The following is a 57,671-nucleotide window of genomic DNA, read 5'->3' as shown; positions in this document are numbered from 1 at the left end:
ACGCTGCGCTGTATGTCACGGCGATCACCGCACTATTGAAGCGTTCGCCATACGACTGGTTTAATTTTTTCCCTTTCTGGGATCAGGCAAATGCCACAACTAAATAAAGAGACCCTACCTGCCAGGCCTGACCTCAGCCATGAGATCACCCTGTCGCCAGCATTCCACGACCTGGACCCGATGGATATTGTCTGGCATGGCAACTACGTCAAATACCTGGAAATCGCACGCTGCGCCTTGCTCGGCAAGTTCAACTACGACTATCCGCAGATGCTGGCGTCCGGATATGCGTGGCCGATCGTCGATATGCGGCTCAAATATGTGAAACCGGCCACGCTGGGCCAACAGCTGAACGTGCGCGCAGAGATCACGGAATGGGAGAATCGCCTGAGAATAGACTACCTGATCAGCGATGCCGCTACCGGCCACAAACTGAACAAAGCACATACGATCCAGGTCGCGGTGGACATGGCCAGCGGCGACATGCAATACGTCTGCCCTCCTATTTTATGGCAATGCCTGGGAGTACAGCACGCATGAGTATTGCAAACCGCTTGTTGCGGCCTATTTTACCAATCCTGGCCATGCTGGCGCTCTCTTTCCTGCCGATGTCGCACGCGGCGGACCTGGCGGCAAGCGTGCGCGGCGCCCTCGTCCAATCGCCCGTCCTGCGTGGCGAATTCGAGCAAAGCAAGCAGGTCGCCGGATTCAAAAAAAACCTGCTGTCGCGTGGAGATTTCCTGGTTGCACGCGAGCACGGCGTCATCTGGCGCACGCGTGAACCTTTTGCCAGCCTGCTCAAACTGACGCGCGACGAAATCGTTGCTACCCAGGGAGGCGAAATCGCTTTTCGGCTGAGCGCCAGCAAAGAACCTTCTGTGCGCATTATCAACGGACTGATGTTTTCACTACTGAACGGTGATATACAAAGCCTGGCGGAGCATTTCAGGGTAGACGGCTCGGCAAGCGGTAAAACATGGAAATTGTTACTGACGCCCCGGAATCCGGCACTATCCAAAATGATCAGCCAGGTTGAACTGGCAGGCGACCAGTATGTCCGCAATATCAATATCGCCGAAGCCAATGGCGATAAGACCAGCATTCATTTTTTTGCACAAAGTACAGAACCGGCGAAGCTGAGTCCGGAAGAGGCGGCGCGGTTTGACTGAAACCCGGCACTCTTCAGCAAGATCACGCTGGCAGGCGATTGCCTGGCTGGTGCTGGTGCTCGCCATGGCGGGCCACAATCTGTGGCTGTGGACTGGAGGCCGCCTGCAGATCGACACCGACATCCTGGCCATGCTGCCGCAAAATGAGCACGATACGGCAGTACAGAACGCCACTCGCCGGCTTGCCGATGCAGCATCTCGCCGCATCGTCGTGCTGGTAGGCGGACAAGACTGGGCTTCAGCACAGCGGGCAGGCGATGCGTATGCCGGCAAATTGGAAAGAGCCCCTATGCCGCTGGCCTTGCGCTATCAGGTAAGCGATGCAGCGGCCGCCCAATGGCTTAACTTTTATACCCCCTACCGGGCCCAGTTGCTTACTTCAGAACAGCGCCGCCTGTTAAGCACGCAATCTCCGCAATGGCAAGCCACGCAGGCAATAGAAATCCTTTACCGGCCAATGGGCATGCCGCGCATAGGCGAATGGCGCGATGATCCGTTGAATCTGTTTGCCGGCTGGCTCGGCGCCCGTGCGGCAGATAGCAAGGTCAGGATCAGCGACGGCAGGCTATCCGTTGCAACATCAACAGACAAGGGTACGCAATATTATGCGCTGCTGATGCTGGAGCAGCAGGGATCCGCTTTTTCCATATCGGCCCAGCAAGCCCTTATTCCGCTGCTGGAGCAAGCCAGAGCCGCTGCGCAGGCAGCAGCGCCCGGCACTCAGATTTTTGTCGCTGGCGTCCCCTTGCATGCGGCGGCGGCGGCCAGTCAAGCGGAGCATGAGATACACACTATAGGCATCGGCTCCCTGCTGGGCATTGTCGTTCTGACGCTTTTCGCATTCAGCGCCATACGGCCGCGCATTCTGGTCACGTTGTCGATAGCAATCGGCCTGCTCGCTGCGGTCTCGGTCTGTGCGATAGTATTTGGGCGCCTGCACCTGATTACATTGGTCTTTGGCGCCAGTCTGGTTGGTGTAGCAGAGAACTACGGCACCAATTACTACAGCAACCGGCTGGGCCGCCCTCATGCGGAACGCTGGTCCATGGTAAAAGAGCAGTCCCCGGTCATGTGGCTGGCAATGCTGACGACCACGATAGGCTACGCGCTGCTGGCGCTGGCGCCTTTTCCCGGACTCAGGCAAATGGCGGTCTTTTCGGCCACCGGACTGGTCGCCGCATTCATCACAGTGCTGTGGTGGTTTCCATTCCTGGACAAGGGGCAGATGCATGCCACGCGGCTGTCACGCTGGATAGGCAGCCGCCGCGCTTGGTGGCCAGCGCTGGGGCGCAACAGGTTCACCATACTGTTTGCAACCGCCACCGCTATAGTACTGATTTGCGGCATCTCACAGCTGCGCGTGAATGATGATATACGCCTGATGCAAAATTCGCCTGCCGTGCTCATCAAGGACCAGTTGCAGGTAAATAAGCTGCTGGACCTTCCCGGCCCCGCCCAGTTTTACCTCGTGCAAGGCAGCAGCGCCGATCAGGTGCTGGAGCGGGAGCAAGCATTGAAAATGCAATTGACTCCCCTGTTACAGGATGGCTGGATTTCCGGGTACCAGGCAGTGTCGGACTGGGTGCCGTCCCTCCAGGAACAACGTGCAAATGCAGGACTGGTGCGCGACAAGATCTTTGGCGAACATGGCGTGCTTGAACTGGCGAGCGCGCAGCTGGACGAAAAACTGGTACCGCCTGCCGCATCTGTTTTTACGCCCTTGCTGCCGGATGAATGGCTGAAATCTCCTGTGTCGGAAGCAGCGCGTTACCAGTGGTTAGGAAAATTCGAGGACGGCTACGCCAGCATCATTTTGCTGCGCGGCGTGGACAAGCCTGCCAAGCTTGCGCGGCTGGCGGACATTGCCGGCAACGTTCCTGGCGTGCGCTGGGTGGACAAGGTCGCTGAAGTATCCAGCGTCATGGGCCACTACCGAACCATCATGGCCGGAGTGATCATGGCCGCTTATGTCCTAGTGTTGGCTGCCCTCAGCCGCAGATTTGGGCGCAAGGCATGGCGCGCGCTGGCGCCTTCCGCACTGGCCAGCTGCCTGGCGCTGTCTGTCCTGGCAATCTGCGGCCAGCCGTTGCAACTTTTCAATGTGCTGGCATTGCTGCTGATACTCGGCATGGGAGTGGACTACGGCATATTTTTGCTGGAACAACCCGGCAAGAATGAAACCCGTCCCTTCCTTTCCATCACGCTGGCAGCGGCCAGCACTCTTCTGTCATTCGGCCTGCTGGCGCTGTCAGGCACTCCCGCCTTGCGCGCTTTTGGCCTCACCATGCTGCTGGGCATCGCGCTGGCCTGGATTCTTACCCCGCTTTTTATGCCGGACAACCATAACAAAACCGCAAAGCCCACATGAACCTGACGCAAGATAAAAGTTTTTCGCCGGACAAGCAAACCGCCTTTGCTGCACGCTATGAAGCGCAGAAGATTGCCTTTGGCCCCGTTGTGTTCCAATGCGTCCGCTATGCGTGGAAAAGGGGAATACTGGAAGCGCTGGCCAAATCTGCCGAATCCGGCCGCAGCATAGAAGAGCTGGCGGAAACCGGGCAATGGACCAGCTATGCACTGAAGACAGTGCTGGAAACCTGTCTCTCCGCAGGGGTCGTACGGCTCAGCGAAGGCAACTACCTGCTGGACAAAGCCGGCTACTGCGTGCTGAGCGACAGCATTACGCAGATCAACCTGAATTTTGTCCACGATGTCTGTTATCAGGGCCTATTCGACCTAGACATCTCACTGGATCAGGAAAAACCCATCGGCCTGAAAACGCTGGGCGACTGGCCCACGCTATACCAGGGCATGGCGGAGCTTCCCGAACCGGCAAAAACCAGCTGGTTTGCCTTCGACCACCACTACTCGGACACCTCCTTTCCAGAAATACTGCCGGATGTATTTGCAACGGCGCCGCGGCGCATCATGGACGTCGGCGCCAACACGGGCAAATTCAGCCTCGCGGCCCTGGAATACAACGCCGGGGTAGAACTGTTTCTGGTGGACCTGCCACAGCAATTGGAGGTTGCCAAAAGCAAGCTCGCTGCTGCCGGCCTGTCTGCACGCAGCAGCCTGCACCCGGTAGACATGCTGCTGCCCGATGCCCCCTTCCCGGCAGGGATGGACGTGGTCTGGATGAGCCAGTTCCTCAGCTGTTTCAGCGAACCGGTCATCGCGGGCATCCTGCAACGCGCCAGCGACGCACTGGCTCCGCACGGACAGTTGCTGATCATGGACACTTTCTGGGACAGACAGCGTTACGATATCGCCGCCTATTGCCTGATTAACACTTCACCGTATTTCACTGCAATGGCGAGCGGCAACAGCAAAATCTATCAAAGCGGCGACTATATACGCCTGGGCGAACAAGCCGGCCTGAAACTGCTCACCGTCAGGGACAGCATAGGCTATTGCCACTCATTGCTGCGTTTCGTCAAGGAATGAGCCGTATGCCGACCCTCAGCATGAAAGCTTGCCTTCGTGTTCTATGCTTGGCTTTTTTGGTATGCATACTGGCAGCTTGTGCTCACGGTACGAGACCGGATGGCTCTTCGCAACAGCCGACGCATGCTTCAAGCGTGCCCCTGCTGCAACTCAGCCCCGCCAGCCTCGGCGATTCGTTTAGCCTGGTGCAAAGGCTGAGCTTTTCCCGGCTGGATGGCGCACCTGCGGGCGCGCAGTCACTGGATGCCTTGCTGGAAGCGGATTCGGATGCCGTCAGCCTGGCCGGCTTCGCACTGGGACAGCGCATATTAAGCATGCGCTGGGACGGTAATGCGATGCAGGCGCAGCGCCACCCACGCTTGCCGCCAGAGGCCGATCCGGCACGCATACTCAGCGACGTGCAACTGGTGTACTGGCCGGCAGCGGCGATTCGCCCTGCCCTGAGCGAAGGCTGGTCACTAGACGAAACACCGGATTCCCGCAGCCTGTCGCATTCCGGCAAACTCGTCGTCATGGTCAGCTACCGCACCACGCCAGACCGGACCGGTATTGTCATCCTGGAAAATCGGGTGGACGGCTACAGGCTGCAGATAGAGTCAAAGCTGCAATCTGCTGGAACTGTTCCATGACAAGCACCGTGAACAATATTTACCTCAACCAGATGGGCGTCATTTGCGCATTGGGTAATGGTGCACAGGAAGTCCGATCCGGCTTGTTTGCGGACTCGCCCGGCGGCGTGCGAAAAAATAATGCCCTGATCGCCGGCCGCAGCCTGTACCTGGGAGCCGTGAATACGCCACTGGAGGATATCAGCGAACTGCCAATCGAGCATCGCAGCCGCAACAACGCGCTCCTGCTGACCGCGCTGGCGCAGATACGTCCGCAAGTTGACGCGGCAATAGCGAAATACGGCAGGCACCGCACGGCCATTGTGCTGGGCACCAGTACCTCCGGTATCGGCGAAGCGGAACAGGCAGTTGCCCATCTCGTGCTTCACGGTGAACTGGCGCCGTCTTTCCATGTGGGACAGCAGGAGCTGGGATCGGCCGCAATTGCGCTAGCCGCGTTGCTCGGCATTTGCGGCCCGGCGATGGTGATATCCACCGCCTGCTCCTCCAGCGCCAAAGCAATGGCAAGCGCTGCCCGCCTGCTACGCACAGGACAGGCGGACGCCGTCATTAGCGGAGGCATGGATGCCCTATGCGCGTTTACCGTCGCCGGCTTTTCTGCGCTGGAGTCCGTCAGCACAGAACGTTGCAATCCGCTAAGCGCCAACCGTAATGGCATCAACATAGGCGAAGGCGGCGCATTGTTTCTAATGACGCGCGAACCGGGGCCGGTCAGGCTGGCAGGATGGGGGGAATCCTCGGATGCCCATCATATTTCCGCCCCGGCTCCCGACGGGCGCGGAGCATTGTCTGCAATGCAGCAGGCATTGCAGCGCGCGGATATCTCGCCGGAGCAAGTGGATTATGTCAACCTGCACGGCACTGCAACCCAGCAAAACGATGCGATGGAGAGCCTTGCAGTGCATGAGCTGTTCGGCATGCGTACCGCAACCAGCTCCACCAAACCTCTTACAGGCCATACGCTTGGAGGAGCCGGCGCACTGGAAGCAGCGTTATGCTGGCTGAGTCTGGTAGACAACGATAGAGGCAAACTCCCTCCTCACTGGTGGGACGGGCATACTGACCCTGCGTTGAAGCCCCTTAAGCTGGTACGCCCAAGCGACGAGCTGGGCCGGCCGCTGGACTATGTGCTCAGCAATTCTTTTGCTTTTGGCGGCAGCAACGCCAGCTTGATACTGGCGAGGACATGATGCGCGTTGCCGTTCGATATCCGATCAGTGAGATAGTGCCGCACGCTGGCAACATGAGCCTGCTGGATACTGCCGTTGAAGGCGATCAGGAAAGTCTGGTGGCGGAAGCAGTCATCCGCGACGGCAATCTGTTTTATGACGCGGCCAGCGCTGGAACTGGCGCCTGGATCGGCATCGAATACATGGCACAGACGGTGGCAGCCTGGGCCGGATGGCAGGCAAGGCTGCGGGGTGGTGAACCGCGGGTGGGTTATCTGCTGGGAACACGCCGCTACCACTGCAGTCGCAGCACCTTCCGCGCGGGCGAAACACTGAGAGTGGAAGTGCACAGGCAATTCCAGGCCGACAACGGCCTGGGCCAATTTGAGTGCCACATCACCATCGATGGCGAACAGGTTGCCAGTGCCGCACTGACCGTATTCGAACCGGCTGGCGGCGAAACAATTTTGGAGGTAGGCAAGGAATGAATGACAAGACCATTTTGGTCACGGGATCGAGCCGCGGCATAGGCCGGGCGATTGCTGTGCGCCTGGCGCAAGACGGCTACGACATTGTTCTGCATTGCCGTAGCCGTATCGAGGAAGCCGAGGCAGTCGCGGCGGATATTCGCCAGTTGGGCAGACAAGTGCGCCTGCTGCAGTTTGACGTGGCCGATCGCGATGCGGCAGCGAGGATTCTGCTCGAAGATGTTGAGACCCACGGCTGCTATTACGGCATCGTCTGCAACGCAGGCATCAGCCGCGACAACGCTTTCCCCGCAATGCCCGGTGCGGATTGGGATGCTGTAATCCATACCAATCTGGATAGTTTTTACAACGTATTGAATCCGCTCACGATGCCGCTGGTACGGCGTCGCAAACCCGGCCGTATCGTGACCTTGGCGTCTGTCTCCGGGCTGATGGGCAACCGTGGCCAGGTCAATTACAGCGCCGCCAAGGCCGGCATTATCGGTGCGACCAAGGCCCTCGCAGTAGAACTGGCCAGCCGCGCCATTACGGTGAACTGCGTAGCTCCCGGCCTGATCGATACCGAAATGGTGGAGCCCCACGTCCTGGAAGAAGCCTTGAAGATCATTCCCAGCAAGCGCATGGGCAAGCCGGAAGAAGTGGCGGCCCTGGTCAGTTTTTTAATGCATGAAGATGCTGCGTATATTACGCGGCAGGTTATTTCCATCAATGGAGGAATGATAGGATGAAGCGCGTAGTTGTCACAGGATTTGGCGCCATCAGTCCGCTGGGCCACGACTGGCCCACTGTGCTGGCCCAGCTCAAGACAGGGCGCAACTCGGTCAGGGCAATGCCTGAGTGGGCCGAGTATGAGGGCCTGCATACGATGGTGGGAGCGCCGGCCCTTCCGTTCGAGTTGCCGGCAGAACGCTATAGCCGCAAGACTACCCGAAGCATGGGAAAGGTCGCATTGATGGCGACCCGCGCCAGCGAAATTGCATTGCAGGACGCCGGCCTGCTTGACGACCCCATACTGAAAAGCGGCCAGGTCGGCATTGCCTATGGCTCGTCGTCAGGAACGCCCAAGGCGATAGGCGATTTCGGCAGGATGATGATGGACAAGACCACCGAAGGCATCAGTGCAACCACCTATATCAAGATGATGTCGCATACCGCTGCCGTCAACATCGGCGTGTTCTTCGGACTGACCGGCCGTATAGTGACTACCTCAAGCGCCTGCACCTCCGGCAGCCAGGGCATAGGCTACGCCTACGAGATGATACAGTCAGGCAAACAGGTCGCCATGCTGGCGGGCGGGGCCGAAGAGCTGGACGCCACTGAAGCGGCCGTATTCGACACATTGTTCGCCACCAGCGTCAAACATAACAAGACTCCGCAACTGACGCCACGCCCGTTCGATACCGCACGCGACGGCCTGGTGCTGGGTGAAGGCGCATGCACGCTGGTGCTGGAAGAAATGGAACACGCGCAGGCGCGCGGTGCAACAATGTATGCCGAAATTGTCGGTTATGGCACCAACAGCGATGGTCGCCATGTGACCCAGCCCAACGCCGAAACCATGGCTGTCGCCATCAAGCTGGCGTTGGCAGACGCAAATATGGATGCTGCCGCCATCCCCTACGTCAACGCCCACGGCACTGCGACTGACCACGGCGACATCGCCGAAACCCAGGCCACTCACAGCATCTTTGGCGAACGCATTGCCATTTCTTCGCTGAAAAGCTACATGGGACACACTCTCGGCGCTTGCGGCGCGCTGGAAGCATGGATGACGATAGAAATGATGCGTTGCGGCTGGTTTGCGCCCACACTAAACCTGGAAATGCTGGATCCGCGCTGCGGTGCACTCGACTACATACAGGGCGAAGGCAGAACCCTGGACACAGATATCGTCATGAGCAACAACTTTGCTTTTGGCGGCATTAATACTTCGTTGATTTTCAAACGTTTTTAACAATGTACTACCAGCTGACTTAATGCAAACTTCAACAGAAAGAAAAAAAATGAAAATAGCTCACCTCGCATCCATATTGACTGTTCTTATCCTCACAGCTTGCGCTGCCCATGTCACAAAACCGGAGTCCGAATTCAACCCGCCTCCGGCCAGCACGTTCAATCACTACAAGAATTTTGAACTACTCCCAGTCAACGAGCAAAAAGGCTGTGACAAGCAACACGGAGCGGACACCTTGTTCGCAAAACTGAACAGTCAGCTTAGTGTGCAGCTGGCGCCTAAGCTGGCGAATTGGAGTACGCAGAAATCAAGCGGGGCAGAGACACTGGTGATTGAGCCGGTCTGCACCAACGCTCGCCTGATTGGCGTTGCCGCCCGTATTTTCACCGGTCCATTCTCAGGCAGCTCCGTCATCGTGCTGTCGGTACGATATACCGAACGCAGTACCGGTAAAGTGATTGCAGAACCCGTGTTTTATCAACGAGCAGCAGCAGGCAGCGGTGGTTTCACTTTCGGCACCATGGACCAGATCATGATGAGCCGCATGACCAAACTCATTACTGACTACACAGTGAATAACTATAGTACGGCGGTAGGCGGACGTACCGGGCTGGAAAAAGAGGATGTGGCAACAAAAGACACACCGGCTTCATAAAAACAGCTTCAGCTTTCCATTGCACTTATTAATTCTTTTTGAGGAAAAAATGAAAAAATTACTCTGGATTCCAGTGTTAGCCGTTGCAGCTTTTGCCGCTCCCGCCATGGCCCGGGACACCACCCTGCACCTCCCTTTGTCCGATGTATTGCAAATGCCGGAAGCGAAAGAGAAGCTGGATAATTCGTTCAAATTTTTCCTGGCCGGACAGGCAACCCCGCGCGTACTGGAAAAATTGGGGGAAGGCGTTTCCAACCCCAAAACCAGCGGCTTTGCAAAGAGCGACGAAACCGGCTGCAAATGGGCCGCGCTTTCTGCACTGATCTCATTACAAAAATCCGCCAAGCGCGAGGGAGCTAACGCAGTGATCGACATCGTCAGCTTTTATAAAAAGCAGGAAGCCCGGAATGACATCACCTACGAATGCCATGCCGGCGCGATCATCGTAGGAGTAGCGTTGAAGGGAACTTACGCCAAGATTGCAGATTAGCGCCGGCCGTTTTCCATGCTGCGATACGCGCTCGTTCCAATGGTTTCCCTACCAGAAGGGGCAATCGACACCGCCTCTTCTTTTTTAAATCAAAAGGAAATGCTCCGGCTGGAAACACTGGCTGCGCCCTCCCGCCGCGAACAATTTGTCGCCGGCCGCTGGCTGGTTCGGCAGCTGCTGTGCGAAATGTTCGGCGGCAAACCCGCAAGCTGGAACTTGCACATCGCCAGCAGCGGCGCACCGGAGATATCTCCATTTCTCGGCGTGTACCCTTCCATATCCCACAGCGGACAATGGATTGCGGCCGCGATCTCAGATGCGCCGGTCGGTATCGATATAGAGCAGGTCTATCCTAAGCGTGATGTCGACGCCATCGCTGGCATAGTATGCTCCCCTTCGGAAATAGAAGGTCTGAAGCAAATTGGGCAAGAGCAAAAGCTGCGGGAATTTACGACGAAGTGGACTTTAAAAGAGGCCTGGCTGAAACGCGACGGCTGCGGGCTTGATTTTGCGCAGATGCGCAGCCTGGTTGCGCGCAGCGCCGGAATTGACGAAGCAAATGCCTGCAGCTGGCAGGCGGAAGGAGAGGTGGCAGTTGCCATTGTCAGCAAGCACATATTCTCCCTTGCAGCATCTGCCTTATCTACGCTGCCGCAATTACCTACTTACTGGGCCTTGGATAGCCTGAAACAGGTCCTAGACGGGCCTGAAACTCCTTCGAAGCCCGCGTGCTGAGCTTAAGTCAATCCCGCCTTCGCCAACTCATCCAGCAGCCAGCTGCGGAAAGCTTTTACCTGTGGCTTTTGCAGGCTATTCGGCCGATAAACCAGATAGTATGAATTCGGGCAAGGCACGGAGATATCCGAGACCCGCACCAGGTCGCCGGTTTTCAGATCGGTCTGTACGATGCTGTGCCTGCCCAGTGCAATGCCGTGCCCTTCCACCGCCGCCCGCACCAGCATGGAAGCATCCTGGAATACCAGGCCGCCGGTAGGTTCGGGCGTGTCCAGGCCGGCCGCGCGGAACCAGGGTTCCCAAGGCTCCTGGTCGCAGCGCAGCAGGTTGGCTTGCACCAGCTCCTTCGGCGTGCGCGGCAATTTGCCGTCGTTGAAGCGCGGGCTGGCAACTGGGTAATAGGTATCGTCCAGCATGTGCTCGCTGTCCAGCCCGGGGTAATAACCGCTGCCGAAACGGATGCCGATGTCGACCGATTCGCGGCTAAAGTCAATCAGGTTATTGCTGGATTCCAGGCTGACTTCCAGGTCTGGATAAGCTTCGATAAAACGACCCAGCCGCGGCGACAGCCACCTGGCCGCAAAAGACGGTAGCGCAGTCACCGACAGGCGCTTTTGCTTGTTCCTGCTTTTCAGCAAGTCCGCCGCCGCCGCAATACTTTGCAGCGCTGAACGTATGGTCTCGGCAAACTGCTCGCCATCAGCCGTGATGGCGATGCGCTTGCCGTGCCGGCTGAACAGCTGCACGCCTAATTCCTCCTCCAGTGAGCGCACCTGGTGACTGATCGCGCCATGAGTCACATGGATTTCCTCAGATGCACGGGAGAAATTTTGATGCCGCGCGGCAGCCTCAAAGGCACGCAGAGCGGCAAGATTGGGAAGGCGGCGGAAGTCACTCATCTATCAGGTCCTTATGACAAGAAAATGAAGCTATTGCGAATTTAATTAGCAAGAGAGTGGAATATTACTCGTTTTGAATGGAAACTATCAGCGACTACAATGATGTTATCGCACTGCAACATCCTTATTACACCACACTGCCAGTAGCGATACATCGATATCTATAGCTGCATAGCAAGAAACTGAAGGAGTAATAAAATGTTAGTTAAATTCGCAAAAGAATCATACACCATTCCAGCGGGCAAAGCCGTTTCCAGCAAACTGGACAGCCCACAGGCCATTGTTATTGCCAGCGGCCGTGTATGGCTGACAGTAGAAGGCGTGGAAGCCGATCACTGGCTGACAGCCGGTGAATCTTTCACCCTGCCGGCAGACCGTCTGATTGTGATTGAAGCAGACAAGCAAGCCAGCCTGATCGAAATGGCAACAGGCAAATTGCCGGCTCCCGCCGCTCAATTGCCAAAACGCCAAGCTTCCCATATCGGCGCCGGCAAAGCGCAAACTGCGTAAGATGCAGTCTGTGTAGACTGTTGGACGCCCCGCCATAGGGCCTACTCCAACAGTCGGTCAGCAGTAAAGCTGCATTTTGGTTACACTACAGCCTATGCAAGCAGCTCCCGCCATTTCCAGCATTCCCGTCATACGCCAGCGCGGTACCGAAGCATATCAAGCCAGCTTCGACGCAATGCGCGCTTTTACCGATGCCCGCACTGCCTCTACTGCCGACGAACTATGGATCGTCGAACACCCCCCTGTCTATACGCTGGGGCTGGGTGCGGACCGCTCCCATGTACTGGCGCCGCATGATATCCCCGTCATCCAGACCGACCGCGGCGGCGAAGTCACCTATCATGGCCCCGGCCAGGTCGTGATTTACCTTCTGGTGGATCTGCGCCGCGACCGGCCGCAGGCCCGCGTCTTTGCGCGGGAGTTCGTGCAAAAGATCGAGCAGGCAGTCATCGACACCCTGGCAGGGTATAATCTGGCCGGCGTGCGCAAGGCCGGCGCACCGGGCATCTATGTAGAAAGCGGCGTATGGCAAGGCGCCAAAATTGCTGCACTGGGCTTGAAGATACGCGGCAACGGCTGCACCTACCATGGGGTATCGCTGAACGTGGCGATGGATCTACAGCCTTTTTCCTGGATTAACCCCTGCGGCTATGAAGGCCTGGTGACGGTGGACATGCAGACGCTGGGCGTCACCGCATCCACGCAGGAAGTACAGACGGCACTGGCCCGCCGATTGCAGAACTCATTTACCGACATCGTTCAACGGAACGCAGCATCATGACAACCGAACAGACACCGCTTGCAGCGGCAGCTCCAACCTCAGCAACAGCAGCGTACAACCCCAATGAAAAGCAAAAAGGGGCCAGCAAGACCGCGCGCATTCCTATCAAGATCATCCCGATAGAGCGCCTGCCCAAGCCGGACTGGATACGCGTGAAGGCAGCTTCGCCGACCACCCGCTTTTATGAAATCAAGGACATCCTGCGCGCCAACAACCTGGTGACGGTATGCGAGGAAGCCTCCTGCCCAAACATCGGCGAATGCTTCGGCAAAGGCACCGCAACCTTCATGATCATGGGTGACAAATGCACGCGCCGCTGCCCGTTCTGCGACGTAGGCCACGGCCGCCCCGATCCGCTGGATGTCAACGAGCCGGAAAACCTGGCCAAGACCATCGCCCAGCTGCGCCTCAGCTATGTCGTCATCACTTCAGTGGACCGCGACGACCTGCGCGACGGCGGCGCCGCCCACTTTGCCGAGTGCATACGCAAGGTGCGTGAACTGTCGCCAATGACCCGTATCGAAATCCTGACACCGGATTTCCGCGGCCGCATGGACCGCGCGCTGGAAATCCTGAACGCCGCCCCGCCGGACGTCATGAACCACAATCTGGAAACCGCGCCGCGCCTGTACAAGGAAGCACGCCCGGGTTCCGACTATGAATATTCGCTGAACCTGCTGAAACGCTTCAAGGACATGCACCCCGATACGCCGACCAAATCCGGCATCATGGTCGGCCTGGGCGAAACCGATGAAGAAGTGCTGCAAGTGATGCGCGACATGCGCGCCCACAATGTGGACATGCTGACCATAGGCCAGTATCTGGCGCCTAGCGGCCATCACCTGCCGGTGCGCCGCTATGTGCACCCCGACACCTTCAAGATGTACGAAGAAGAGGCCTACAAAATGGGCTTCGCGCACGCGGCAGTCGGCGCGATGGTGCGTTCCAGCTACCACGCAGACCAGCAGGCGCATGAGGCTGACCAGAAAATGTAATTGATGCACTAACCTGCTGCATTCATGCAAAGGGCCTGCGCTGAATCAGCGGCAGGCCTTTTTTTTGATTTCGTCTACTTAGAAACCGGCGATAAACAAAGCCCTGAACAGGCGCAGTTTCACTCCCTGTACCTGATCCAGCCCCATCCTGCGCAGCAGTTTTTCAGGTATCTGCTGCGGCGCCAGCAATTGCTTCAGCACAGCCCAAACCAGCGAGACCGGATGCCGGCTCATGCCCTGCAGTTTTTGCAGTGCCCGCATGATTGCGAGTTCGTCTTTGTCAAAATCGCTGCCGAACGGCATATCCGGCAGCAGGCCGGCTTCCTTCCACGGCGCCAGCTTCGCCAGCAGCGTTGCCGGCGTATTGTTGCACTGGCCAGGCGGTATCAGATAATCCTTGGCGATCTTTCCATTGACCTTGGCCTGTTCCAGCAAACCCTGCTGGAAGCGCGAGTCGGTGATGGCCAGCATGCGCTTGATGCATTCATTGTCAGTCTGGCCACGCAGGTCGGCCACGCCGTATTCGGTAACGACGATGTCGCGCAGGTGTGCTGGTATGGTCGTCTGTCCGTAGTTCCACACGATATTCGATATCGGCTTGCCCTGCTGCGAGCGGCAAGCGCGCACCATCAGCACCGAGCGCGCATCCGGCAGGGTATGCGCCATCGCAATCAGGTTATATTGCCCGCCTACGCCGCTGACGACCCTGCCGGACGCCAGACTATCCGAAGCAGCAGCACCGCGCAGGCTGGCGATCATCGCCGTGTTGATGAAACGCGCGTCGCGCCTCTGCAGACTGGCCAGGCGCTCATGACCATACAGCGCATTGATGAAGCTGATGCGGCTCATGCCTATCTTGCCGCGCATGGCGGGGCTGAGTTCGTGCAGCGCCTGGTAGAAATCTGTGGGACCGAGGAAAAAGCCGCCATGCATCAGCACGCCGCCTTTCAATTTTTGCCCCAGGTTCAGCTGCCCCTCTTCATCGGTAATGCCATACTTTTTCAACAGGACGGCGTCGGCACTGGTCGGCACTTGCGAAATGACGCCATGCGCGCGCAACACCGTCAATGTCTCCGCGGCGACGACATCCTGCAGCTTGCCGGCATTGATCAGCGCCTGCAATCCTTCATGGTCATAGACTTCGCGGCGGATGATGCCGGCCTGTATCAGTTTCATCAGGCCGTTGGCAAACATCTCGCTGCAGCCGTATAAACCCTGCGCGAAGCGGCCGGTGTGCACAGACTGCGGCAATGCTGCATCACCGAACAGGGAGCCGATAATCTTGCAGTACGCCTCGTTGTCCTGCTCACGCACGATCAGCGCCTGCGCAATGGCGTCGCCATGCGCGCCTATGCCTATCTGCAGCGTACCGCCATCCTTGACGAAGGCGCTGGCGTACAGGCCGATGGCATAGTCCTGCAGGGATACCGGCAGGTTGGGCGATGCAAACGGCTGGTGGGTGCCGGCCGGATCGCGCAGCAATAAATCGAAATCCGCCGCGGGCACCACGGCATCGTTTTCCATGAAAGGCAGCTTGCGGTTGCAGCAACCGACGACATACACCGGGTGCGCAGTTTGCGCGGCCAGGTCGAACAGGTCCAGCGTCACTTCCGGGTTGCCGGACAGCGAATACCTTTCCGTATCGCCGCTATCGTCCACCGCCACCGCCTGCGCGATAACGTTCAGCCCTTGCAGCAGCATGTCGCGCGCCACGCTGTTGTAATTGCTGTACACATAATGCTGCTGCGTATAGTCTTCCGTCACCGACGCGCCGGGCTTCATGAAGAATTCAATGACATCGATATTGGCCGGCAGCGTATTGCTGCGGCGTGCGGCAATATAGTCGAGGTCTTCATATTCGCTGAATACGCGGGCGACAAAAGGATCGATGAAGCGTTTTTCCAGCTCGCTGGCGCCGAACGGCTTCTCCAGCGACAGCGCGGTAATGATCTTCAGATGGATGTCGGGGTGCCGCTGCGCCCGGCGGTAGAGCGCGTTAAGGAAGCGGTTAGGCTTGCCTATGCCTAGCGGCGTGCCGACGACGATGTGCTTGCCTACCGCGCTGAGCAGTGCATCAACTGCCTGCTCGGTATCGTCCAGATAAAGGGCTTGCTTCAAGAAGGCGACTCCTGCCAGGATTGCAATGAAGCATATCTTAGCAGGAGTATCAGCAGGTGCAAGCAGGTCGCGCTCAGGCTGCCTTGCGTTTATCCGATTCCTGCTTTTGATGCAGGTCGGCTTCGACGCCGAAATCCTGCGGAAAATCATCGACCTGCACCACGCGGTCACCATAGCTGGCAAACTCTGCCAGCACGCTTTGTTCGTGGCCATTGATCGCGCCTTTTTCTGCAGCAATGCTGATCCATTGCTGCATGTCGATGAAACTTTGCGGCATAGGCGCCAGATTGCCGGCATGAATGGCATCTTTCAGGCGTTTTTCTATCATGTTCACCTGCGGTAGCAATTGCAGCGCCATTTCTCCATACGTGCCCGGGTCGGCGCTCACCTTGGACATGAAGGTGTCTGCCAGCAGGCGCTCGCGGCTGTCGCCGGCTACCTGCATGGCATCCGCCACTTCCATGCCCAATGCATCCGAAGGTCTTGCATAAGGCCTGCCAAACGGAAAGGCCAGGAAACGCAGCAACCCTGCAATGAAAACATTAGGGAAGTTCTCCAGCACACCCAGCAAAGCTTCCTGCGCCTGGTATAGCGCATCCTGGATGGACCAGTGCACGTATGGCAAGTCTGTTTCCTGCATGCCCTCATCCTCGTAGCGTTTCAGCGTGCAGCTGACCAGATACATCTGCGACAGCACGTCGCCCAGCCTGGCGGAGATGCTTTCGCGCCGCTTCAACGAACCGCCGAGGACAAACATCGACGCATCCGTCACCAGCGCAAATACCGCGGACAAGCGGCCTACTGCCTGGTAGTACTCGTCCACTTCGTCATCGGCCTGCTGCGGCGCCGGCGCGGCATGGCCGCCTGTCACTGCGTAGACAATGGTGCGCGCCAGGTTGGCAAATACAAAGCCGACATGGCCGAAGAAGGCATCATCAAAATCATGCAGGCCCTTGCGCGCGTCGGGCTCTGTGGTGGCATGCATTTCCTTCAGCACAAAGGGATGGCAGCGTATCGCGCCCTGGCCGAAGATGATCAGGCAGCGGGTCAGGATGTTCGCGCCTTCCACCGTGATGGCAATCGGCACCTGCTGGTAAGCCCGTGCCAGGAAATTGTTCGGCCCCATACAGATGCCCTTGCCACCGGCGATATCCATGCCGTTGTTGACGATCACGCGCGCCCTTTCGGTCACATGGTATTTGGCGATTGCGGAAATCACCGCAGGCTTTTCACCGCTGTCTATCGCCAGCGCGGAAATTTTGCGCACCGCATCCATCATGTACAGGTTGCCCCCCATACGGGCCAGCGCCTCCTGCACGCCTTCAAACTTGCCGATGGCCGTATGGAACTGCTTGCGGAAGGCGACATAGGCACTGGTGCCGCGCACGACGAATTTGGAAGAGCCGACGTTGGAAGAAGGCAGCGAAATCGCGCGCCCGGCCGCCAGGCATTCCATCAGCATGCGCCAGCCCTTGCCTATCTGCTCCTTGCCCCCGATGACCCAGTCCATGGGAATGAACACGTCTTCGCCCGAGGTGGGTCCATTCTGGAATACCGCATTCAGCGGCCAGTGGCGGCGGCCGGTGACGACACCCTGGTGTTTGGTCGGTATCAGCGCGCAGGTAATGCCAACGTCTTCGGTAGCGCCCAGCAGCCGGTCCGGATCGCTGACGCGGAAAGCCAGGCCCAGCAGGCTGGCCACGGGACCCAGCGTGATATAGCGCTTATGCCAGGTGACGCGAAAACCCAGCGTGTCCACGCCATTGAAATTTTGGCGGCACACGATGCCGATATCGGGAATAGCCGCTGCATCGGAACCTGCATATGGGCTGGTCAACGCAAAACAGGGAATTTCGCTGCCCTTTGCCAGGCGCGGCAGGTAGTAATTTTTTTGCTCTTCGGTGCCGTAATGCAGCAGTAGTTCCGCCGGGCCCAGCGAATTGGGCACCATGACGGACACCGCCAGCGCCGAGCAGCGCGACGACAGTTTCATGATGACCTGGGAGTGCATATAGGCAGAAAATTCCTTGCCGCCGTAGCGCTTGGGAATAATCATGCCGAGGAAGCCCTTGTCCTTGATGAACTGCCAGGCCGCGGGCGGCAGGTCTTGCCATACCTGCGTGGTCTCCCAGTCGTTGACCATCTCGCACAATTGCTCCACCTCATTGTCCAGGAAGGCCTGTTCTTCATCGCTGAGTTTGGCCTGTGGCAGCTCCAGCAGCTTGTTCCAGCGTGGCTTGCCGGAAAACAGCTCGGCGTCCCACCAGGTCGTGCCGGCTTCCAGCGCATCGCGCTCGGTGTCCGACATCTGCGGCAGTATGCGCTTGAATATCTTGAAGATGGTGGGGGTGACCAGCGAACGTCGCAGCGATTTGACGGCGATCAGCGCCATCGGCACAAACAGCAATAACGCCCATATCACGAGCCCGAAGCCGGCTATGACATTGGCAGCATAGCCCGCGCCCAGCCAGACTACCGCCGCGCCGAACCAGAACCACGCACCCGCCTGCACGTAGCACAGCGCCAGGAACGCGATTATCAATACACATAGCCACCAGATCATGGAATCACCTTTTGTCGTTTTATGGACGGGCGGTCAGGTCATCCTCGCTGGCCGCGTCACTTTTTCCTTAGTGACACGATGCACCTGAGCACGTTTGGCATCGGTGCGGCAGCTAACGGTGCAGAAAAGTTAAGAGAGGGAAAAATGATCCGGGGAAAGCACAAAGCGGAAAGGCAATGATTGCGGCTGCTTCATGAGTGTGCTTGATGAGTATGCTTGATAAGGCTGCTGCGGCTTGCTGCTCAGGCGGCGGCTTTCAGCAGCAATCCGGCAGCGACCACCAGCAGCATCATGGCAAACCCGCGCTGTATGGCGCGCGCGCTTACCCGTCTTGCAAACAGGCGCCCGGCCAGCATCCCGGTGGCGGTGGCCATGACAAACGGCAGTGTAAACTCCAGCGGAATGGCGGCCCCGTGCTGCAAGGCGCTGCCGACTGCCGCTGCGCCTACCAGCGCAATGACCAGCAGCGATGTTGCCACTGCGCCGTGCATGCTCACATTGGTGAAACGCCGCAGCATGGGCACGATGACAAAACCGCCGCCCACACCCAGCAAGCCGGTACAAAAACCGGCCAGCCCGCCGATGGCGCCTATCATCAGCCCGGTGGACCAGGTCCAATCAAAACGGCCGGTCTGGGTATTGACGCGGCATACTGCCTGCCTGTGTTCATCGTTGCCCTCCGGCACCTGATGCTGCCTGAGCAGGCGCACCGAGATGATGACCAGTACGACGGCGAAGACGATCATCAGCCACTGCTGTGACATCGCATGTGCGACCCGCACGCCCAGCGCAGTAAAAGGCAGGCCGACCAGCGCCATGACCGTGGCTGCACGATAGCGCACCAGTTTTTTTCTCAGGCCCTCTACCGCGCCCACCGCCGCGCCGCCGGTGACGGCCAGCAGCGCCACCGGCATTGCCTGCTGCATGGTCCATCCCAGCCCTGCCACCAGGGCCGGCACCGCAATACTGCCGCCGCCGGCGCCCGTCAGGCCCATGACGGAACCAACCAGAACGCCGAGAAAGAGCGAAACGAATATGGTGATCATTATGTGCCACTCCAGCCCGCACCAGGCGGGCAATTCCTGCTGTCCAGGAAGTTTATATAGCTGTATTGACGCTGGCACCCGCGCTGCCACCATCGCTACCACCCTTTTGAGGTGTCTGCATCAGTTCAAACGCCAGCATGCCCACCAGCATGGCAGCAACAAACACCACGGCCTTGCCCGCGCCCATGCCCAGGCTTGCCCCCAGCAACACCAGTGCGGGGCCCGGACAGATGCCCGCCAGCCCCCAGCCTATGCCGAACATCAGGCTGCCCACTACAAGGCGGCGGTCCACCATCGTCGCCTGCGGCCACTGCATGCTAAGGCCCAGCAAGGACTTGCTGCGCCGTTTTGCGATGGCAAAGGCGACGCTGCCCACCGCTATTGCGCCGCCCATGACCAATGCCAGCGAAGGGTCCCAGCGCCCGGCCAGATCAAGGAAACCGAGCACCTTGGCGGGATTGGCCATGCCGGCCACGATCAGACCTATACCGAACAGCAATCCCGCAAAACCTGACAACAGTATATTCATCATGCGGCTCCCAGCAAGTGGCGCAACACATAGACAGTGGCAAAACCCGCCGCCATGAACAGCAAGGTTGCCGCCAGCGAACGCGGCGACAGGCGCGACAGCCCGCAAACGCCATGCCCGCTGGTGCAGCCGGAACCGTAACGGGTACCGAAACCGACCAGCAAGCCGGCAATGACCAGCACCGGCCAGGAAGCATCCACGCTGCTCTCCGGCAAGGCGGCAAACAGTTGATATGCCAGCGGCGAGATCACCAGGCCCATCATGAAAGCAATACGCCAGCCGCGTTGCCCGTCGGTCGGTCGGAACAAGCCGCCGACGATGCCGCTGATGCCGGCGATGCGCCCGCTGAACAGCATCAGCAGGGCGGCGGCGAGGCCGATCAGCGCACCGCCCAGCAGCGCTGCATAGGGCGTGAAACTATTCCAGGCTATCGTCACGGCATGTCCTTCATGGTTTCTGCGTTGTTTCTGCGTTAACCGGGTGTCCAGGGGAAACGCCGTCTTGCGGGCAGTACAGGCCATATAGCATGGTGAGCAGCACCAGCACCCTAGGGTCGGCAATCGAATAGAAAATGCGCTTGCCGTCGCGCCGCGTACTGACCAGCGCCTGGTTGCGCAGCACGCCCAGCTGCTGCGACAGTGTGGGCTGGCGGATATCCAGGCTTTGTTCCAGTTCGCCGACTGCCTGCTCGCCCTGGCTCAGCTGGCACAGCAACAGCAGGCGGTCCGGATTGGCGAGCGCAGACAGCACGGCGCTCGCTTCAGCGGCGGCGGCGCGCATCAATGCGATGCTGGGGGCGTTGCCGGTATGGTCGGCGATGGTTTCCATAGTATTTGACGTGTTTCAGGTATTTTTTGCCTTGCAAACACTATATTACTAGATATTATATTTTTCAATATAATAAAACTTCAGTGATGGGCTGCTTCGCCTGTATGCTTGGGATAGATGCGCACCAGCACGATACGCGGGCCGTTCATTTTCTTGACCACGGCGTCGAAATGCTCGAACTCGACCTTCTGCCCTTCTTCGGGGATATCGCCCAACTGGTGCATGATCAGCCCGCCTATCGATTCCACATCTTCGCTGTCCAGGTCTATATGCAGCGCGGTGCCCAGCGTATATAGCGGCAGGCTGCCCTTGCCGAGCAGCGTGCCATCGTCCTGCGTGGTCCAGTCGTTTTCGTTCTGGCGGAATTCGTCGCGGATCTGCCCTACCAGTGCGCTCAGCAAGTTATCCAGCGTCAGGAAGCCGACCGGCTTGCTGCCTTTGTAACCCACGATCGCAAAATGCGGCGCCCCCTTGCGGAAGCGGCGGAACAGCTCCAGCGCCGGCATCGACGGTGGCACGAATTCCACCTGGCGCAGGTGCTTGGCCAGGTCATCCACGCTCTTGTTGCCCTGCCGGGCCAGGAACAGGTCTTTCAGATGCAGCATGCCCAGCACAGTCTGGCCATCGCTATCGAAATAGGGATAGCGGCTGAAGCGGTTGCGATAGGCCGTCTGCATGTTTTCTTCCAGCGACTTGTTTTTGTATAGCGCCACCACTTCATTGATGGGCCGCATCAGGTCGGAAATTTCCAGGTCGGCAAAATCCAGCATCTGCGCCATGATGCTGCGCTCATCGCTGACCAGCTTTTCGCCAGGGTGGCGGGTGCGCAGGATCAGCTTCAGCTCATCCGGAGAATAGTGTGCATCTGCGCCATGGTGTGCATCCAGCCCGGCCAGGCTCAATACCTTGTTGGAACTCCAGTTCAGCGTCCAGATCGCCGGATACATCGTCCAGTAGAATATATACAGCGCGGGCGCGGTCCACAGGGACACCCGTTCCGGCATGCGTATGGCCATCGACTTGGGCGCCAGTTCGCCGATGACAATGTGCAGGAAGGAGATGACGAAGAAGGCAAAGAAAAAGGAGATGCCGTGTACCAGGTCCGGCGAGGTCACGCCTACCTGCTGCAGTACCGGTTCCAGCAGGCGTGCAAACGCAGGTTCGCCTATCCAGCCCAGGCCCAGCGAGGCGAGGGTAATACCCAGTTGGCAGGCGGACAGGTAGGCATCCAGACGCTGATGCACAGTAGCAAGTATGCGCCCCTGGACGCCGCTGGTTTTGGCAATGGCGCGCACGCGGGTCTGGCGCAGCTTCACCAGGCCGAACTCGGCCGCCACAAAAAATCCGTTCAGCGCCACCAGGAACAGGGCGGCGATTACCAGCAAAAGATTATCCAAACGAGCAGACCTATTATTTTATGAACAAGGCGCCACTTTACCATAGCGGCTTTTGGCGGCCGCCGCTTATGTCGCCATGCCTCCTCGCGCATCCCCTTCATGCGCCCGAAAGGCAGCCGACAAAGTTCATCTTTGACGGAAAATGACTTAAAATCAACCCTGGTTCGTTTCAACGAGCTTTACCAAGGGCCACGAAGGAGAGCAATATTGTCCATAGATGACGTCCTTATCCGCATCGTTGATAGCAATGCGCAACAAACACCCCATCGCGATATCGCGCTGCTGCGCGAACTGGTCGCCAGAATACGGCCACGCAAATCGCACGATAGCCTTACCGCCACCGACAATATCCGCGCACTGTGCTATGTGCTGGACCAGCATCCGGCATGGGCCGAAGGCCTGCGCGACTACATCGCCAATGTCATTGTCACCCGCAAGCTGGTGCACCTGCTGACCGATACAGGCATCACGCCCAACCAGGGTTTCTGGGGCGCCGCCTGGCACCGGCTGACGGAAAAATGGCTGCCGCCGCTGGTCAACGACGACTACCTGAAAGACGTGTTCGGCCAGCTATTCGACCGTGAAGACGACCATCGCTGGGTAGGCGCGGTCGGCGACGAGGCCTGGGCCGGCCTGTTCAGCGCCATCGGCTTCCGCGTGAACAAGCTGCGGCCGGCCTACTCCACCGTGACGCAGGAAATCCTGGGCGCAATACAGGTGCTGTCTTACCGCATCACCGCCATCGGCCTGGAGTCTGAGCTGGTGCGCAACCATCCGGACATAGAACGTTTTGAGTCCCCCTTTCTGCGGCAGAACGACGAGATCAATGACTATGTCGCCGGATACACTGCCTGGCTGGTAGACAGGAAATCCGAACGCGAGGATGGCCTGCATGTGGAAGTGCTGCTGACGCAGTGCGAGGAAATCATCGTCAAGATACGCCGCAATGCGGCAATGCAAGGCGTCTCCGTGAGCCTGACGCGCCTGCTGCTGCGGCTGACGCAGAGCATACGGCGCCTGCGCATGCTGCTGGAACTGCTGGACAGTAACAGCAGCGAGGATGCGGTATTGATCAGCGTGCGCTGCCTGAAAGAACTGGTCACAGCCGACAACCACAAGAGCAGCCTGAGCGACCTGATCAGCACCAATACCGAACTGCTGTCGCTGCAGATGACGGAGCGGGCCGGCCGCAGCGGCGAACACTATGTCACCAACAACCGCAGCGAATGGTTTGAAATGATGCGCTCGGCCATGGGCGCCGGCTTCATCGTCGGTTTCATGGCAACCATCAAGATATTGTTCGGCAAGCTGCTGCTGGCGCCCTTCGGCTACGCCTTGCTGTACAGCCTGAATTATTCGTTCGGCTTCATGCTGATCCACGTACTGCACTTCACGGTGGCCACCAAGCAGCCGGCAATGACCGCGGCAGTAATCGCAAAGTCCATCGACGAAGGCAAGGAAAAACTGCAGGAACTGGTGGAACTGGTGGTGCGCGTGCTGCGCTCCCAGTTCATCGCCATCGTCGGCAACGTCGCGCTGGCGATACCGACGGCGTATGCGATCGCCTGGGCCTGGTACGGTATCTACGGCAGTCACCTGGTGTCGCCGGACAAGGCCCGGCACCTGCTGGAAGATATCGACCCCGTACACAGCCTGGCACTGCCGCATGCAGCGATTGCCGGCGTCTGCCTGTTCCTGTCCGGCCTGATCTCGGGCTATTACGACAACAAGGCCAGCTACGGCAATATCCCTGCCCGGCTGCGCCAGTTGAAGTGGCTGAAGAAAATTCTTGGCGAAAGCAGGCTGAACCGCGTCACTGCCTATATCGGCAACAACCTCGGCGCACTGGCCGGTAATTTTTTCTTTGGCGTGATGCTGGGCACGATAGGCCAACTGGGCAGCTTCTTCGGCCTGCCGATAGACATACGCCATATCACCTTTTCCAGCGCCAATTTTGCCTTTGCGCTGGTGGGACTGGACCACCAGATGAGCTGGCAGGTAGCTGCCTGGTCGCTGGGCGGCATTTTGCTGATCGGCATGGTCAACCTGGGCGTCAGCTTCAGCCTGGCGTTGCTGGTGGCCTTGCGCTCCCGCCGGGTGAGTTTCGGCCGCGGCGGCAAGCTGGCGCTGATGATACTGAAACGCTTCCGCAGCGGAACGCGCGATTTCTTTTTCCCGCCAAGGGACCCCGAGCCTGTGCTGAGTGTGGCACAGGCCGCCACCACGAGCGAAGACGGGCAGGACCATTGACGGTGAAACCGGATGCGCGACGCCTGCAGGTCATCCTTTTGGCGGGCTCGCGCGTTATCAACCCTGCACTTCCCGTCGAGCATTTCTGATCCCTTCCATTTACGTAAAGAGACTACATGAAATCAAGCTTCAGCAAGGCATCGCACTTCCCTCTTTTTCCTGTGGCGGCCAGCGCTTTATGCCTGCTACTGACAGCACAAAGCGCCGGAGCGCATGAATATTCGGAGCAGCTCAGGGCAAAAAAATATGCCGACGTCGAACGCGCCGTCAGCGCCAGGCTCGCAACGGACCCGACTAATGCGGACGCATTGATTGCAAAGACGGAGCTGATCCTCAATGAAGGCCGCGAGAGCCGGCTGGAGGAAGCGTCCAAACTGGCAGAGCAATGCATCGCCGCCCATCCGCAAAACTCGGAATGCCATGAAGCGCTGGGCAATGTACTGGGCACCAAGGCCGTCAGCGCCGGCATCATGTCGGCGATAGGTTATGCAGGAAAAATACGCGACGCATTCCAGAAAGCGGTGGAACTGGATCCCAAGAACTACGATGCGCGTTTTTCATTACTGCAGTATTACCTGCAGGCTCCCGGCTTCGTCGGCGGCGGCTCCGGCAAGGCCCAGACTCTGGCGGCAGATACGGCAAAAATCAATCCGGCCGCCGGTAAACTGCTGCAAGCGCAGATAGATGTGAGCGACAGCAAAACCGCCAAGGCGGAAGCGGATGTGCTGGCCGTCAATACGGCAGGCTCGCCATCGCTGGCCGACATGCAGCGCGGCTTGTTGTCCGGCATCGGCATCAGCTACGTGCAGCAGAAAAAATTTGCGGATGCGGAGCGCGTTTTCCGCGACCTGCAACAGCGTTACCCGGACCAGGAAACCGGCTTTTACGGCCTCGGCCGCACTTTGCAGGAACAGGGCAAACAGCGCGACGCCATACCGCTGTTTGAAAAAGCCATTTCCATTGAAGCGCGTTCCAATTTTTATTACCGCCTTGGCCAGTGCTACCAGGCGGCCAATGATAAGGCGAAGGCTGTTACCGCCTACGAAAAAGCCTTGTCCGCCAGACCCGAACTACCGAAAAAATTAAAATCCGATACCGCAGATCAATTGAAGACATTGAAGGGCTGACACCGGATCGCCCTCGAAGGTGCCGCTGCCGCAGGCCATCCGCTCCAGGACGGCCTGTTTCTTTTTAATTTCCCACGGGAAATTTTAAGACCACGTGTCCACGATTTTCTCTTGTTCCGCATGCGTATTTCATCAACAGGCAGCAAATGCCGTCTATGCTGCATTTTTCAGCCTCCCAGCCCCGCCATGCCTAGCAAACGCGGTAAACCGCCAATATCAGTTGTATTCATACCAGAGTAGGGGCAACCACAGACGAATATGATTGACGGTCGTCCTGTATAGGCATTATGGTTAAATATTTAATAGTGGCAACAGAATTCCCTATGCACCTCCCTAGCCTGAGCCCTATTTGCGAAGGGTTTTACCGCGAAAGCTCTTCATGCCGTTAAAGATGCCCGTATGGCAAATTTGCCGGCTCGCGACAGTCTGCGCGGGATCGGCGGCCCTGCACGGTTGCTGGATCACCGCGCCGCATACCGATGCGCAATCCCTGGTCAAAGCCGGTGCGCAATGGGAGGCGCCGCTCCCTGCCGCCGAAGCAGGCCAGGCGTCATCGCTATCGCAATGGTGGGCGGCCTGGAATGATTCCACGCTGACGGATCTGCAAGCCCGCGCACTGCAGGACAATACTAGCCTGGCCCAGGCTGCAGCCCGCATTGCGCAGGCTCGCGCCGATGCCGCGGCGGCGGGCGCCGCGCTGTGGCCGGCCGTGGATTTCCGGGCCGCCTACGCCTCCACGCGCAGCCCATTGCAACCGCCGCCGGTGAAACAGACATACGCGATAGGCGGGCTGGATGCACGCTGGGAGATCGACCTGTTCGGCGCGGTGGAGAATACCCGCAACGGTTCGCTGGCACGCGTCGCTGCACGCGAGAGCGAATGGCAGGATGCCAGGATCAGCCTGGCTGCCGAAGTCGCCAATACCTATGTGGCGCTGCGCACCTGCGAGATCCAGCAGGACATTGCGCAAAAGGTCGCGAACTCGCAGGCGCTGAGCCAGAAATTGTTCCAGCAAAGAATAAGTTCGGGCTTCATCTCTGCGGTGGAACTGGCGCAAAACAGCAGCCTGCTGGCGACTGCGATGACGCAGCTGCAACAGCAAAAGACCGAATGCGCAGTCACCGTAAAGTCGCTGACGGTGCTGACCGGCATACCGGAACCGGAACTGCGCCCGCTGCTGGCGGCGCATGCCGGCGAAATGCCGCACCCGGCCAGTTTTGTCGTGGAAAACATGCCCGCCAAGGTACTGCTGCTGCGCCCCGATCTGCGCGCCGCAATGCAAAACCTGACGGCCGCAGCCTCGGAGATAGGCGTAGCGGAAGCCAAGCGCTATCCGTCGCTGTCACTGATGGGCTCGTTGGGAAGATACAGTTTCAGCATCAGCGGCCAGAGCCAGCAGGGCAACAGCTGGTTTTTCGGCCCGGTGCTGGATATCCCGCTGTTCGATGCCGGCAGCCGCAAGGCAGCCGTGGACAACGCCACCGCACGCTATGAAGAAGCGCTTGCTGCTTTCAAGCAAAGGACGCTGCTTGCCGTAAAAGAAGTGGAAGAAGCGATGCTGAGGCTGGACGCCGCCAGCCAGAACCTGGTGCAGCAGCAAAAAATAGATGAGGCACGCGAGATTGCGATGCAGGCCAGCGAAGCGGGACTGAAAGCAGGCAGCTACAGCGTGCTAGAAAGAGAAGAAGTGAAACGCCAGCAGTTGTCAGGCCGCCAGCAAAAAGTCATGCTGCAGCGCGACCAGGCCTCTGCCTGGATTGCATTGTACAAGGCAGTGGGCGGCGACTGGAGTGCCGGCACGAATGCAGGCGCCGGGAAAAACGCATCGGCTGAATAAGACGGCGAAAGCGCCGGTAATGCAAGCCAGCGGTGCAGGCGTATTGAAATACGCTGCAGAAATAAGCTAAAGAAATAGCTACAAAACAGATACTGGAGTCGGCTCATGGAGTACCACCCTAAAAAACAGACCCTGGCAATCGCCGCCGCTGGCGTGCTTGCATTGCTGGTGGCAGGTTTTCTGGTGTTTAAGAAAGATACGCCGGAGCAGGCTGCAGGCCCGGCATCCGCCATCGTACCGGCAGGTGCTGCCGCAGCCGCGTCGGCAAACAGTACCCCTCCCAATGCGGCATCGACAAATGCCTCCGCACCTACTGCTGGGGGCGCCTCGGCGGGCCGTCCGGCCCTGACTGTCACCGTGGCGCAGGCCCAAAGCAGCTCCTGGACCTCGACCATGGCCGCCAACGGCAGCGTGGCGGCATGGCAGGAATCCATTATCGGCACCGAACTGAGTGGCGTGCGGCTGAGCGAGCTGCTGGTGCAGGTTGGCGACCGCGTCAAGCGTGGCCAGTTGCTGGCCCAGTTTGCCGACGACACGATACAGGCGGAAGTAGCGCAGCAAAATGCCGCCGTCGCCGAAGCAGAAGCGACGCTGGCCGAAGCGCAGAGCAATGCCAGGCGCGCGCTGCAACTGAAGGACAGCGGCGCGATGAGCGTGCAGCAGATCAGCCAGTTTGCCACTGCCAGGAATACCGCGGCGGCCAGGCTGACGGCCGCTAAAGCAGCGCTGCAGACCGGCAAGCTGCGCTTGCAGCACACCAGAGTCACTGCACCGGATGACGGCATCATCTCTGCGCGTACCGCGACGATAGGGGCGATTTCGGCCGGCGGCCAGGAATTGTTCCGCATGATACGCCAGGGCAGGCTGGAATGGCGCGCCGAAGTCACGGCGGAGGAAACCGGCAAGCTGTCCCCCGGACAAGCGGTGCACGTGTTTTCCGCCGACGGCGGCAGCATCGCCGGCAAACTCAGGACCGTGGCGCCGACAGTGGATCCGCAGACCCGCAAGGCGCTGGTCTATGTTGACCTGGTCGATACTGCCGCAGCCATGAAGAACATCCGGGCCGGCATGTTTGCCAAAGGTGAATTCGTGCTCGGCGACAGCAGCGCATTATCGGTGCCGGCCAACGCAGTCGTCATCAGGGATGGCTACGCCAGCGTATTCATGGTCGATACCGGCAACCGTATCCGGCAGGTGCGCGTGACGCAGGGACGCACTCAGCAGGGCCGTACGGAAATCCTCAGCGGCCTGCAGGCCGACGCCAAGGTCGTCGACAGCGGCGCCGGCTTCCTGGCCGACGGCGATACGGTACGCGTAGCTGCTTCGGCTTCGGTTTCGCCCCCGGCTGCACCGGACATGCAGAATACGCCACCAGCATCGGACAAGCCGGGCAAGACCAAGGCGATCACGAACAAAGACTCCGTAAAATCTGCGGCGAAATGAGCGGCCAGACACGATGATCAATTTTTCTGCATGGTCGATCAAAAGCCCGATTCCGGCGGTACTGCTGTTCATACTGCTGACGATTGCCGGGCTGATCGGCTTTCACAACATGAAGATTCAGGATTTTCCTGATATCGAACTGCCGATGGTGAACGTCACTACGGTATTGCCCGGCGCGGCGCCGGCGCAGATAGAAAGCGAAATCACCCGCAAGATAGAAAATGCAGTCGCCGGCCTGCAAGGCGTCAAGCATATCTACTCGACAGTGCAGGACGGCCAGTCGCTGATCATGGTGCAGTTTGTGCTGGAAAAGCCGATCACTGAAGCGATGGACGACGTGCGCAATGCCGTCGGCACCGTGCGCGGCGAACTGCCCGGCGACGCCAAGGATCCGGTGATCGGCAAGGTGGAATTCAGTGGCGTGCCCTTCCTGGTATATACGGTAGGTTCTTCGCGGCTGGATGAAGAAGGCCTGTCCTGGCTGGTGGATAACCAGGTGACCAAGGCAATGATGGCGGTGCGCGGCATAGGCAAGGTGTCGCGCGTCGGCGGCGTCAACCGCGAAGTGCTGGTGGAACTCGATCCCGGCAGGATGGCGGCGCTGAATGTATCGGCGGCGGAAATTTCGCGCCAGCTGCTGCAGGTGCAGAAAGATGCATCCGGCGGACGGGCCAACCTGGGCGACGGCGAACAGACCGTGCGTACCATTGCCAACGTCGGCAGCGCGCAGGAACTGTCCGGCATGGAACTGTCGCTGAACGACGGCCGCCGCATACAGCTGGGCCAGGTCGCCAGCGTGCGGGACACGGTGGCCGAACGCCGCTCAATCGCGCTGCTGGACGGCAAGCCGGTGGTCGGTTTTGAAATCACACGGAGCAAGGGCGCCAGCGAAGTCACGGTAGGCAAAGGCGTGCGCGAGGCGCTGGAAAAAATGCGCGCGTCCCAGCCTGACCTGAAATTCGACGAAGCCTACAATATGGTGGAACCGGTACAGGAGTCGTTTAACGGCTCGATGTACCTGCTGCTCGAAGGTTCGCTGCTGGCAGTGCTGGTGGTCTGGTGGTTTCTGCGCGACTGGCGCGCGACGCTGGTGTCCGCGGCTGCCTTGCCACTGTCTGTCGTGCCGACCTTCCTCGGAATGTACCTGTTCGACTTCACGCTCAATACGGTGACGCTGCTGTCGCTGGCACTGGTGGTCGGTATCCTGGTCGACGATGCGATTGTTGAAATCGAAAACATCGTGCGCCACCTGCGCATGGGCAAGACGCCTCTGCAGGCAGCGATGGAAGCCGCCGACGAGATTGGCCTGGCGGTAATCGCCACCACGTTCACGCTGGTCGCGGTATTCCTGCCCACTGCCTTCATGACCGGCGTGGCCGGCAAGTTTTTCAAGCAGTTCGGCTGGACCTGTTCGCTGGCGGTGCTGGCTTCGCTGGTGGTTGCCCGCCTGCTGACGCCGATGATGGCCGCCTACCTGCTGAAGCCTATCTTCCACGGGGAAGAAAAAGACAGCAAGCTGATGTGCATGTATATGCGCGCCGCCCAGTGGTGCCTGAAAAACCGTTTCCTGACGGCGCTGATGGCCGGCCTGTTTTTTCTGGGCTCGCTGGCGCTGGTGCCGCTACTGCCTACTGGATTCGTGCCGGCGGACGACAGGTCACAGACCGTCGTCAAGATGGAACTGGAGCCCGGCAGCACCTATAGCGAAACCCTGGCCATGGCGGAGCGTGCCCGCAAGCTGCTGGCAAGCCGCAAGGACATCATCAAGGTATATACCGCGGTGGGCGGCGGTACTGCGGGCGGCGACCCGTTCACGTCGGGCGGCGTCAGTTCGGTCAGCAAGGCCAGCCTGACATTGACGCTGGTGCCGCGCTCGCAAAGGAAGGAAACCAAGACTGCGATTGAATCTCATATCCGCGAGATGATGCAAACCTTGCCCGGTGTGCGCACGACGATAGGCCTGGGCAATACCGGCGAAAAATATCAGCTGGTGCTGGTCGGCGAGAACGTGGATACGCTCAATACCGTTGCCGACAACGTGCAACGCGAACTGCGCACGCTGCCGGGCATAGGTTCGGTCAGTTCCAGCGCCGGGCTGATACGGCCGGAAGTCATTATCCGCCCGGATGCTGCGCGCGCGGCCGACCTGGGCGTGACGACCACGGCCATCGCCGAGACCATCCGCATCGCCACCGTCGGCGACTACGACGTGGCGCTGGCAAAGATGAACTTGCCCGAACGGCAAATTCCTATCGTCGTCCGCTTCCCCGGTTCCGCGCGTACCGACCTGGAACAGCTGTCGCGCCTGTCGGTGCCGGCCAAGACCGGCCACGTGATGCTGGGCCAGGTCGCCGATATTGCGCTGGGCAGCGGCCCGACGCAGATCAGCCGGCTGGACCGCTCGCGCAACGTGACCTTTGACGTGGAACTAAATAGCCTGACACTGGGTGAAGTCAGCGATGCCGCGGACAGGCTGCCCAGCGTCAAGAATCTGCCTGCCGGCGTGTCGCGCGTGATCATTGGCGACGCCGAGGAAATGGGCACGCTGTTCCTCAGCTTCGGTCTGGCGATGCTGACCGGCGTACTGTGCATCTACATGGTGCTGGTGCTACTGTTCCGCGATTTCATGCAGCCGGTGACCATCCTGGCGGCGTTGCCGCTGTCAATAGGCGGCGCCTTCGTCGCGCTGCTGTTGACCCATAGCGCTTTCTCGATGCCGTCGCTGATCGGCCTGATCATGCTGATGGGTATCGCGACCAAGAATTCCATCCTGCTGGTCGAATATGCGATCGTCGCCCGCCGCGAAGGCATGACACGCATGGAAGCGCTGCTGGATGCCGGCCACAAGCGCGCGCGCCCTATCGTGATGACCACGATCGCGATGGGCGCCGGCATGCTGCCGATTGCAATGGGTATAGGCATAGACCCGAGCTTCCGCGCGCCGATGGCGATTGCGGTCATCGGCGGGCTGATTACCTCAACCCTGCTGAGCCTGCTGGTGATACCAGTGGTGTTTACCTATGTGGACGATATCGTGCGGAAGATGTTTCCCAAGCGCGGCATGTAAGACTGGCCAGATAAAATAGTGCATGAAACTGAAAAGCCGCATCATCCTATTGGATGATGCGGCTTATTTAACTACTAGTGCCGATAGCGGCTGAATCTTCAGCCAGCTGGTTTAAGCAGCAGCCAGCGCCTTATCCAGCAACTGGTGCAATTCAGGAAAAGATGGCTGGCCCAGATAACGTTTCAGGATATTGCCGTGCTTGTCGATGACAAAGGTGGTCGGCGTCATTTTTACGTCGCCGAAGGCCTTGGCCAGCTTACCCTGCAGATCCAGCGCCACATCGAAAGGCAGCTTGCGGGTTTCGGTGTAGTTGACGACGTAGTTAGGCGGATCGCCGTCCATGGCCACCGCGACAAACTCCAGACCCTGCTTGTTGTACTTGTTATAGGTTTCTATCATGTGCGGCATTTCGGCGACGCAGGTTTCGCAGGAAGTCGCCCAGAAATTAACCATCACTACCTTGCCGCGCAGGCTCTGCGAACTGATTTTTTCGCCCTTCAGGTTGACGAAGGTGACGTCAGGCGCTTGCTGCTTGTTGGATATCGAAAAAAACACAATACCCAGCGTCACCAGCGCAATGGCGGCGACTGCGGAGAAAATCTTGAATTTACGGGGAGAGGATGGCGCTAGCATGGAATTTCCAGTCGGTCGTACAGAACGGTGCTGCAATAGGGTAAGCACATTATACGACCTATTTAATTTTGATGAGTTCAGCATCATTTTGTAACAGCGGCGCGGTGATGGCTTTTCCGGCAACATGGGTTGTCAACACGATGGCGGTGGACGTGGAGCCGAAGGCATTGAGCTCATTAATGATGCGTTGCAGGTGTTCGACATCGGTCGCCAGCACGCGCATGACGGCGCCGTCTTCACCGGTCACGGTATAGCAGTCTATGATCTCCGGGCAATCTGCAACGTACTGCGCATAGGGCCTGCCCTGCCGCGTGGACAGGCGTATCATGGCCGTGATCTGGTAGCCGAGCGCCTTGGGATTGATGTCCGCGCGGTAGGCCCGTATCACCTGCGCGGCTTCCAGCCGCTTGATACGCTCGGACACCGCAGGCTGGCTCAGATGCACCTGGCGACCTATCTCTGCATGCGAAATACGGGCATCCTGTTGCAATAATTGCAGGATTTTCTGGTCAAAGTTGTCTATTTTTTGATTCATAAGATAATTCGGCCGATTTCAGTTTAAATCCCGCTCGAACGGGATATTTGCTTATCGAAGCCCATTCATTGTAAGCAGTTTGCTTGGTACATTATAAGTCTCTGCGGCAAATCAGCTGATGTTGTGGCAATCGCACAATACCAGCCTGCCGCCGCTACCTACTTATCCATTATTTGACCAGCCATGACCACTACCGCGCAAATCAGCCACATCGTCGAACAATACCAAACTCCCTGCTGGATCTATGATGCGGCCGTGATACGTCGGCAAATTGCGCGGCTGCGCCGTTTCGACGTGATCCGTTTTGCGCAGAAGGCATCCTCCAACATCCATCTGTTAAAGCTGATGAAGGAAGAAGGCGTGCTGGTGGATTCCGTGTCGCTGGGCGAGGTGGAGCGCGCACTGGCAGCCGGTTTCCAGCCCGGCGACATCCATGCGGCGCCCATCGTATTCACCGCCGACCTGCTGGACCGCCATGCGCTGAAACGCGTGGTGGAACTGAACATCCCCGTCAACTGCGGCTCTCCGCAGATGCTGGAACAGCTGGGCCGGCTACACCCCGGCCATCCTGTATGGCTGCGTATCAACCCCGGCTTCGGCCACGGCCACAGCCGCAAAACCAATACCGGCGGCGAGCAGAGCAAGCACGGCATCTGGCATGCAAACCTGCAGGAGTGCATGCAAATCATCGCGCAATACAATCTGAACCTGGTCGGCCTGCACATGCACATAGGCTCCGGCGTCGATTACGACCATCTGCAAAGCGTATGCGAGGCGATGATACAGCAGGTAAAAGCCTGCGGCAGCGACCTGTCGGCCATCTCCATCGGCGGCGGCCTGTCCATCCCCTACCGCGGCGGCGAAGCCGAAGTGGATACCGATCATTACTTCGATATCTGGGACAAAGCTAGGAAAGAAATCGAGGCCTTCCTCGGCCATGCGATCAAGATGGAAATCGAGCCAGGCCGCTTCCTGGTTGCCCAGTCGGGCATCCTGGTCTCTGAATTGCGCGCGCAAAAGCAGGCAGGCAATAATTTCTTCGCCCTCGTGGACGCCGGCTTCAATGACCTGGCCCGCCCCGCAATGTATGGCAGCTTCCACCGCATCACCGCGCATGCGCCGAACGGCGATGCCCGCACCACGCCGCTGCGCGCCACCGTAGTTGCCGGACCGCTATGCGAATCGGGCGACGTATTCACGCAAGAAGACGGCGGCGTGGTCACCACGCAAGACCTGCCGGCCTGCGACATCGGCGACCTGTTCGTCTTCCATGATACCGGCGCTTACGGCTCCAGCATGTCATCCAACTACAACTCGCGTCCGCTGATTCCGGAAGTGCTGGTGGATGGCGACAACATCAAACTGATACGCCGCAGGCAGACCGTGCAAGAGTTGATTGCATTGGAGCTGTAAAGAAGAATTGCTGACGAATATCAGCAAGCTGTAGTCCAGATGCAGCGCAATCCGGGAAATGTTCCACAGGCCGCCGCTATGCTCCCGTGTTACGCTACATCAGGGCTACAGTCCATTGTTATCATAGCAGCGCTACAAACTCACTTCCGGCAGGCTGTCCGACCTGGACCCCGGTACGGGCGGATTATCCAGGGCGCGATACGTAAATACCATCGAATACTTGGTCTGCGCAGTCTGGTTGCGCCCTGCCGCGTGGAACAGATTACTGCTGAAAAACAGCACATCCCCCTGCTGCAGCGGCACGCTGACCGCCTGCTGTATCAGCGCCTGGTTCTCCGGCAAGTCCGGCCGCAGGAATTGCGCATCATCCAGCTGCGAGGCCTGTACCGGTAGTTTATGCGAGCCCGGTATCACCAGCAGGCAGCCGTTCTCCACCGTTTCATTGCGCAAGGCCAGCCACACGGTCACCAGCTCGGCGCGCTGAAAGCTCCAGTAACGGCTGTCGCGGTGCCAGCCCGTCACGCTCGAATATTGCGGCTGCTTGGTCATGATGCAGTTGTGATGGGCTTGCGACAGCAGCGCCTGCGGCCCCAGCAACTGTTTCAGCGCCGGCACGATCGCGTCGCCGGTAGCCCAGCCGGCCAATAAATCGCCGCGCCCATACGCACGCAGCAGGCGGCGCGCAGTATGCCCGCCTTCGGCCGCGCGCGATTCAGGCGCGCCGGGATAGTTCAGGTCGGCTTCAAATTCTATGGGTGCACACTGCGCCGCCAGCTGCTGCTGAGCAAAGGCAATCACCTGCTCGCAGAATGCAGGATCGGCAACACCGCGCAAGATCAGGTAACCTTGCTGCTGGAATTCAGAAATCTGGATAGGGGTAAGCATAAATCGGCACTTTCGATAGAGCCCTTATTTTGAGGCCCTCTATTTTAAGCCCTTTATTTTAAGCTCAATACGGAATGCACGCGAAGACTTACCGGCCGCTGCGCCGCAAGAAAGCAAGATATGCCTTATGTGAACAATAACGGAACGCGCATCTATTACGAAGAGCATGGCGCAGGCGAGCCCCTGGTGCTGATGCACGGCTTTACGTCCAGTGGCAGGCAATGGCAGATGACCGGCTTCGTGGACGGACTGAAGGACGCCTACCGGCTAATTCTGATCGATGCGCGCGGTCATGGACAAAGCGACAAGCCGCACGATGCTGCAGCCTATGCGCTGGAACAGCGGCTGACCGACATCAACACTGTGCTGGACAGCCTGGACATCGTGCGCAGCCACTTCCTCGCGTACTCAATGGGAGGCTGGCAGGCCTTCGGCATGGCGCTGCACTATCCACAGCGCGTGGCCTCGCTGGCAATCGGCGGCGCGCATCCGTACGCAGACAGCCTGCAGGCGTTTGACGGCACGGATGGCGAAGATCTCGATGCCTTCGTCATGGCAATGGAGAATTTTATCGGAGAAAAAATCAGCCGTGAGGCGCGCCCTTTTGTGCTGCAGAACGATATCCACGCGCTGCTGGCAGCGGCCAACGACCGTGAAGGCTATGCGGCCAGGTTGGCCGACGTCAAAGCGCCGCTGATGCTGTTCGTCGGCGACCGGGACCGGCGACTGGCGCTGGTGCAAAGAACCGCTGAAGAATTGCAGGCGAAGAAATTGCTGCTGGTGCCGGGAACCAACCACTCAAGCACGCTGTTTGCATCGGCGACGATACTGCCGGTGCTGAAGGATTTCCTGCAGGCGCAGTGCCAGGCCTTATAGGCTATTTTCTCCGCCAGCGGGTTTCATCGCTTTCCGGCCGGCCCAATTCGAACATCGTCTCCGGCGTGGTGCGTGAATACCAGTCGCCGCCCATGCGTGTGATGTAGTCGGTTTTGCGCGGATCGATCTGGCCGTCTTCCCCATACAGGCTTTCGGCGACATGGAAATAGACAACCTCGCCAATGACATAGTTGGCCGAAGCCGTGCCCTCTCCATGCGGCACGATCTGGTGCAACACGCATTCAATCGCGATCAGGCTTTCAGCGACACGGTCGCATTTGACCTTGACGCAAGGAACGGGAGTGAAGCTCGTATGCGGCCATTCGCTCTCTCCCAGCGGATAGGTATACGATGCCTGGTTCATGCCCTCTATCATCGAATAGCTCAGCAGGTTAATCGTAAACTGGCCAGTCTCGCGGATATTGACCAGCGTATCCTTGGGCCTGCCGGTATGGGTTCCCACCGGCGAGACGACAACCGACGGCGGATTAGCGCCGCCTGCCATGAAATAGCTGAACGGCGCGAGGTTGGGCGCGCCCTGCGCGGAGCGGGTGGACACAAAGGCAATCGGGCGCGGCGACACCATATTATTCAGGATACGGTAGGCTTCGCCCGTGCTGAGGTCCTTGACGTCGAGGCTGCGGAAGCGTGTGCTCATGAAAATCCCTGTTATCTTGTATAGAATACCAAGCGTCTATTATAGGCACGAAGAACAAGTTACGTTTGCTCTGCCTGCCAGAGCCGCAATCCCCATCCCACGCACAAATCCTTTATAAGGCACCCATGATCACCTGCTACCTGCGCTACATTATCGACCCCTATAAACAGAAAGAATTCGATCTCTACGGCAAAATGTGGATACCCCTGGTGGAAAAATTCGGCGGCACGCACCATGGCTATTTCATGCCGTCAGAAGGCGTCAGCAATGTGGCGCTCGCGCTGTTCAGTTTCCCCAGCCTGGCTTTGTATGAAGAATACAGGATCCAATCGGCGCAGGATGCCGCTTGCCAGGCCGCGTTCAAATACGCCGAAGACACCCGATGCTTCCTCAGCTACGAGCGCAGCTTTTTCCGTCCGGTTTTTGACTAGGCAGAACGCACCGGCACCGCTATCAGGCCCTGCTGAGCGTAATGACGGCAACGCTTGCGCGGCCTTCAGCTTGCAGCAGGACTTCTGCTTCATCCATCGCCAGCACCGCGTCGTATTGCTGCAGGATCCATGGGTGACCTGACAGGCGGCATGTACCACGCTGCACAAATAACAGATGGGCGGCAGCGCCGTCCAGCGGGATGCGCTGCGCGTTGTCAAACTGATGCAGACTCAGCCTATGCGTAAAACAGTCGCGCCGGCTCATGACATTGAGCACCGTAAGCGGCGCGGCAACCGCCTCGGCCCGCACCCTTGCCTCCCCGGAAAAACGCAATACCGGCTGCCCCGGATCCAGCTGGAAGCGGACCTCGTCCACCAGCAGTTGTAAAGGCGCATCGCTCAGCAGGAAAAGGCTGCGGTCTACGCCCTTAAACTCTGAAAAAGGGCCGGTGTCAACGATGGTGGCAACGCTGATGCGCCAACCGAAATCGTCCATGCCGGCGCCGGGCGGCTCGGCCAGGATATCCAACGTGCTGCCGCCGCCATTTTTCCACGGCCTGGCAATACGGGTGGCGGCGGGCAGCAGGCTGATCATGTCGGCAGTGCCCGCAATTCCGCCATCGCGGCGGCATACGCTGCCGAGATCGCGGCCTGGTCCTTGTGCCTGCCGTTTTCCACCACCTTGTTTCCTCCGACATAAACGTCGCGCACCAGATTGTCGTTGCCGGTAAACATCCAGGTGTTCAGTACGTCGACGGCAGGTAATTCCGCCAGATTGGGATGCTGGCCATCCAGCACCAGCATGTCGGCGCGTGCGCCGGCGGCAAGCCTGCCGACGTCGCGGCCTGCTGCCTGGGCACCGCCTGCAAGCGCTTCATTCCACAAAAAATCGCCGACACGACGCCGGCTTGAAGCCTGGGCGACATTGCGCTGCTGCATACGCAGCCGCTGGCCGTATTCCAGCCAGCGCAATTCCTCCACCGGGCTTTGCGATACATGGCTGTCGCTGCCTATGCCGAAACGGCCCCGCGCGGCGATATAAGCGGGCAGATCAAAAAAGCCGTCGCCTAGATTGCCTTCCGTGGTTGTGCATATACCGGCCACGGCGCCGCTGGCTGCCATCATCTGCAATTCCGCCGCAGACAGATGCGTCGCGTGCACCAGGCACCAGCGGGCGCCGACCTCCTGGGTATCGAACAGCAACTCCACCGGGCGCTTGCCGGTCATCTGCAAGCAGGCATCCACCTCCCGCTGCTGCTCGGCAATGTGGATATGCACGGGCCTACGCACAGGCAGGGCTGCAAGCAGTTCACGTATCTGCTGCGGTCTGACTGCACGCAGCGAATGCGGCGCAACGCCTATTTCAACCTGGCCGTTGCGCTCACTCTCCAGCGCGGCGAACATGCGCAAGATATTTTCACCATCCGTCGCAAAACGCCGCTGGTCATGGCGCAACGGTATGTCGCCGAAATCGGCGTGGCTATACAGCACCGGCAGCATCGTGATGCCTATGCCGCTGGCCTGCGCCGCGGCGAGCACCCGGCGCGCGGTTTCCGCGATGTCCGCATACAGGCTGCCATCCTGCGCCCGGTGCAGGTAGTGGAATTCGCAGACCGACGTGTAGCCGTGGCGCAGGCATTCCGTATACAGCTGTGCGGCAATCGCCTGCATCTGGCCGGGCGTGATATTGAGCGCGGTGCGGTACATCAGGTCGCGCCATGTCCAGAAACTGTCCGGGCCTTCGCCACCGGTTTCGGTCATGCCGGCCAGCGCGCGCTGGAAAGAGTGCGAATGCAGGTTCACCATGCCGGGCAGCACAAAATTTTCCTGGCTTTCGTATGCCATGGCGCTTGCGCCGGCTTCCACTCCGGTGAGGTTTCCCTGCGCGTCCCAGCTCAGGCGCACGTCGCGGGCCCAGCCTTGCGGCAGCAGCGCATTATGCGCAAACAGGCTGTTGGTAGCGGAAGTTGTCATCTGCGTCTAACCCACTGGCTGTTGTTGCTGCTGTCGAGGGGTGCCGGCCCAGTCCAGGCAAGCCTGCAGCAGTTTGCCCAGCAGCGGCTGCAAGCGCTCTGCGAGGTCGGGACGGTAGGCGAACGGCGCCGTTTCATCCATGTAGATGCACTGGCTCATTTCCAGCTGCACCGCGTGGACCTGCTGCTCCGGCCTGCCGTAATGGCGAGTGATATGGCCGCCCTTGAAGCGTCCGTTGAATACATGGCCGTATGCAGCAGCTTCAGGCGACTTTAATACCTGCGCCAGATCCTGCTGCAATCCGGCATCGCAGGAGCGGCCTTCAGCCGTGCCGAAATTCAGGTCAGGCAGCTTGCCTTCGAAGAAACGCGGCAGGCGCGATGCGATGGAATGGGCATCCCATAAAATCACCATGCCGTGCTGTTGCCGGATGCGCTCCAGCTCTTGCTGTAATTGCAGGTGGTAAGGCTGCCAGTATTGCGCGATGCGTTGCTGCATCTGCTCCTTGCCCGGTTGCATGCCGTCCAGGTACAACGGCTGCTTGGTAAAGGTGTCAATGGGGAAAAGGCCGGTGGTATCCTGCCCTGGGTACAGGTTGGTATCATCGGTGGAGCGGTTCAGGTCTATCACGTAGCGGGAATAGTTGGCCGACAATACCGACGCACCCAGTTGCTGCGCCATGTTGTATAACAGCGGCAAATGCCAGTCGGTGTCCGCTTTGACGTCGGCGACGGCGTGCATGCCCGCCGCGATGTCTGCCGGAATCTCGGTACCGACGTGCGGCATGGAAATCAGCAGTGGGCTGCTGCCCTGATGAAAATGATATGCCTTGCTCATTGCGGCGGTCTCTGTGGTATTTGTAAAAATTATAGAATTATGATGCAGCTTGCAGCTTGCGGCTGATGCGCGCGGCGGCCGCCAATGTCAGTTGTATCAATTCCGTGTGGCGCGGGGCAGCGCGCGATGCCGGCGCCATCAATGACAGGCTAGCCTCCAGTTTTTTGCGCGCAGAAAAAATCGGTACGCTGACACCCCATACCCCTTGGTCCACTTCATTCTCGCTAACGGCATAAGCCTGCGCGCGGATCTGCGTCAGGGTAGCCCGCAGTTGCGCCTGGGCCTCGGCCTGCTGCGGCAGATGCTGCTGTAGCAAGACGTCCTGTACATCTTCCGGCAAATGGGCCAGCAGGGCTTTGGCCGACGCACCACGCAACGGGGAACCGGCCCGCCCCTTGGAAAAAGAACAGCGTAGCGCCTGCACGCTATCCTGCATATCCAGGCAGATGACCTGGCCATGGACGTGCGCCAGCAATCCCACGCTCTCGCCTGACTGAGCGACCAGTTGTTCCATCTCGCCCCTCGCCTCCCCCATCAGATAGGAGTGCTGGTCGAAACCCCATGCAAGCTGCACGCCCAGCGGACCTGGTTCGTACAAGCCGGTCTGCGCGTGTTCCTGCACCAGGCCCCATTTTTTGAGCGGAGCCAGATGGCGGTATAGGGTGCTGAGCGGCAGCGCGGTCTGTTCAGACAATTCCCTGGCAGATAGCGGCCGGCCATTGCTGGCAATGCAGGCAAGCAGTTGCAATACCCGTTCATTGACGGGGACTTCGGGCAAATCCGAGGAGGTATAGCGGGGGAATGTCATGCCGTGCCTGATGGTGTGTACGGCCCATCGTAGCAGGTCAGTGGGAGATTTCAAGCTGCGATTCCCAAATTACGGGAATCGTATGCTCAATATTGAGATTATTTAGCCTGGATCAACATCGTATCACCGGTAAATACCGCAGCCGAACCAGATGTCATCCACCCTTTCGATATAGCTGCTTTTTTGCTCCAGTTCCTTGGTAACGGGATTCGGCCAGCGATAGTCTACCCACCCCTTGCCGGCTTTGCTCTGGGCGATTTCGACTATGCGCCTGGCAAAATAATGGCCGTCTACATCCGTTGTCGCGCGCATGCTGGTGCCAACCAGTTTGGGATTGTCACCGTGCGCCAGGGTAAGCGAGCCGGACTCGACTCCACCGGCAAACACATACAGGTCCTTGTTGACGAATTGCTGGCTTTGTCCGTTGATTTCGGCGAAGGTTTTTTCCCTGCCGTTTTCCTTGTAGTACTCGATAATCTGCTTGACCAGTGCAATCGCCTCTTGTGGAGAGCCATGCCCCTCCTTGGTTTCTATTGCGTAGGCCGATACGCTGAAGGCTAATAAAGCCAGCGCCAGACCTTTCAAAATCGCTTTCATTTCCTGCTCCCGGGTAGTGATTGCATTCCAATGTGTGCAAATCTGGTTTCCATAAATCATCAGATCGCCTTTGCAGGATAGACAGGGTTGATCATGCCTTCAAGCAACAAATAAGGGCAACAGGAAAACCTTTGTTAAATTTTTCTGATTGGATTATGAAACAATCTTGAGGCTGCTCAAATGTGGCAATTGGAAACAATTTGCCAGGAAGACGGGATGTGGTAGGTGGGGCAAAAGTGGAAGGGTTGGGACAGAAATGAAATCGGGGACTTACGTCCCCGAAATTTGGCAGCTTAAGCTGCCGGAAAGCCTTCTAGCCTGATGGGCTCGCATCTTACTCCTCAGTGGCGATGCATGCTCTCATCCGCCGACAGGCTACTGCCAGCGTCTAGCGGCTGGGATTGCGTGACTGATTGCCGCTGTCTTGCTGCTGGGTGGTGCCCATATTGCCTTTATTGCTTTGCTGACCTTGCTGGCCTTGTTGCTGGCTATTGCGGTCCTTGCTGTTATCCGCCTGTGCAGGGCTGTTCTTTTGGCCGCTGCTGGACGAGGAATCGGATTTCTGGGGGTTATTTCCTGCCTGCGGATTCTGGTTACGGTTATTTTGATTTTGCTGTGTCATCTTTATTCCTTATAAAGTCAGAAAAATGTAGGGATGCCGACCAGCCTGATGCTACCCGCCAGACATCCCGGGTCTCTCAAGCGCAGAGACCTGCATTACCGGTAAAACTGCATTACTTCACTTAGTCACCAGCGACAAGGCAAAGCAATGTTTCGATAATGTGGATTCATCTTACTGGAGCCGCAGAAACGCACGTATCGGCACAGTCCTAGAAGCGTGTGGGATCAGGCGCTGCTTTTCTTGATGAGGCGCAAGCATGCCCGGAGGAAAACTCAGGCCATGCCTGCCGATTGACAGGCACCGCTGCTGCTCAATTCTTGTTGCTGCTCAATTCTTGTTATAAGCGGTGGCTTGGCAGTTGCGCACTTCCTGGGTCGGGAAATCGGCTTTGATGCTGTCGAATTTGGCCTGTTCCTCCGCACTTAGCGCCCGCAACTGGTAGGCAAACTTGTTGGTAGTCACGCTGCGTGCGCCGATGCGCGCACTGCGCACGCCCTTGTTATTCAGCGTGGCGAGGTGCGCCTTGGCCGAGTCTTCGCTCTTGAAGATCCCCAGCGATATGCCCCAGCGCAAATTGGACTGATCCTGTATCACGTAAAAATCGGTGATGCCCAGGCGGCGCAACTCACCGGCTTTTTTGTCAGCGCCTTCCTTACTGCCCATGGAAGGTATATAGACCATGTGGCTGGCAATATCCTGCACATTGGTGCGCGATTGCCGGTCTCCCAGCGCCAGTTGCTTTAGGCGGTCTTCTATCCGCGGCAGGTCTGCCTGCAGGAAATCCCCTATTTCGACGCAGGCAGTAACAGCGCCTTTTTTATCTGCGTTCGGATCCGCAACGGCATTGGCCACTGCGGCCGATACCAGTTGCAACTGGCCAGGTTGGTACTGGTTCTTGATGCGCTGGGGTTCATGCGCATCCATATTCCAGCTTCCCAGGTAGCCGAGGTTAAATGCGAGCAGCAGTCCATTGACGGCCAGCAGGCTCCAGAACAGGAATCTAAGCATAGATAGGATAAGCAGGATTAACAGGATCAGTGTGTGTTGACATTATTGTGGGCCTTTGCCGCGTGATACAAACCGGTCAGTACGAGATTATCGATATGCTGGTACTGCACATCCATGTGGGCCGCCAGGTAAGGCGCGGCACCGCCGGAGAGGATGCATGTCACCGGCGATTTCTGCGCCAGCCCCCATTTGGTTACTGCACGTTCTATAGCGCCCAGCTGTGCGCCTATGCAGCCGCTGACGATGGCCTGGTCCGTATTATCGGCGAAAACATCGTCCACCGAAATACTCTCTGCCACTTGCGGCAATTGCGCTGTGTTCCTGGCCAGCGACTGCGCCATCAGTTTCAGTCCCGGCAGTATCATGCCGCCGTGAAACACCCCCTCAGCGCTGACAGCATCGATCGTCGTTGCTGTGCCGCAGGTGGCAACGATCAGGTTTTGCTGTGGGTAAAGCGCATGTGCCGCGATGGCCGATGCAAAACGGTCGCAGCCTAGCTGCAAGGGATTGCGGTAACCGTTGTGCAGGCCTGCCAGTTGCGGCGCCGAACTAAACCATGCGGGTACGACATCTGGAGCAATTTCAGCCAATGCAGCGGTCAGCGCCTCGCTGACCTTGGCGCCGGCGACATTGGACACCAGTATCTGCGTGATGGGCGGCGCCATGGCCAGGGTGGCGGCAAGATCCGGCAATTGTTCATGGCCGATCGAACCCACGCTTTCCCAGACAGGCAACGCCGGACTGGCCGCCGTCGGTAGTTCCAGCATGCCCCATTTAATTCTGGTATTGCCGGCGTCGATTAATAGCAGCATTGCATTTCCTGGATAAGGGTTCACACCGGACGCAGCGAGACATCGCCGGCCACGACGGCGACCGGACCCTGCGGCGTTAACAATATCAGGCAGCCGGCCTCATCCACGCCGGTGGCAACGCCTTCATGTACGATCTGCCCCTGGTCCAGTATGCGCACCATCTGCTGCGCATAGGCGTGCAACCCGTTCCAGCGTGCAGAAAAAGCGGTGAAACCTTGCTGCTCGAACTGTTCCAGCGCGCGCGCCAGCGCATTGAGCAGATACGCCATCAGTGTGCTCCTGTCCATTTGCGCCAGCCAGGGTGCATCGGCCACGGCATTGCCTATCTCGGCTTCCAGTTCATGCGGTATTTTCAGGTTCAAGCCGACGCCAATCACCGTCCATGTGCCGCCGCCCTCGCGTTCCGGCACCGGCGAGGTTTCTATCAGGATACCGGCTAGTTTCTTGCCTTCTTTCAGGATATCGTTAGGCCATTTCAACTGCACCGGCACGCTTTGCTGCAGCAGAACTTCCGCGACTGCCACGCCTACCGCCAGCGGCAGCCCCAGCAGACCCTGCGCTTGCTGGGGAAAGCGCCAGGCCAGCGAAAACGTCAGCACCCCACCCGGCACCGAATGCCATACCCGGCCGGCGCGGCCGCGGCCTGCCGTCTGGCGCTCCGCTACCCGCAAGACCGGCGCCTGCAATAGCGGCAGGCGGGACATCAGGTCGGCATTGGTGGAGCCTGTCTCTTCGACGACTTCTATATCGGCACGGCTGCCGTACCTGTCCAGCAGAGCGGTGATCTTGTTGGTCTCTAATGTGTTGCTCATTGTTTCTTTATACAACGAAAATTCAAATATACAAAATCGGGCGGGCTCAAAAAAAAAGCACCGGAGCTTTCGCTACGGTGCTTTCTTGCTTGCTACTGGCTAGATCACGCTTCGCCGTCCGCCGCTGCATCGGAGGATGCAACTTCAGGGATAGGCGCGAATGCCGCTTTTTCTGCCTGCAGCAATGCCGTGCGTTCATCGGCTTCCCAAGTTTCTTTCAACTTGCGGGCACGATGGAAAGCCAGACCGGTACCAGCTGGAATCAGGCGGCCGACGATGACGTTTTCTTTCAGGCCGCGCAGGGTATCTTTCTTGCCCATGATCGCTGCTTCTGTCAGAACGCGTGTGGTTTCCTGGAACGACGCCGCAGAGATGAAGGAGTCGGTAGACAGCGACGCCTTGGTAATACCCAGCAATACGTTTTCGTATGTGGCAGGGATACCGTTGGCAGCGACTACGCGATCGTTTTCATCCAGCAGTTCGGAACGTTCAACCTGTTCACCGACGATGTAGTTCGCATCGCCCGGATTCACAACGGCAACACGGCGCAGCATCTGACGCACAATCACTTCAATGTGCTTGTCATTGATCTTCACGCCCTGCAAACGGTACACGTCCTGAACTTCATCGACGATGTAACGCGCCAGCGCTTCGATACCCAGCAAACGCAAGATGTCTTGCGGATCGGCAGGGCCGTCCACGATCATCTCACCCTTGTTGACCACCTGGCCGTCATGCACCAGGACTTGCTTGTCCTTGGTGATCAGGAACTCGTGTTTCTCGCCGTCCATGTCGGTAATTTCCAGACGCTGCTTGCCCTTGGTTTCCTTACCAAACGCAACAGTACCGGTAACTTCCGCCAGCATACCTGCATCTTTTGGCGAACGTGCTTCGAACAGCTCGGCAACGCGCGGCAGACCACCGGTAATATCGCGAGTCTTCTGCGATTCGGTCGGGATACGCGCCAGGACTTCACCCACGGTAACTTGCTGGCCGTCTTTGACGGTAATCAGCGCGCCAACCTGGAAGCCGATTGTCACTGCATGTTCAGTGCCAGCGATCTTGACTTCTTCTCCCTGCTCATTGAGCAGCTTGACTTGCGGACGCAGCGATTTGGTGACAGAACCGCGACGCTTCGCATCGATGGCCACCAGTGTGGACAAGCCTGTTACTTCATCAACCTGTTTCGCAACGGTCACACCTTCTTCGACGTTTTCGAACTTCACAGTACCGGTGTACTCGGTAATGATAGGACGAGTCAGCGGATCCCATGTCGCCAATGCCGTACCGGCCTTGATGATCATGCCGTCCTTGACGATCAGCGTCGCGCCGTAAGGCACTTTATGACGTTCACGCTCACGGCCGTGGTCGTCGGTGATCAGCACTTCGCCGGAACGGGAAATGACAATCTGGTCGCCCTTGCCGTTAGTCACATAACGCATCGTCGCTGTGAAGCGGATGGTGCCGTTGGACTTGGCTTCAACAGAAGAGGCAATCGCTGCACGGGACGCCGCACCACCAATGTGGAACGTACGCATTGTCAGCTGTGTACCTGGTTCACCGATAGACTGCGCAGCGATAACACCGACTGCTTCACCGGCATTGACCAGGGAACCACGGCCCAGATCGCGGCCGTAGCACATTGCGCACAGGCCGTAGCGCGTGTCGCATGTCAGCGGCGTGCGGACCTTGACTTCGTCGATGCCCAGGCGCTCGATTTCTTCCACTGCCGTTTCGTCCAGCAAGGTGCCGGCGTCGTACAGGTTGGCCTGAGTTTCAGGGTTGACGATATCGTTCGCAGCGACGCGGCCCAGGATCAGGTCGCGCAATGGAACGTTAACTTCACCGCCTTCGACAATCGCCTTCATCGACGCACCGTTGGATGTGCCGCAATCATCTTCGATGACGACCAGATCCTGCGTAACGTCAACCAGACGGCGTGTCAGGTAACCGGAGTTCGCTGTTTTCAACGCCGTATCGGCCAGACCTTTACGGGCGCCGTGCGTAGAAATAAAGTACTGCAACACGTTCAGGCCTTCGCGGAAATTCGCGGTGATCGGTGTTTCAATGATCGAGCCATCCGGTTTCGCCATCAGGCCACGCATACCGGCCAACTGGCGAATCTGTGCTGCGGAACCACGCGCGCCGGAGTCGGCCATCATGTAAATCGCATTGAACGATTCCTGAGTGCCTTTGCTGCCGTCGCGGCGGACTACGTCTTCCACTTTCAGCTGTTCCATCATGGCCTTGCCGACTTCATCGCCGGTTTTGCCCCAGATATCCACAACCTTGTTGTAACGTTCGCCGGCTGTCACCAGACCGGAAGCATATTGCTGCTCGATCTGCTTGACTTCGTGCTCGGCGGCGGCCACCAGAGTCACTTTTTGCGGCGGCACCAGCATGTCGTCGATACAGATCGAGATACCCGCACGTGTCGCCAGGCGGAAACCGGACTGCATCAGTTGATCGGCAAACACCACCGTTGCACGCAGGCCGCACTTACGGAAGGATGTATCGATCAGCTTGGAGATCTCTTTCTTTTTCAGCGCGCGGTTCAGCACGGTGAAAGGCAGGCCTTTAGGCAGAATCTCGGACAGGATCGCGCGGCCTACCGTGGTTTCGTAGCGCTTGATGGTGCGCACGAATTCGCCGGTTTCCGCATCTTTTGGATTTTCAACGATACGCACGGTAATGCGTGTCGTCAATTCCACTTCCTTGTTGTCGTACGCGCGGATGACCTCGGACACGTCCGGGAACATCATGCCCTCGCCCTTGCCGTTGATCTTCTCACGGGTAGCGTAATACAGACCCAGCACGATATCCTGGGATGGCACGATAGACGGTTCGCCGTTGGACGGGAACAGAATATTGTTGGATGCCAGCATCAGCGTGCGTGCTTCCATCTGTGCTTCGATGGACAAAGGGACGTGGACCGCCATTTGATCGCCGTCAAAGTCGGCATTGAATGCGGCGCAGACCAGCGGATGCAGCTGGATCGCTTTGCCTTCAATCAGCACCGGCTCGAACGCCTGGATGCCCAGACGGTGCAATGTAGGCGCACGGTTCAGCATCACAGGATGTTCGCGGATGACTTCTTCCAGGATATCCCAGACAACCGGTTCCTGAATCTCGACCAGCTTTTTCGCTGCCTTGATCGTTGTCGCCAGGCCCATCAGTTCCAGTTTATTGAAAATGAAAGGCTTGAACAGTTCCAGCGCCATCAATTTCGGCAAGCCGCATTGATGCAATTTCAGCTGAGGACCCACCACGATGACGGAACGGCCGGAGTAATCGACACGTTTGCCCAGCAAGTTCTGACGGAAACGGCCGCCCTTGCCCTTGATCATTTCGGCCAGGGATTTCAGCGGACGCTTGTTGGCGCCGGTCATCGCTTTGCCGCGACGGCCATTGTCCAGCAGCGAATCCACTGCTTCCTGCAGCATGCGTTTTTCATTGCGCGTAATGATTTCCGGAGCGCGCAATTCCATCAGGCGCTTCAGGCGGTTATTACGGTTAATGACGCGGCGATACAGGTCGTTCAGATCGGAGGTCGCAAAGCGGCCACCGTCCAGCGGCACCAGAGGACGCAGTTCTGGCGGCAATACCGGCAGAACTTCCATGATCATCCAGTCCGGTTTGATGCCGGAACGCTGGAACGCTTCCAGCACTTTCAGGCGCTTTGCGTATTTCTTGATCTTGGCTTCGGATTTGGATTCTTTCAACTCCACGCGCAGCGCTTCGGCATCGCGGTCGATGTCGATGGAGCGCAGCAGTTCACGGATGCCTTCGGCGCCCATGAATGCAGTGAAATCGTCGCCGTATTCTTCATACTTGGCAGCGTAATCGTCTTCCGACATGATCTGGCATTTTTTCAGCGGAGTCATGCCTGGATCGGTCACAACATAGGCTTCAAAATACAATACGCGTTCGATATCGCGCAGAGTCATGTCCAGCACCATACCCAAACGGGATGGCAGCGATTTCAGGAACCAGATATGCGCAGTCGGCGAAGCCAGCTCGATATGGCCCATGCGTTCGCGACGCACTTTCGCCAGCGTGACTTCGACGCCGCATTTTTCGCAGATGACGCCGCGGTGTTTCAGGCGTTTGTACTTGCCGCACAGGCATTCGTAATCTTTGATCGGGCCAAAAATCTTGGCGCAAAACAGGCCGTCACGCTCAGGCTTGAATGTACGATAGTTGATGGTTTCCGGCTTTTTAACTTCGCCGTAGGACCATGAACGGATTTTTTCGGGCGAGGCAAGACCAATCTTGATCGCGTCGAATTGTTCATTTTGCTGAACTTGCTTGAATAGATCGAGCAGGGCTTTCATGTATCACTCCAGTCAGGTGTGAAAAAATGCATTAAATACTGTACTTTCCTATCAAATCCGCCGCACAGCCCGGAGGCTGCGCGGCCGGATTTGATTAGTCGCGCTCGAGGTCGATGTCGATACCCAGGGAGCGGATTTCCTTAACCAGAACATTAAAGGATTCCGGCATGCCCGCATCGATCACGTGATCGCCTTTGACGAGATTTTCGTACACTTTGGTACGGCCATTCACGTCATCGGATTTCACAGTCAACATCTCTTGCAACACGTAGGACGCGCCGTATGCTTCCAGTGCCCACACCTCCATCTCACCGAAGCGCTGGCCGCCGAACTGGGCTTTACCGCCCAGAGGCTGCTGCGTTACCAGAGAGTATGGACCTGTGGAACGGGCATGCATCTTGTCATCGACCAGATGGTGCAGTTTCAGTACGTGCATGTAGCCAACAGTGACATTACGCTCGAATGCTTCACCGGTGCGGCCGTCGTACAGCGTTACCTGGTTTTTCGAAGGCGTCATGCCCAATTGCTTGGCGATATGGTCCGGGTAAGCCAGATCCAGCATGCGGCGGATTTCTTCCTCATGCGCACCATCGAACACCGGTGTTGCAAACGGCACACCGTTTTTCAGGTTGGCTGTCAGTTCCAGTATCTCGATATCGGTCAAACCGTCGATATCTTCCTTCTTGCCGGATTCGTTATAAATCTTCTTCAGGAAGTCACGCAGTTCTTCGACCTTGGCTTTTGCTTTCAGCATTTCGCCGATGCGCAGGCCCAGACCTTTAGCTGCCCAGCCCAGATGCACTTCCAGAACCTGACCAACGTTCATCCGTGAAGGAACACCCAATGGGTTCAACACGATGTCCGCCGGTGTACCGTCGGCCATGTAAGGCATGTCTTCGATAGGCACGATACGGGAAACCACACCCTTGTTACCGTGGCGACCCGCCATCTTGTCACCAGGTTGCAGACGACGTTTAACGGCCAGGTAAACCTTGACCATTTTTTGTACGCCTGGAGGCAATTCATCGCCCTGTGTCAGCTTGGTGCGTTTTTCTTCGAAAGCCAGATCGAACTGGTGACGTTTTTCAGCGATAGAATCCTTGATGGCTTCCAGTGCTTTTGCAGCGTCGTCGTCAGCAGGACGGATATCGAACCAGTGGTACTTATCCAGCTCAGCCAGGTATTCCTTGCTGATCTTGCTGCCTTTGGCCAGTTTCGCAGGGCCGCCATTGGCGACCTTGTCGATCAGCATGCGTTCCAGACGTTCAAATGCATCGCCTTCAACGATACGCAACTGATCGTTCAGGTCCAGGCGATAGCGCTTCAGTTCATCGTCGATGATCTGTTGTGCGCGCTTGTCGCGTTGGATGCCTTCGCGGGTAAACACTTGAACGTCGATCACTGTACCTACCATGCCGGAAGGCACGCGCAGGGACGTATCTTTTACGTCGGAGGCTTTTTCGCCGAAAATCGCGCGCAGCAGCTTTTCTTCCGGTGTCAGCTGGGTTTCGCCTTTTGGCGTTACCTTACCAACCAGTGTGTCGCCGGCAGTCACTTCAGCACCGATGTAGACGATACCGGATTCATCCAGGCGGGCCAGTTGGTTCTCGGCCAGATTGGAGATATCGCGCGTAATTTCTTCCGCACCCAGTTTTGTGTCACGGGCAACAACCGACAGCTCTTCGATATGGATAGAGGTGTAACGGTCATCGGCAACCACTTTTTCGGAGATCAGAATCGAATCTTCGAAGTTGTAGCCGTTCCATGGCATAAACGCGACCAGCATGTTCTGGCCCAATGCCAGTTCGCCCAGATCGGTGGATGCACCGTCAGCCAGCACGTCGCCCTTGGCAACCATGTCGCCCACCTGAACGATAGGACGCTGGTTGATGTTGGTGTTCTGGTTGGAACGGGTGTACTTGATCAGGTTGTAGATATCTACACCGACTTCACCGGCTTGCGCTTCAGCGTCGTTCACACGAATAACGATACGGCCCGCATCGATGTAATCGACTTTACCGCCGCGCAATGCCTGTACTGTCGTGCCAGAATCGACTGCCACGGTACGTTCGATACCGGTACCGACGAATGCTTTTTCAGGGCGCAGGCAAGGAACTGCCTGGCGCTGCATGTTGGCACCCATCAACGCGCGGTTCGCATCATCGTGTTCGAGGAACGGAATCAGCGAAGCCGCAACGGAAACAACCTGGCCTGTGGCCACGTCCATGTACTGGACGCGTTCTGGAGATACCAGAATGGTTTCGCCTGCTTCACGCGAAGAAACCAGTTCATCCACCAGAGTGCCGGAGCTGTCGATGGTCGCATTCGCCTGGGCGATGATGTAACGGCCCTCTTCAATCGCGGACAGGTAATCGATCTGCGATGTGATCTTGCTGTCGACAACCTTGCGGTATGGCGTTTCCAGGAAACCGTATTCGTTCAGGCGAGCATACAGCGCCAGCGAGTTGATCAGACCGATGTTCGGTCCCTCTGGCGTTTCGATCGGGCAGACGCGGCCATAATGGGTCGGATGCACGTCGCGTACCTCAAAGCCGGCGCGCTCACGGGTCAAGCCGCCAGGGCCCAGTGCGGAGATACGGCGCTTATGCGTGATCTCTGACAGCGGGTTGGTCTGATCCATAAACTGCGACAACTGCGAGGAACCGAAGAATTCACGGATCGCTGCAGAAATAGGCTTGGAGTTGATCAGGTCGTGCGGCATCAGGTTATCGGCTTCAGCCTGGCCCAGACGCTCTTTCACGGCACGTTCAACACGCACAAGGCCGGCGCGGAACTGGTTCTCTGCCAACTCACCGACGCAACGTACGCGGCGATTGCCCAAGTGATCGATATCGTCGACTTCGCCGCGGCCATTGCGCAGTTCCACCAGGATCTTGATCACAGCCAGCACGTCTTCGTTCGACAAGGTCATCTGGCCTGTCAGTTCGTCACGGCCGATACGGCGGTTGAACTTCATGCGGCCCACTGCGGACAGATCGTAACGATCTTCGCTGTAGAACAGACCGTTGAACAAGGCTTCCACGGAATCTTCCGTTGGCGGTTCGCCAGGACGCATCATGCGGTAGATCGCTACACGCGCAGCCATCTGATCTACTGTGTCGTCGGTACGCAGAGTCTGGGAGATGTAGGCACCCTGGTCCAGATCATTGGTGTACAGCGTCTGGATTTCCTTGATACCGCCTTCACGCAGACGGCCGAGCAGGTCTTCCGTCAGTTCGTCATTGGCATTGGCAATCACTTCGCCGGTATCGGTGTCGACGATGTTCTTCGCCAGCACGCGGCCCAGCAGGTAGTCTTCCGGTACGGAGATTTGCTTGATGCCGGCAGTTTCGATGTCGCGCACGTGACGTGCGTTGATACGCTTGTCCTTGGCGACCAGCAGTTTGCCTGCCTTGTCGGAAATGTCGAAACGCGCCACTTCGCCACGCAAACGTTCGGAAACGAATTCCATTTCAGCGCCGTCAGTATGCAGCGTGAAATTATCGAAAACGAAGAAATTAGCCAGTATCTGCTCGTTGGTCATGCCAATGGCACGCAACAAGATCGTTACCGGCATTTTGCGGCGGCGATCGATACGGAAGAACAGGATGTCTTTAGGATCGAATTCGAAATCCAGCCATGAGCCGCGGTAAGGAATGATCCTTGCCGAGAACAGCAATTTACCGGAGGAGTGCGTCTTGCCCCTGTCATGCTCAAAGAACACGCCAGGCGAACGGTGCAGCTGCGACACGATAACGCGTTCGGTACCGTTGATCACGAAAGAACCGGTAGTCGTCATGAGCGGCAATTCGCCCATATAGACTTCCTGCTCCTTCATTTCTTTAACGACCGGTTTGGTTGGCGATTCTTTATCAAGAATGACCAGACGTACTTTTGCACGCAAAGGAGACGCAAAAGTGAGGCCACGCTGTTGACATTCCTTGACGTCAAAAGCAGGATCACCTAAAACGTAGGATAGGAATTCGAGACGAGCGAACCCATTATGCGACACAATCGGGAAAATGGACGTGAAGGCAGACTGCAAGCCCTCATTTTTACGGGCTGACGGTGCTTTGTCTGCTTGTAAAAAGCCCAGATATGACTCGAGCTGGGTCGCCAGCAGGAACGGAACGTTGTGAACGTTAGCGCGTTTCGCAAAAGATTTACGAATACGCTTCTTCTCAGTAAATGAGTAGTGCATGGACACTCCGTGAGTGACAAGGAAGGATGGAGAATTCAGGATTCAATTGCAATATCAGGTGAAAAACCCGGATACTGATCATGAAACCTCAAGTCTCAGCCCTTGCAATGTTTAAACTAAGCTTCGAACCGACAAACTGTGGCAGGTGAATTTGCCGCAGGACTTACTCTTACCAAATAAACCAGAACGACGAAGAAGCCAAAGAGGAACCCTCTCTTTTGAGAGGATTCCGATCTTTGACTCTGGCAAATCCGGAGATTCGCCCCGTAACATCAATATTACTTGATGTCTGCTTTCGCGCCGGCTTCTTCCAGTTTTTTCTTTGCTGCTTCAGCATCAGCTTTAGCAACAGCTTCTTTAACTGCTTTAGGTGCGCCGTCAACCAGGTCTTTAGCTTCTTTCAAGCCCAGGCCTGTCAGTTCGCGAACTGCTTTAATAACGCCAACTTTGTTTGCGCCGATTTCAGTCAGAATTACGTTGAATTCTGTTTGTTCTTCGACAGCAGCAGCAGCACCACCACCAGCTGCAGGTGCAGCCATTGCAGCAGCGGAAACGCCGAATTTTTCTTCGAATGCCTTAACCAGGTCGTTCAGGTCCATTACGGACATCGCGCCTACGGCTTCCAGGATATCGTCTTTGCTAAGTGCCATTTGAAACTCCAATTATTTAGTATTACATCTATTCGGTATTGACGAAATTACGCTAAACAGCAATTAAGCTGCTTCGGCTTCTTTCTTTGCTGCCAGAGCTGCGAGGCCGCGTGCAAAGCCAGATACAGGAGCCTGCATCATGCCCAACACTTGCGACAACAGAACTTCACGGCTAGGAATGCTTGCCAATGCGACAACGCCAGCTTTATCCAGCGATTTGCCAGCATAGTTACCTGCTTTTACAACCAGCTTGTCGTTGGTTTTTGCAAAGTCTTGAACGACTTTAGCAGCAGCAACGGCATCTTCCGAGATCGCATAGATCAACGGGCCGGTCATTTCAGAAGCGAGGCTTGCAAATGCAGTTCCCTCAACAGCGCGACGTGCGAGAGTGTTTTTCAACACGCGCATGTATACGCCTTGAGCACGTGCAGAAGCACGCAATTGCGTCAAATGACCGACCTGGATGCCACGGTATTCGGCCACGACGATAGTCTGTGCTTTAGCTACTTTTGCAGAGACTTCGGCTACGACGGCCTTTTTGTCATTCAGATTGAGACTCACGGTCAACCTCCAATTATGATATTCGGTCATTGCATCGGGATGATGCCACTTCCTTATATCGTTTCGAACACGGCGTCCGAAGTGAGGAGTCCCACACTGGCGAACCAGCGATGTAACTACAAACTTGTTCGGGTACACCATCTGCGTTGGGGAAACCGGTTACCCGGCTCGTTTTAACTTTGCACATCAACCTGCATGCACGCCGCCCAACGGTCTTTGACACTCCGGCAGGTTTCAATCATCAAAACCTGCCGGCCCAAAGATGCGCCACGCACTGAAATCAGGCGTGGACTTAATTCTTGCTATTAACCGTTCAGGTTAGCGTGATCTACGCGTACACCGGCGCCCATAGTGGACGAGATGGATACTTTACGCAGGTACACGCCTTTGCTGGACGCTGGTTTCGCTTTATTCAGCGCTTCAATCAGGGCAACCAGGTTGGATTTCAGATCCGCATCGCCAAAGGACTTGCGGCCGATGGTCGAGTGGATGATACCAGCCTTGTCAGTACGGTATTGAACCTGGCCGGCTTTTGCGTTTTTAACCGCGTTGGCGACGTCAGGAGTTACAGTACCGACTTTCGGGTTAGGCATCAGGCCGCGTGGTCCCAGGATCTGGCCCAAGGTACCGACGACGCGCATGGTGTCTGGAGAGGCGATAACGATATCAAACGGCATGTCGCCAGCTTTGATGCGTTCTGCCAGATCCTCCATACCGACGATGTCTGCACCGGCTGCTTTAGCTTGTTCAGCTTTTTCGCCAGTTGCAAATACCGCTACGCGTACAGTTTTACCTGTGCCGGCTGGCAATACCACGGAACCACGGACTACCTGGTCGGATTTCTTAGGATCAACACCCAGTTGTACGGAAACGTCGATGGATTCGTTGAATTTCGCAGTTGCGCACTCTTTGATCAACGCAATAGCGTTATCAAATGGATATACCTTCAGGCGGTCAACTTTGGATTTCAGCGCTTTTGCGCGTTTGGATAACTTAGCCATTACAGTCCCTCTACCGTGATACCCATGGAGCGTGCCGAGCCAGCGATGGTGCGTACTGCTGCATCCATGTCCGCGGCTGTCAGATCAGCGCGTTTAACAGTCGCGATCTCTTCAGCTTGCTTACGGGTGATTTTGCCAACTTTGTCAGTGTGCGGCTTAGCCGAACCTTTAGTGATGCCGGCTGCTTTTTTGATCATGTATGTTGCAGGAGGCGTCTTCATCACGAATGTGAAAGACTTGTCCGCAAATGCAGTGATCACAACAGGGATAGGCATGCCTGGTTCTACACCTTGAGTCTGCGCGTTGAACGCTTTGCAGAATTCCATGATGTTCAAACCGCGCTGACCCAGTGCTGGACCAATCGGTGGGGATGGATTTGCCTTACCAGCTGGTACTTGCAGCTTGATAAAGCCTATGATTTTCTTTGCCATGATGGCTCCTTCATAAGTTGAGTGTTAGCGCCCACTAGCACGATACTGCCGTATTAACGGGCTCCTCTGGTTGCTACTTACCGGCTTTCGCCGCATTGCTGCAGCGGCGCGCCGGTGGGCGCTTATTCTTGCATGGCGCCTAAGAAAAACCTAAGACGCTCAGACTTTTTCTACCTGGCCGAATTCCAGTTCAACCGGAGTGGCGCGGCCGAAGATGGTTACTGTGACACGGACCTTGGATTTTTCGTAATTGACTTCTTCCACGTTGCCGTTGAAATCAGTAAATGGACCATCCTTGATACGCACTACTTCACCTACTTCGTACAAAACCTTAGGCCTTGGCTTTTCGACACCTTCCTGCATTTGCTGCAGGATCTTGTCGACTTCATGCTGAGGAATCGGCGATGGCTTATTGGATTTGCCGCCGATAAAGCCGGTTACCTTATTGGTGTTCTTGACCAGATGCCAGGTATCGTCGGTCATTTCCATCTCGACAAATACATAGCTTGGGAACAGGCGCCTTTCGGTAACTGCTTTCTTGCCGTTTTTTACTTCAATGACTTCTTCAGTCGGCACCAGGATCTGGCCGAACTTGTCTTGCATTTCTGCACGTTCGATACGCTCGGTCAGTGCGCGCTGTACGCTTTTTTCCATACCGGAATAAGCATGCACTGCGTACCATCTTTTAGCGCTTTTAGGTACAGACACTACTGGCTCTGTACCGTTTTCGTTATCCTGATTGTTTTCGTTCATTATTTCTTCCATCCGAGAACCAGTTCCAATAACACGAATTCAAGAATCTTGTCCGTGCCCCAGAGGAAAATTGACATAAGCAAAACAAAACCAAATACCACCGCAGTAATCTGCATCGCTTCTTTGCGGGTAGGCCATACTACTTTTTTGGTTTCACGGACCGATTCACGGGCAAAGTTGATAAAACCTTGACCAGACTCAGAGGTCCACGCCAAACCAACGGCAACGATCAGGCCGGCAACCAGCGCCGACGCACGCACCAGGGTAGATTGATTCGCAAGAATATAAAATGCAGCAACACCGGCAACTACAGCAACGATCGCCAGAATGACTTTGAACTTGTCATTGGACGTGCTGACTGTTTGAACGGGATGGTTAGACATACTCTATTTACTTTCGATGCCCTGCGGCCATGATGGTGGCAGGGGCGGAGGGAATCGAACCCCCAACCTTCGGTTTTGGAGACCGACGCTCTGCCAATTGAGCTACACCCCTACGCCTTGAACTTCTTGAACCAAACGCAGTGATCCAATGATGGAACACTGCGTCTGTTCAGATACTGCTTACAACCAATTACTCAATAATCTTTGCAACAACACCGGCGCCAACAGTACGGCCACCTTCGCGAATCGCGAAACGCAGGCCTTCTTCCATCGCGATCGGGTTGATCAGCTTGACTGTGATCGACACGTTATCGCCTGGCATAACCATTT

Annotated in this window: 53 protein-coding genes, 1 tRNA gene and 1 pseudogene (1 of these 55 running past the window's edge); 24 read left to right on the top strand and 31 right to left on the bottom strand. The window is 57.5% G+C overall.

Annotated elements, in window-relative coordinates; genetic code table 11:
* The 13 genes from ACO0LO_RS27450 to ACO0LO_RS27390 all read left to right on the top strand — a co-directional run.
* Positions 1 to 107: the end of an acyltransferase gene (locus tag ACO0LO_RS27450; protein ID WP_422969452.1), read on the top strand. The gene continues 850 nt to the left of window position 1, outside the view; only the last 107 of its 957 coding nucleotides appear in the window; its start codon lies beyond the left edge, outside the window; it ends in the stop codon at positions 105 to 107.
* Positions 91 to 540, top strand: a complete 450-nt coding sequence (locus tag ACO0LO_RS27445; RefSeq protein ID WP_422969450.1) for an acyl-CoA thioesterase — start codon at positions 91 to 93, stop codon at positions 538 to 540. The genes ACO0LO_RS27450 and ACO0LO_RS27445 overlap by 17 nt, the downstream gene beginning before the upstream one ends.
* Positions 537 to 1,169 (top strand): outer membrane lipoprotein carrier protein LolA, encoded by a 633-nt coding sequence (locus tag ACO0LO_RS27440; protein WP_422969448.1) that lies wholly within the window; start codon positions 537 to 539, stop codon positions 1,167 to 1,169. Before ACO0LO_RS27445 ends, ACO0LO_RS27440 begins: the two co-directional genes overlap by 4 nt.
* The gene (locus tag ACO0LO_RS27435) at positions 1,162 to 3,537 is read left to right on the top strand and encodes an MMPL family transporter (RefSeq protein ID WP_422969446.1); all 2,376 of its coding nucleotides are present in this window, start codon (positions 1,162 to 1,164) and stop codon (positions 3,535 to 3,537) included. The genes ACO0LO_RS27440 and ACO0LO_RS27435 overlap by 8 nt, the downstream gene beginning before the upstream one ends.
* Positions 3,534 to 4,616, top strand: a complete 1,083-nt coding sequence (locus tag ACO0LO_RS27430; protein ID WP_422969444.1) for a class I SAM-dependent methyltransferase — start codon at positions 3,534 to 3,536, stop codon at positions 4,614 to 4,616. Before ACO0LO_RS27435 ends, ACO0LO_RS27430 begins: the two co-directional genes overlap by 4 nt.
* A gap of 134 nt (positions 4,617 to 4,750) precedes the next feature.
* Entirely contained in the window at positions 4,751 to 5,245 is a 495-nt protein-coding gene (locus ACO0LO_RS27425; protein ID WP_422969442.1) for a DUF3261 domain-containing protein, read from the top strand.
* Complete coding sequence (locus ACO0LO_RS27420; protein ID WP_422969440.1) at positions 5,242 to 6,435, top strand: beta-ketoacyl-ACP synthase; 1,194 nt, start codon at positions 5,242 to 5,244, stop codon at positions 6,433 to 6,435. Before ACO0LO_RS27425 ends, ACO0LO_RS27420 begins: the two co-directional genes overlap by 4 nt.
* On the top strand, positions 6,432 to 6,902 hold the full coding sequence (locus ACO0LO_RS27415) for a 3-hydroxylacyl-ACP dehydratase (RefSeq protein ID WP_422969438.1): 471 nt from the start codon (positions 6,432 to 6,434) through the stop codon (positions 6,900 to 6,902). The genes ACO0LO_RS27420 and ACO0LO_RS27415 overlap by 4 nt, the downstream gene beginning before the upstream one ends.
* Positions 6,899 to 7,630 (top strand): 3-oxoacyl-ACP reductase FabG, encoded by a 732-nt coding sequence (fabG, locus tag ACO0LO_RS27410; protein ID WP_422969436.1) that lies wholly within the window; start codon positions 6,899 to 6,901, stop codon positions 7,628 to 7,630. The genes ACO0LO_RS27415 and fabG overlap by 4 nt, the downstream gene beginning before the upstream one ends.
* Positions 7,627 to 8,856, top strand: coding sequence for a beta-ketoacyl-ACP synthase (locus tag ACO0LO_RS27405; RefSeq protein ID WP_422969434.1), 1,230 nt, complete (start codon positions 7,627 to 7,629; stop codon positions 8,854 to 8,856). Before fabG ends, ACO0LO_RS27405 begins: the two co-directional genes overlap by 4 nt.
* Positions 8,857 to 8,878: 22 nt before the next feature.
* Positions 8,879 to 9,511 (top strand): hypothetical protein, encoded by a 633-nt coding sequence (locus ACO0LO_RS27400; protein WP_422969433.1) that lies wholly within the window; start codon positions 8,879 to 8,881, stop codon positions 9,509 to 9,511.
* Positions 9,480 to 10,001, top strand: a complete 522-nt coding sequence (locus ACO0LO_RS27395) for an excinuclease ATPase subunit (protein ID WP_422969431.1) — start codon at positions 9,480 to 9,482, stop codon at positions 9,999 to 10,001. Before ACO0LO_RS27400 ends, ACO0LO_RS27395 begins: the two co-directional genes overlap by 32 nt.
* 15 nt (positions 10,002 to 10,016) lie before the next feature.
* Positions 10,017 to 10,736, top strand: coding sequence for a 4'-phosphopantetheinyl transferase family protein (locus ACO0LO_RS27390; RefSeq protein WP_422969429.1), 720 nt, complete (start codon positions 10,017 to 10,019; stop codon positions 10,734 to 10,736).
* 2 nt (positions 10,737 to 10,738) lie between these two features.
* On the opposite strand, the gene gcvA is transcribed toward ACO0LO_RS27390, so the two are convergent.
* Entirely contained in the window at positions 10,739 to 11,635 is an 897-nt protein-coding gene (gene gcvA, locus ACO0LO_RS27385; protein WP_422969427.1) for a transcriptional regulator GcvA, read from the bottom strand.
* Between the two features lie 198 nt (positions 11,636 to 11,833).
* On the opposite strand from gcvA, the gene ACO0LO_RS27380 reads away from it, so the two are divergent.
* From ACO0LO_RS27380 to lipA, 3 genes are all read left to right on the top strand, one after another.
* Positions 11,834 to 12,145 carry a DUF2917 domain-containing protein gene (locus ACO0LO_RS27380; protein WP_422969425.1) on the top strand — a complete coding sequence of 104 codons (312 nt, stop codon included), beginning with the start codon at positions 11,834 to 11,836 and terminating at the stop codon, positions 12,143 to 12,145.
* Positions 12,146 to 12,239: 94 nt separating this feature from the next.
* A complete protein-coding gene (lipB, locus tag ACO0LO_RS27375; RefSeq protein ID WP_422969423.1) occupies positions 12,240 to 12,926 on the top strand; it encodes a lipoyl(octanoyl) transferase LipB in 687 nt (228 codons plus the stop codon).
* Positions 12,923 to 13,921 carry a lipoyl synthase gene (gene lipA, locus ACO0LO_RS27370; RefSeq protein WP_422969421.1) on the top strand — a complete coding sequence of 333 codons (999 nt, stop codon included), beginning with the start codon at positions 12,923 to 12,925 and terminating at the stop codon, positions 13,919 to 13,921. Before lipB ends, lipA begins: the two co-directional genes overlap by 4 nt.
* 78 nt (positions 13,922 to 13,999) lie before the next feature.
* On the opposite strand, the gene ACO0LO_RS27365 is transcribed toward lipA, so the two are convergent.
* The 7 genes from ACO0LO_RS27365 to ACO0LO_RS27335 form a co-directional block, all read right to left on the bottom strand.
* Entirely contained in the window at positions 14,000 to 16,039 is a 2,040-nt protein-coding gene (locus ACO0LO_RS27365; protein WP_422969420.1) for an acetyl-CoA hydrolase/transferase C-terminal domain-containing protein, read from the bottom strand.
* 73 nt (positions 16,040 to 16,112) lie between these two features.
* Positions 16,113 to 18,602 carry an acyl-CoA dehydrogenase gene (locus ACO0LO_RS27360; protein ID WP_422969418.1) on the bottom strand — a complete coding sequence of 830 codons (2,490 nt, stop codon included), beginning with the start codon at positions 18,600 to 18,602 and terminating at the stop codon, positions 16,113 to 16,115.
* 242 nt (positions 18,603 to 18,844) lie between these two features.
* Positions 18,845 to 19,639 (bottom strand): sulfite exporter TauE/SafE family protein, encoded by a 795-nt coding sequence (locus tag ACO0LO_RS27355; RefSeq protein ID WP_422969496.1) that lies wholly within the window; start codon positions 19,637 to 19,639, stop codon positions 18,845 to 18,847.
* Positions 19,640 to 19,700: 61 nt separating this feature from the next.
* Positions 19,701 to 20,177, bottom strand: a complete 477-nt coding sequence (locus ACO0LO_RS27350) for a DUF6691 family protein (RefSeq protein WP_422969494.1) — start codon at positions 20,175 to 20,177, stop codon at positions 19,701 to 19,703.
* Entirely contained in the window at positions 20,177 to 20,614 is a 438-nt protein-coding gene (locus tag ACO0LO_RS27345) for a YeeE/YedE family protein (protein ID WP_422969416.1), read from the bottom strand. Before ACO0LO_RS27345 ends, ACO0LO_RS27350 begins: the two co-directional genes overlap by 1 nt.
* Before the next feature lie 10 nt (positions 20,615 to 20,624).
* Positions 20,625 to 21,005, bottom strand: a complete 381-nt coding sequence (locus tag ACO0LO_RS27340) for a metalloregulator ArsR/SmtB family transcription factor (protein ID WP_422969414.1) — start codon at positions 21,003 to 21,005, stop codon at positions 20,625 to 20,627.
* Between the two features lie 80 nt (positions 21,006 to 21,085).
* Positions 21,086 to 22,402: a hemolysin family protein gene (locus ACO0LO_RS27335; protein WP_422969413.1), complete on the bottom strand. Its 1,317-nt coding sequence runs from the start codon at positions 22,400 to 22,402 to the stop codon at positions 21,086 to 21,088.
* Between the two features lie 207 nt (positions 22,403 to 22,609).
* Here ACO0LO_RS27335 and ACO0LO_RS27330 point away from each other — a divergent pair, with 207 nt between their 5' ends.
* The 5 genes from ACO0LO_RS27330 to ACO0LO_RS27310 all read left to right on the top strand — a co-directional run bounded on the left by ACO0LO_RS27330 (position 22,610) and on the right by ACO0LO_RS27310 (position 32,126).
* Entirely contained in the window at positions 22,610 to 24,652 is a 2,043-nt protein-coding gene (locus ACO0LO_RS27330) for a site-specific recombinase (protein WP_422969411.1), read from the top strand.
* Positions 24,653 to 24,768: 116 nt separating this feature from the next.
* Positions 24,769 to 25,779 carry a tetratricopeptide repeat protein gene (locus tag ACO0LO_RS27325; protein ID WP_422969409.1) on the top strand — a complete coding sequence of 337 codons (1,011 nt, stop codon included), beginning with the start codon at positions 24,769 to 24,771 and terminating at the stop codon, positions 25,777 to 25,779.
* Between the two features lie 379 nt (positions 25,780 to 26,158).
* Positions 26,159 to 27,616: an efflux transporter outer membrane subunit gene (locus ACO0LO_RS27320; RefSeq protein WP_422969407.1), complete on the top strand. Its 1,458-nt coding sequence runs from the start codon at positions 26,159 to 26,161 to the stop codon at positions 27,614 to 27,616.
* 105 nt (positions 27,617 to 27,721) lie between these two features.
* Positions 27,722 to 29,059: an efflux RND transporter periplasmic adaptor subunit gene (locus ACO0LO_RS27315; protein ID WP_422969406.1), complete on the top strand. Its 1,338-nt coding sequence runs from the start codon at positions 27,722 to 27,724 to the stop codon at positions 29,057 to 29,059.
* A gap of 16 nt (positions 29,060 to 29,075) precedes the next feature.
* Complete coding sequence (locus ACO0LO_RS27310) at positions 29,076 to 32,126, top strand: efflux RND transporter permease subunit (protein ID WP_422969492.1); 3,051 nt, start codon at positions 29,076 to 29,078, stop codon at positions 32,124 to 32,126.
* Between the two features lie 111 nt (positions 32,127 to 32,237).
* Here the strand turns inward: ACO0LO_RS27310 and ACO0LO_RS27305 are convergent, their stop codons facing one another.
* Both ACO0LO_RS27305 and ACO0LO_RS27300 read right to left on the bottom strand, forming a co-directional pair.
* Positions 32,238 to 32,759, bottom strand: a complete 522-nt coding sequence (locus ACO0LO_RS27305; protein ID WP_422969404.1) for a TlpA family protein disulfide reductase — start codon at positions 32,757 to 32,759, stop codon at positions 32,238 to 32,240.
* Between the two features lie 58 nt (positions 32,760 to 32,817).
* On the bottom strand, positions 32,818 to 33,294 hold the full coding sequence (locus ACO0LO_RS27300) for an Lrp/AsnC family transcriptional regulator (RefSeq protein WP_422969402.1): 477 nt from the start codon (positions 33,292 to 33,294) through the stop codon (positions 32,818 to 32,820).
* A 183-nt stretch (positions 33,295 to 33,477) separates the two neighbouring features.
* On the opposite strand from ACO0LO_RS27300, the gene lysA reads away from it, so the two are divergent.
* Positions 33,478 to 34,707: a diaminopimelate decarboxylase gene (lysA, locus tag ACO0LO_RS27295; RefSeq protein ID WP_422969400.1), complete on the top strand. Its 1,230-nt coding sequence runs from the start codon at positions 33,478 to 33,480 to the stop codon at positions 34,705 to 34,707.
* Between the two features lie 132 nt (positions 34,708 to 34,839).
* Here lysA and ACO0LO_RS27290 read toward each other — a convergent pair whose 3' ends face one another.
* Positions 34,840 to 35,592 (bottom strand): phytanoyl-CoA dioxygenase family protein, encoded by a 753-nt coding sequence (locus tag ACO0LO_RS27290; protein ID WP_422969398.1) that lies wholly within the window; start codon positions 35,590 to 35,592, stop codon positions 34,840 to 34,842.
* A gap of 129 nt (positions 35,593 to 35,721) precedes the next feature.
* Between ACO0LO_RS27290 and ACO0LO_RS27285 the strand changes: the two genes are divergently transcribed.
* Positions 35,722 to 36,468, top strand: a complete 747-nt coding sequence (locus ACO0LO_RS27285) for an alpha/beta fold hydrolase (protein WP_422969396.1) — start codon at positions 35,722 to 35,724, stop codon at positions 36,466 to 36,468.
* Position 36,469: 1 nt separating this feature from the next.
* Here the strand turns inward: ACO0LO_RS27285 and ACO0LO_RS27280 are convergent, their stop codons facing one another.
* Positions 36,470 to 37,126, bottom strand: a complete 657-nt coding sequence (locus tag ACO0LO_RS27280; RefSeq protein ID WP_422969394.1) for a flavin reductase family protein — start codon at positions 37,124 to 37,126, stop codon at positions 36,470 to 36,472.
* Positions 37,127 to 37,251: 125 nt separating this feature from the next.
* Between ACO0LO_RS27280 and ACO0LO_RS27275 the strand changes: the two genes are divergently transcribed.
* Positions 37,252 to 37,557, top strand: coding sequence for an NIPSNAP family protein (locus tag ACO0LO_RS27275; RefSeq protein ID WP_422969392.1), 306 nt, complete (start codon positions 37,252 to 37,254; stop codon positions 37,555 to 37,557).
* Positions 37,558 to 37,579: 22 nt separating this feature from the next.
* On the opposite strand, the gene ACO0LO_RS27270 is transcribed toward ACO0LO_RS27275, so the two are convergent.
* From ACO0LO_RS27270 to tuf, 19 genes and pseudogenes are all read right to left on the bottom strand, one after another.
* Positions 37,580 to 38,152, bottom strand: a complete 573-nt coding sequence (locus ACO0LO_RS27270; RefSeq protein WP_422969390.1) for a HutD family protein — start codon at positions 38,150 to 38,152, stop codon at positions 37,580 to 37,582.
* A complete protein-coding gene (locus ACO0LO_RS27265) occupies positions 38,149 to 39,531 on the bottom strand; it encodes a formimidoylglutamate deiminase (protein ID WP_422969388.1) in 1,383 nt (460 codons plus the stop codon). The genes ACO0LO_RS27270 and ACO0LO_RS27265 overlap by 4 nt, the downstream gene beginning before the upstream one ends.
* A gap of 6 nt (positions 39,532 to 39,537) precedes the next feature.
* Complete coding sequence (gene hutG, locus ACO0LO_RS27260; RefSeq protein WP_422969386.1) at positions 39,538 to 40,368, bottom strand: N-formylglutamate deformylase; 831 nt, start codon at positions 40,366 to 40,368, stop codon at positions 39,538 to 39,540.
* A gap of 37 nt (positions 40,369 to 40,405) precedes the next feature.
* Positions 40,406 to 41,176, bottom strand: a complete 771-nt coding sequence (locus ACO0LO_RS27255; protein ID WP_422969385.1) for an IclR family transcriptional regulator — start codon at positions 41,174 to 41,176, stop codon at positions 40,406 to 40,408.
* A gap of 123 nt (positions 41,177 to 41,299) precedes the next feature.
* On the bottom strand, positions 41,300 to 41,773 hold the full coding sequence (locus ACO0LO_RS27250; protein ID WP_422969383.1) for a cache domain-containing protein: 474 nt from the start codon (positions 41,771 to 41,773) through the stop codon (positions 41,300 to 41,302).
* A 388-nt stretch (positions 41,774 to 42,161) separates the two neighbouring features.
* Positions 42,162 to 42,395 carry a hypothetical protein gene (locus tag ACO0LO_RS27245; RefSeq protein WP_422969381.1) on the bottom strand — a complete coding sequence of 78 codons (234 nt, stop codon included), beginning with the start codon at positions 42,393 to 42,395 and terminating at the stop codon, positions 42,162 to 42,164.
* 327 nt (positions 42,396 to 42,722) lie between these two features.
* Positions 42,723 to 43,403, bottom strand: a complete 681-nt coding sequence (locus tag ACO0LO_RS27240) for an SPOR domain-containing protein (RefSeq protein WP_422969379.1) — start codon at positions 43,401 to 43,403, stop codon at positions 42,723 to 42,725.
* A gap of 26 nt (positions 43,404 to 43,429) precedes the next feature.
* Positions 43,430 to 44,215 (bottom strand): type III pantothenate kinase, encoded by a 786-nt coding sequence (locus ACO0LO_RS27235; RefSeq protein ID WP_422969377.1) that lies wholly within the window; start codon positions 44,213 to 44,215, stop codon positions 43,430 to 43,432.
* A 20-nt stretch (positions 44,216 to 44,235) separates the two neighbouring features.
* Positions 44,236 to 45,027 carry a biotin--[acetyl-CoA-carboxylase] ligase gene (locus ACO0LO_RS27230; RefSeq protein ID WP_422969376.1) on the bottom strand — a complete coding sequence of 264 codons (792 nt, stop codon included), beginning with the start codon at positions 45,025 to 45,027 and terminating at the stop codon, positions 44,236 to 44,238.
* A gap of 104 nt (positions 45,028 to 45,131) precedes the next feature.
* Positions 45,132 to 49,361 (bottom strand): DNA-directed RNA polymerase subunit beta', encoded by a 4,230-nt coding sequence (gene rpoC, locus ACO0LO_RS27225; RefSeq protein WP_422969374.1) that lies wholly within the window; start codon positions 49,359 to 49,361, stop codon positions 45,132 to 45,134.
* Between the two features lie 94 nt (positions 49,362 to 49,455).
* Positions 49,456 to 53,562 (bottom strand): DNA-directed RNA polymerase subunit beta, encoded by a 4,107-nt coding sequence (gene rpoB / locus ACO0LO_RS27220; protein ID WP_422969372.1) that lies wholly within the window; start codon positions 53,560 to 53,562, stop codon positions 49,456 to 49,458.
* Positions 53,563 to 53,840: 278 nt separating this feature from the next.
* Entirely contained in the window at positions 53,841 to 54,212 is a 372-nt protein-coding gene (gene rplL, locus ACO0LO_RS27215; RefSeq protein ID WP_422969370.1) for a 50S ribosomal protein L7/L12, read from the bottom strand.
* A gap of 63 nt (positions 54,213 to 54,275) precedes the next feature.
* Positions 54,276 to 54,803, bottom strand: a complete 528-nt coding sequence (rplJ, locus tag ACO0LO_RS27210) for a 50S ribosomal protein L10 (RefSeq protein ID WP_422969369.1) — start codon at positions 54,801 to 54,803, stop codon at positions 54,276 to 54,278.
* A 275-nt stretch (positions 54,804 to 55,078) separates the two neighbouring features.
* Positions 55,079 to 55,774 carry a 50S ribosomal protein L1 gene (gene rplA / locus ACO0LO_RS27205; RefSeq protein ID WP_422969367.1) on the bottom strand — a complete coding sequence of 232 codons (696 nt, stop codon included), beginning with the start codon at positions 55,772 to 55,774 and terminating at the stop codon, positions 55,079 to 55,081.
* On the bottom strand, positions 55,774 to 56,205 hold the full coding sequence (rplK, locus tag ACO0LO_RS27200) for a 50S ribosomal protein L11 (protein ID WP_188569483.1): 432 nt from the start codon (positions 56,203 to 56,205) through the stop codon (positions 55,774 to 55,776). Before rplK ends, rplA begins: the two co-directional genes overlap by 1 nt.
* Before the next feature lie 159 nt (positions 56,206 to 56,364).
* Positions 56,365 to 56,958 carry a transcription termination/antitermination protein NusG gene (gene nusG / locus ACO0LO_RS27195; protein ID WP_422969364.1) on the bottom strand — a complete coding sequence of 198 codons (594 nt, stop codon included), beginning with the start codon at positions 56,956 to 56,958 and terminating at the stop codon, positions 56,365 to 56,367.
* The gene (gene secE, locus ACO0LO_RS27190; protein WP_422969362.1) at positions 56,958 to 57,341 is read right to left on the bottom strand and encodes a preprotein translocase subunit SecE; all 384 of its coding nucleotides are present in this window, start codon (positions 57,339 to 57,341) and stop codon (positions 56,958 to 56,960) included. Before secE ends, nusG begins: the two co-directional genes overlap by 1 nt.
* Before the next feature lie 36 nt (positions 57,342 to 57,377).
* Positions 57,378 to 57,453: transfer RNA gene (locus ACO0LO_RS27185), tRNA-Trp, on the bottom strand.
* A gap of 78 nt (positions 57,454 to 57,531) precedes the next feature.
* Positions 57,532 to 57,671, bottom strand: a pseudogene (gene tuf / locus ACO0LO_RS27180) (elongation factor Tu); the annotation flags it as partial.

The sequence above is a fragment of the Undibacterium sp. TJN25 genome, assembly GCF_049339885.1.
Taxonomy (GTDB): domain Bacteria; phylum Pseudomonadota; class Gammaproteobacteria; order Burkholderiales; family Burkholderiaceae_D; genus Undibacterium.
This window is presented reverse-complemented; position numbering and strand designations above follow the sequence as displayed.

Coding starts and splice junctions, on each gene's coding strand:
- ACO0LO_RS27245 (WP_422969381.1), bottom strand. CDS start 42,395: ATGACACAGCAAAATCAAAATAACCGTAACCAGAATCCGCAGGCAGGA.
- ACO0LO_RS27230 (WP_422969376.1), bottom strand. CDS start 45,027: ATGAGCAACACATTAGAGACCAACAAGATCACCGCTCTGCTGGACAGG.
- lipB (WP_422969423.1), top strand. CDS start 12,240: ATGCAAGCAGCTCCCGCCATTTCCAGCATTCCCGTCATACGCCAGCGC.
- ACO0LO_RS27395 (WP_422969431.1), top strand. CDS start 9,480: ATGTGGCAACAAAAGACACACCGGCTTCATAAAAACAGCTTCAGCTTT.
- fabG (WP_422969436.1), top strand. CDS start 6,899: ATGAATGACAAGACCATTTTGGTCACGGGATCGAGCCGCGGCATAGGC.
- ACO0LO_RS27445 (WP_422969450.1), top strand. CDS start 91: ATGCCACAACTAAATAAAGAGACCCTACCTGCCAGGCCTGACCTCAGC.
- ACO0LO_RS27305 (WP_422969404.1), bottom strand. CDS start 32,759: ATGCTAGCGCCATCCTCTCCCCGTAAATTCAAGATTTTCTCCGCAGTC.
- rpoB (WP_422969372.1), bottom strand. CDS start 53,562: ATGCACTACTCATTTACTGAGAAGAAGCGTATTCGTAAATCTTTTGCG.
- ACO0LO_RS27400 (WP_422969433.1), top strand. CDS start 8,879: ATGCAAACTTCAACAGAAAGAAAAAAAATGAAAATAGCTCACCTCGCA.
- ACO0LO_RS27300 (WP_422969402.1), bottom strand. CDS start 33,294: ATGAATCAAAAAATAGACAACTTTGACCAGAAAATCCTGCAATTATTG.
- ACO0LO_RS27315 (WP_422969406.1), top strand. CDS start 27,722: ATGGAGTACCACCCTAAAAAACAGACCCTGGCAATCGCCGCCGCTGGC.
- ACO0LO_RS27350 (WP_422969494.1), bottom strand. CDS start 20,177: ATGAATATACTGTTGTCAGGTTTTGCGGGATTGCTGTTCGGTATAGGT.
- ACO0LO_RS27340 (WP_422969414.1), bottom strand. CDS start 21,005: ATGGAAACCATCGCCGACCATACCGGCAACGCCCCCAGCATCGCATTG.
- ACO0LO_RS27240 (WP_422969379.1), bottom strand. CDS start 43,403: ATGCTTAGATTCCTGTTCTGGAGCCTGCTGGCCGTCAATGGACTGCTG.
- ACO0LO_RS27235 (WP_422969377.1), bottom strand. CDS start 44,215: ATGCTGCTATTAATCGACGCCGGCAATACCAGAATTAAATGGGGCATG.
- lipA (WP_422969421.1), top strand. CDS start 12,923: ATGACAACCGAACAGACACCGCTTGCAGCGGCAGCTCCAACCTCAGCA.
- ACO0LO_RS27380 (WP_422969425.1), top strand. CDS start 11,834: ATGTTAGTTAAATTCGCAAAAGAATCATACACCATTCCAGCGGGCAAA.
- secE (WP_422969362.1), bottom strand. CDS start 57,341: ATGTCTAACCATCCCGTTCAAACAGTCAGCACGTCCAATGACAAGTTC.
- rplJ (WP_422969369.1), bottom strand. CDS start 54,803: ATGACCGAATATCATAATTGGAGGTTGACCGTGAGTCTCAATCTGAAT.
- ACO0LO_RS27270 (WP_422969390.1), bottom strand. CDS start 38,152: ATGATCAGCCTGCTGCCCGCCGCCACCCGTATTGCCAGGCCGTGGAAA.
- ACO0LO_RS27415 (WP_422969438.1), top strand. CDS start 6,432: ATGATGCGCGTTGCCGTTCGATATCCGATCAGTGAGATAGTGCCGCAC.
- ACO0LO_RS27390 (WP_422969429.1), top strand. CDS start 10,017: ATGCTGCGATACGCGCTCGTTCCAATGGTTTCCCTACCAGAAGGGGCA.
- rpoC (WP_422969374.1), bottom strand. CDS start 49,361: ATGAAAGCCCTGCTCGATCTATTCAAGCAAGTTCAGCAAAATGAACAA.
- ACO0LO_RS27360 (WP_422969418.1), bottom strand. CDS start 18,602: ATGATCTGGTGGCTATGTGTATTGATAATCGCGTTCCTGGCGCTGTGC.
- ACO0LO_RS27440 (WP_422969448.1), top strand. CDS start 537: ATGAGTATTGCAAACCGCTTGTTGCGGCCTATTTTACCAATCCTGGCC.
- ACO0LO_RS27320 (WP_422969407.1), top strand. CDS start 26,159: ATGCCGTTAAAGATGCCCGTATGGCAAATTTGCCGGCTCGCGACAGTC.
- rplK (WP_188569483.1), bottom strand. CDS start 56,205: ATGGCAAAGAAAATCATAGGCTTTATCAAGCTGCAAGTACCAGCTGGT.
- ACO0LO_RS27275 (WP_422969392.1), top strand. CDS start 37,252: ATGATCACCTGCTACCTGCGCTACATTATCGACCCCTATAAACAGAAA.
- ACO0LO_RS27420 (WP_422969440.1), top strand. CDS start 5,242: ATGACAAGCACCGTGAACAATATTTACCTCAACCAGATGGGCGTCATT.
- rplA (WP_422969367.1), bottom strand. CDS start 55,774: ATGGCTAAGTTATCCAAACGCGCAAAAGCGCTGAAATCCAAAGTTGAC.
- ACO0LO_RS27405 (WP_422969434.1), top strand. CDS start 7,627: ATGAAGCGCGTAGTTGTCACAGGATTTGGCGCCATCAGTCCGCTGGGC.
- ACO0LO_RS27250 (WP_422969383.1), bottom strand. CDS start 41,773: ATGAAAGCGATTTTGAAAGGTCTGGCGCTGGCTTTATTAGCCTTCAGC.
- rplL (WP_422969370.1), bottom strand. CDS start 54,212: ATGGCACTTAGCAAAGACGATATCCTGGAAGCCGTAGGCGCGATGTCC.
- hutG (WP_422969386.1), bottom strand. CDS start 40,368: ATGAGCAAGGCATATCATTTTCATCAGGGCAGCAGCCCACTGCTGATT.
- ACO0LO_RS27290 (WP_422969398.1), bottom strand. CDS start 35,592: ATGCTTACCCCTATCCAGATTTCTGAATTCCAGCAGCAAGGTTACCTG.
- gcvA (WP_422969427.1), bottom strand. CDS start 11,635: ATGAGTGACTTCCGCCGCCTTCCCAATCTTGCCGCTCTGCGTGCCTTT.
- ACO0LO_RS27280 (WP_422969394.1), bottom strand. CDS start 37,126: ATGAGCACACGCTTCCGCAGCCTCGACGTCAAGGACCTCAGCACGGGC.
- ACO0LO_RS27325 (WP_422969409.1), top strand. CDS start 24,769: ATGAAATCAAGCTTCAGCAAGGCATCGCACTTCCCTCTTTTTCCTGTG.
- ACO0LO_RS27265 (WP_422969388.1), bottom strand. CDS start 39,531: ATGACAACTTCCGCTACCAACAGCCTGTTTGCGCATAATGCGCTGCTG.
- lysA (WP_422969400.1), top strand. CDS start 33,478: ATGACCACTACCGCGCAAATCAGCCACATCGTCGAACAATACCAAACT.
- ACO0LO_RS27430 (WP_422969444.1), top strand. CDS start 3,534: ATGAACCTGACGCAAGATAAAAGTTTTTCGCCGGACAAGCAAACCGCC.
- nusG (WP_422969364.1), bottom strand. CDS start 56,958: ATGAACGAAAACAATCAGGATAACGAAAACGGTACAGAGCCAGTAGTG.
- ACO0LO_RS27255 (WP_422969385.1), bottom strand. CDS start 41,176: ATGACATTCCCCCGCTATACCTCCTCGGATTTGCCCGAAGTCCCCGTC.